This is a genomic window from Luteimonas sp. e5 (assembly GCF_054031035.1).
Genome location: NZ_JBSTRX010000001.1, coordinates 930,133 through 986,261, shown reverse-complemented (window position 1 = coordinate 986,261; position 56,129 = coordinate 930,133). Strand labels below are relative to the sequence as shown.

At 67.6% G+C, this 56,129-nt stretch carries 49 protein-coding genes and 2 tRNA genes (2 of these 51 only partly in view); 33 read left to right on the top strand and 18 right to left on the bottom strand.

The features are described from left to right. On the top strand, positions 1 to 802 hold the 3' portion of the coding sequence (locus tag ACW11F_RS04625) for a nucleotide sugar dehydrogenase (protein ID WP_456995693.1). Its footprint begins 473 nt before the window's first position; 802 of the gene's 1,275 nt are visible here — the last part of the coding sequence; its start codon lies off the left edge, out of view; it ends in the stop codon at positions 800 to 802. Positions 803 to 804: 2 nt separating this feature from the next. Then, positions 805 to 2,436: an FMN-binding glutamate synthase family protein gene (locus ACW11F_RS04620; RefSeq protein WP_456995692.1), complete on the top strand. Its 1,632-nt coding sequence runs from the start codon at positions 805 to 807 to the stop codon at positions 2,434 to 2,436. A gap of 25 nt (positions 2,437 to 2,461) precedes the next feature. Here ACW11F_RS04620 and arsC read toward each other — a convergent pair whose 3' ends face one another. The 3 genes from arsC to ACW11F_RS04605 form a co-directional block, all read right to left on the bottom strand. After that, positions 2,462 to 2,803 carry an arsenate reductase (glutaredoxin) gene (arsC, locus tag ACW11F_RS04615; RefSeq protein WP_456995691.1) on the bottom strand — a complete coding sequence of 114 codons (342 nt, stop codon included), beginning with the start codon at positions 2,801 to 2,803 and terminating at the stop codon, positions 2,462 to 2,464. Positions 2,804 to 2,870: 67 nt separating this feature from the next. Continuing rightward, positions 2,871 to 2,945 (bottom strand) — tRNA-Val (locus tag ACW11F_RS04610). Between the two features lie 61 nt (positions 2,946 to 3,006). Further along, positions 3,007 to 3,291 carry a polyhydroxyalkanoic acid system family protein gene (locus tag ACW11F_RS04605; protein ID WP_456995690.1) on the bottom strand — a complete coding sequence of 95 codons (285 nt, stop codon included), beginning with the start codon at positions 3,289 to 3,291 and terminating at the stop codon, positions 3,007 to 3,009. A gap of 78 nt (positions 3,292 to 3,369) precedes the next feature. On the opposite strand from ACW11F_RS04605, the gene ACW11F_RS04600 reads away from it, so the two are divergent. The 5 genes from ACW11F_RS04600 to aroA all read left to right on the top strand — a co-directional run bounded on the left by ACW11F_RS04600 (position 3,370) and on the right by aroA (position 8,944). Continuing rightward, positions 3,370 to 4,161 carry an FHA domain-containing protein gene (locus ACW11F_RS04600; RefSeq protein ID WP_456995689.1) on the top strand — a complete coding sequence of 264 codons (792 nt, stop codon included), beginning with the start codon at positions 3,370 to 3,372 and terminating at the stop codon, positions 4,159 to 4,161. 66 nt (positions 4,162 to 4,227) lie between these two features. Next, complete coding sequence (gene serC, locus ACW11F_RS04595) at positions 4,228 to 5,313, top strand: 3-phosphoserine/phosphohydroxythreonine transaminase (RefSeq protein ID WP_456995688.1); 1,086 nt, start codon at positions 4,228 to 4,230, stop codon at positions 5,311 to 5,313. Further along, complete coding sequence (gene pheA, locus ACW11F_RS04590; RefSeq protein ID WP_456995687.1) at positions 5,306 to 6,511, top strand: prephenate dehydratase; 1,206 nt, start codon at positions 5,306 to 5,308, stop codon at positions 6,509 to 6,511. Before serC ends, pheA begins: the two co-directional genes overlap by 8 nt. Beyond that, positions 6,508 to 7,647 carry a histidinol-phosphate transaminase gene (gene hisC / locus ACW11F_RS04585; RefSeq protein WP_456995686.1) on the top strand — a complete coding sequence of 380 codons (1,140 nt, stop codon included), beginning with the start codon at positions 6,508 to 6,510 and terminating at the stop codon, positions 7,645 to 7,647. Before pheA ends, hisC begins: the two co-directional genes overlap by 4 nt. Further along, on the top strand, positions 7,640 to 8,944 hold the full coding sequence (gene aroA, locus ACW11F_RS04580; protein WP_456995685.1) for a 3-phosphoshikimate 1-carboxyvinyltransferase: 1,305 nt from the start codon (positions 7,640 to 7,642) through the stop codon (positions 8,942 to 8,944). Before hisC ends, aroA begins: the two co-directional genes overlap by 8 nt. An 18-nt stretch (positions 8,945 to 8,962) precedes the next feature. Here aroA and ACW11F_RS04575 read toward each other — a convergent pair whose 3' ends face one another. Further along, positions 8,963 to 9,559, bottom strand: coding sequence for an energy transducer TonB (locus tag ACW11F_RS04575; RefSeq protein ID WP_456995684.1), 597 nt, complete (start codon positions 9,557 to 9,559; stop codon positions 8,963 to 8,965). 237 nt (positions 9,560 to 9,796) lie between these two features. Here ACW11F_RS04575 and serS point away from each other — a divergent pair, with 237 nt between their 5' ends. After that, a complete protein-coding gene (gene serS, locus ACW11F_RS04570; RefSeq protein ID WP_456995883.1) occupies positions 9,797 to 11,086 on the top strand; it encodes a serine--tRNA ligase in 1,290 nt (429 codons plus the stop codon). Then, the gene (locus tag ACW11F_RS04565) at positions 11,083 to 12,021 is read left to right on the top strand and encodes a LysR substrate-binding domain-containing protein (RefSeq protein ID WP_456995683.1); all 939 of its coding nucleotides are present in this window, start codon (positions 11,083 to 11,085) and stop codon (positions 12,019 to 12,021) included. The genes serS and ACW11F_RS04565 overlap by 4 nt, the downstream gene beginning before the upstream one ends. 29 nt (positions 12,022 to 12,050) lie before the next feature. Here the strand turns inward: ACW11F_RS04565 and ACW11F_RS04560 are convergent. After that, positions 12,051 to 12,138: transfer RNA gene (locus tag ACW11F_RS04560), tRNA-Ser, on the bottom strand. A gap of 187 nt (positions 12,139 to 12,325) precedes the next feature. On the opposite strand from ACW11F_RS04560, the gene ACW11F_RS04555 reads away from it, so the two are divergent. Beyond that, positions 12,326 to 12,973, top strand: a complete 648-nt coding sequence (locus ACW11F_RS04555; protein WP_456995682.1) for a response regulator — start codon at positions 12,326 to 12,328, stop codon at positions 12,971 to 12,973. Between the two features lie 254 nt (positions 12,974 to 13,227). Here ACW11F_RS04555 and ACW11F_RS04550 read toward each other — a convergent pair whose 3' ends face one another. Then, positions 13,228 to 16,797 (bottom strand): Rne/Rng family ribonuclease, encoded by a 3,570-nt coding sequence (locus tag ACW11F_RS04550; protein ID WP_456995681.1) that lies wholly within the window; start codon positions 16,795 to 16,797, stop codon positions 13,228 to 13,230. Between the two features lie 435 nt (positions 16,798 to 17,232). On the opposite strand from ACW11F_RS04550, the gene ACW11F_RS04545 reads away from it, so the two are divergent. After that, positions 17,233 to 18,192 carry an RluA family pseudouridine synthase gene (locus ACW11F_RS04545; RefSeq protein ID WP_456995680.1) on the top strand — a complete coding sequence of 320 codons (960 nt, stop codon included), beginning with the start codon at positions 17,233 to 17,235 and terminating at the stop codon, positions 18,190 to 18,192. On the opposite strand, the gene ACW11F_RS04540 is transcribed toward ACW11F_RS04545, so the two are convergent. Continuing rightward, positions 18,193 to 18,531: a 4a-hydroxytetrahydrobiopterin dehydratase gene (locus ACW11F_RS04540; protein ID WP_456995679.1), complete on the bottom strand. Its 339-nt coding sequence runs from the start codon at positions 18,529 to 18,531 to the stop codon at positions 18,193 to 18,195. Between the two features lie 57 nt (positions 18,532 to 18,588). Here ACW11F_RS04540 and ACW11F_RS04535 point away from each other — a divergent pair, with 57 nt between their 5' ends. Together ACW11F_RS04535 and ACW11F_RS04530 are read left to right on the top strand one after the other, a co-directional pair. Then, the gene (locus ACW11F_RS04535) at positions 18,589 to 19,182 is read left to right on the top strand and encodes an NfuA family Fe-S biogenesis protein (protein WP_456995678.1); all 594 of its coding nucleotides are present in this window, start codon (positions 18,589 to 18,591) and stop codon (positions 19,180 to 19,182) included. Between the two features lie 15 nt (positions 19,183 to 19,197). After that, entirely contained in the window at positions 19,198 to 20,889 is a 1,692-nt protein-coding gene (locus ACW11F_RS04530; protein WP_456995677.1) for a hypothetical protein, read from the top strand. Positions 20,890 to 20,959: 70 nt separating this feature from the next. On the opposite strand, the gene ACW11F_RS04525 is transcribed toward ACW11F_RS04530, so the two are convergent. Further along, positions 20,960 to 21,382 (bottom strand): c-type cytochrome, encoded by a 423-nt coding sequence (locus tag ACW11F_RS04525; RefSeq protein ID WP_456995676.1) that lies wholly within the window; start codon positions 21,380 to 21,382, stop codon positions 20,960 to 20,962. An 8-nt stretch (positions 21,383 to 21,390) separates the two neighbouring features. Further along, on the bottom strand, positions 21,391 to 21,747 hold the full coding sequence (locus ACW11F_RS04520) for a c-type cytochrome (RefSeq protein WP_456995675.1): 357 nt from the start codon (positions 21,745 to 21,747) through the stop codon (positions 21,391 to 21,393). A gap of 206 nt (positions 21,748 to 21,953) precedes the next feature. Between ACW11F_RS04520 and ACW11F_RS04515 the strand changes: the two genes are divergently transcribed. Genes ACW11F_RS04515 through ACW11F_RS04505 form a run of 3 tightly spaced genes read left to right on the top strand, consistent with a single transcriptional unit; the run spans position 21,954 to position 29,702 of the window. Beyond that, positions 21,954 to 23,084, top strand: coding sequence for an efflux RND transporter periplasmic adaptor subunit (locus ACW11F_RS04515; RefSeq protein WP_456995674.1), 1,131 nt, complete (start codon positions 21,954 to 21,956; stop codon positions 23,082 to 23,084). Further along, a complete protein-coding gene (locus ACW11F_RS04510) occupies positions 23,081 to 26,545 on the top strand; it encodes an efflux RND transporter permease subunit (protein ID WP_456995673.1) in 3,465 nt (1,154 codons plus the stop codon). The genes ACW11F_RS04515 and ACW11F_RS04510 overlap by 4 nt, the downstream gene beginning before the upstream one ends. Positions 26,546 to 26,594: 49 nt before the next feature. Beyond that, entirely contained in the window at positions 26,595 to 29,702 is a 3,108-nt protein-coding gene (locus ACW11F_RS04505; protein WP_456995672.1) for an efflux RND transporter permease subunit, read from the top strand. A gap of 66 nt (positions 29,703 to 29,768) precedes the next feature. Here the strand turns inward: ACW11F_RS04505 and ACW11F_RS04500 are convergent, their stop codons facing one another. The 3 genes from ACW11F_RS04500 to ACW11F_RS04490 form a co-directional block, all read right to left on the bottom strand. Continuing rightward, a complete protein-coding gene (locus ACW11F_RS04500) occupies positions 29,769 to 30,971 on the bottom strand; it encodes a TraB/GumN family protein (RefSeq protein WP_456995671.1) in 1,203 nt (400 codons plus the stop codon). Between the two features lie 237 nt (positions 30,972 to 31,208). Then, positions 31,209 to 32,099 carry a carbon-nitrogen hydrolase gene (locus ACW11F_RS04495; RefSeq protein ID WP_456995670.1) on the bottom strand — a complete coding sequence of 297 codons (891 nt, stop codon included), beginning with the start codon at positions 32,097 to 32,099 and terminating at the stop codon, positions 31,209 to 31,211. Between the two features lie 162 nt (positions 32,100 to 32,261). After that, entirely contained in the window at positions 32,262 to 32,543 is a 282-nt protein-coding gene (locus ACW11F_RS04490; RefSeq protein ID WP_456995669.1) for a hypothetical protein, read from the bottom strand. Positions 32,544 to 32,955: 412 nt separating this feature from the next. Here ACW11F_RS04490 and ACW11F_RS04485 point away from each other — a divergent pair, with 412 nt between their 5' ends. Next, positions 32,956 to 33,579 carry a hypothetical protein gene (locus tag ACW11F_RS04485; RefSeq protein ID WP_456995668.1) on the top strand — a complete coding sequence of 208 codons (624 nt, stop codon included), beginning with the start codon at positions 32,956 to 32,958 and terminating at the stop codon, positions 33,577 to 33,579. 21 nt (positions 33,580 to 33,600) lie between these two features. Here ACW11F_RS04485 and ACW11F_RS04480 read toward each other — a convergent pair whose 3' ends face one another. The 3 genes from ACW11F_RS04480 to ykgO all read right to left on the bottom strand — a co-directional run bounded on the left by ACW11F_RS04480 (position 33,601) and on the right by ykgO (position 35,338). After that, a complete protein-coding gene (locus ACW11F_RS04480) occupies positions 33,601 to 34,656 on the bottom strand; it encodes an agmatine deiminase family protein (RefSeq protein ID WP_456995667.1) in 1,056 nt (351 codons plus the stop codon). Positions 34,657 to 34,687: 31 nt separating this feature from the next. Then, positions 34,688 to 35,023 (bottom strand): hypothetical protein, encoded by a 336-nt coding sequence (locus ACW11F_RS04475; protein WP_456995666.1) that lies wholly within the window; start codon positions 35,021 to 35,023, stop codon positions 34,688 to 34,690. Between the two features lie 189 nt (positions 35,024 to 35,212). Further along, the gene (gene ykgO / locus ACW11F_RS04470) at positions 35,213 to 35,338 is read right to left on the bottom strand and encodes a type B 50S ribosomal protein L36 (RefSeq protein ID WP_005913193.1); all 126 of its coding nucleotides are present in this window, start codon (positions 35,336 to 35,338) and stop codon (positions 35,213 to 35,215) included. Between the two features lie 145 nt (positions 35,339 to 35,483). Here ykgO and cmk point away from each other — a divergent pair, with 145 nt between their 5' ends. From cmk to ACW11F_RS04430, 8 genes are all read left to right on the top strand, one after another. Next, the gene (gene cmk, locus ACW11F_RS04465; RefSeq protein ID WP_456995664.1) at positions 35,484 to 36,173 is read left to right on the top strand and encodes a (d)CMP kinase; all 690 of its coding nucleotides are present in this window, start codon (positions 35,484 to 35,486) and stop codon (positions 36,171 to 36,173) included. A gap of 142 nt (positions 36,174 to 36,315) precedes the next feature. Continuing rightward, positions 36,316 to 38,043, top strand: a complete 1,728-nt coding sequence (gene rpsA, locus ACW11F_RS04460) for a 30S ribosomal protein S1 (protein ID WP_456995663.1) — start codon at positions 36,316 to 36,318, stop codon at positions 38,041 to 38,043. 90 nt (positions 38,044 to 38,133) lie between these two features. After that, positions 38,134 to 38,427, top strand: coding sequence for an integration host factor subunit beta (locus ACW11F_RS04455; protein WP_456995662.1), 294 nt, complete (start codon positions 38,134 to 38,136; stop codon positions 38,425 to 38,427). Positions 38,428 to 38,513: 86 nt separating this feature from the next. Further along, positions 38,514 to 39,692, top strand: a complete 1,179-nt coding sequence (lapB, locus tag ACW11F_RS04450) for a lipopolysaccharide assembly protein LapB (RefSeq protein ID WP_456995661.1) — start codon at positions 38,514 to 38,516, stop codon at positions 39,690 to 39,692. A 4-nt stretch (positions 39,693 to 39,696) separates the two neighbouring features. Beyond that, complete coding sequence (locus ACW11F_RS04445) at positions 39,697 to 40,698, top strand: lipopolysaccharide biosynthesis protein (protein ID WP_456995660.1); 1,002 nt, start codon at positions 39,697 to 39,699, stop codon at positions 40,696 to 40,698. Next, positions 40,695 to 42,608: a polysaccharide biosynthesis protein gene (locus tag ACW11F_RS04440; RefSeq protein ID WP_456995659.1), complete on the top strand. Its 1,914-nt coding sequence runs from the start codon at positions 40,695 to 40,697 to the stop codon at positions 42,606 to 42,608. Before ACW11F_RS04445 ends, ACW11F_RS04440 begins: the two co-directional genes overlap by 4 nt. A 1-nt stretch (position 42,609) precedes the next feature. Continuing rightward, complete coding sequence (gene galU, locus ACW11F_RS04435) at positions 42,610 to 43,512, top strand: UTP--glucose-1-phosphate uridylyltransferase GalU (RefSeq protein ID WP_456995658.1); 903 nt, start codon at positions 42,610 to 42,612, stop codon at positions 43,510 to 43,512. A gap of 221 nt (positions 43,513 to 43,733) precedes the next feature. Continuing rightward, complete coding sequence (locus ACW11F_RS04430; protein WP_456995657.1) at positions 43,734 to 44,096, top strand: hypothetical protein; 363 nt, start codon at positions 43,734 to 43,736, stop codon at positions 44,094 to 44,096. 75 nt (positions 44,097 to 44,171) lie between these two features. Here ACW11F_RS04430 and ACW11F_RS04425 read toward each other — a convergent pair whose 3' ends face one another. The 3 genes from ACW11F_RS04425 to ACW11F_RS04415 all read right to left on the bottom strand — a co-directional run bounded on the left by ACW11F_RS04425 (position 44,172) and on the right by ACW11F_RS04415 (position 48,466). Continuing rightward, the gene (locus ACW11F_RS04425; RefSeq protein ID WP_456995656.1) at positions 44,172 to 45,380 is read right to left on the bottom strand and encodes an acetyl-CoA C-acyltransferase; all 1,209 of its coding nucleotides are present in this window, start codon (positions 45,378 to 45,380) and stop codon (positions 44,172 to 44,174) included. A gap of 26 nt (positions 45,381 to 45,406) precedes the next feature. Then, the gene (locus ACW11F_RS04420) at positions 45,407 to 47,779 is read right to left on the bottom strand and encodes a 3-hydroxyacyl-CoA dehydrogenase/enoyl-CoA hydratase family protein (RefSeq protein ID WP_456995655.1); all 2,373 of its coding nucleotides are present in this window, start codon (positions 47,777 to 47,779) and stop codon (positions 45,407 to 45,409) included. Positions 47,780 to 47,845: 66 nt separating this feature from the next. Then, complete coding sequence (locus ACW11F_RS04415; protein WP_456995654.1) at positions 47,846 to 48,466, bottom strand: TetR/AcrR family transcriptional regulator; 621 nt, start codon at positions 48,464 to 48,466, stop codon at positions 47,846 to 47,848. 233 nt (positions 48,467 to 48,699) lie between these two features. On the opposite strand from ACW11F_RS04415, the gene ndk reads away from it, so the two are divergent. The 8 genes from ndk to moeB form a co-directional block, all read left to right on the top strand. Beyond that, positions 48,700 to 49,125 carry a nucleoside-diphosphate kinase gene (gene ndk / locus ACW11F_RS04410; RefSeq protein ID WP_456995653.1) on the top strand — a complete coding sequence of 142 codons (426 nt, stop codon included), beginning with the start codon at positions 48,700 to 48,702 and terminating at the stop codon, positions 49,123 to 49,125. A gap of 72 nt (positions 49,126 to 49,197) precedes the next feature. Then, positions 49,198 to 50,376, top strand: coding sequence for a 23S rRNA (adenine(2503)-C(2))-methyltransferase RlmN (gene rlmN, locus ACW11F_RS04405; protein WP_456995882.1), 1,179 nt, complete (start codon positions 49,198 to 49,200; stop codon positions 50,374 to 50,376). Beyond that, positions 50,366 to 51,178, top strand: a complete 813-nt coding sequence (locus ACW11F_RS04400) for a type IV pilus biogenesis/stability protein PilW (RefSeq protein ID WP_456995652.1) — start codon at positions 50,366 to 50,368, stop codon at positions 51,176 to 51,178. The genes rlmN and ACW11F_RS04400 overlap by 11 nt, the downstream gene beginning before the upstream one ends. After that, the gene (locus tag ACW11F_RS04395) at positions 51,175 to 51,978 is read left to right on the top strand and encodes a helix-turn-helix domain-containing protein (RefSeq protein ID WP_456995651.1); all 804 of its coding nucleotides are present in this window, start codon (positions 51,175 to 51,177) and stop codon (positions 51,976 to 51,978) included. The genes ACW11F_RS04400 and ACW11F_RS04395 overlap by 4 nt, the downstream gene beginning before the upstream one ends. A 96-nt stretch (positions 51,979 to 52,074) precedes the next feature. Beyond that, positions 52,075 to 52,695 (top strand): YfgM family protein, encoded by a 621-nt coding sequence (locus ACW11F_RS04390; protein WP_456995650.1) that lies wholly within the window; start codon positions 52,075 to 52,077, stop codon positions 52,693 to 52,695. Positions 52,696 to 52,742: 47 nt separating this feature from the next. After that, positions 52,743 to 53,927, top strand: a complete 1,185-nt coding sequence (gene bamB / locus ACW11F_RS04385) for an outer membrane protein assembly factor BamB (RefSeq protein ID WP_456995649.1) — start codon at positions 52,743 to 52,745, stop codon at positions 53,925 to 53,927. Positions 53,928 to 53,931: 4 nt separating this feature from the next. After that, on the top strand, positions 53,932 to 55,332 hold the full coding sequence (gene der, locus ACW11F_RS04380; protein ID WP_456995648.1) for a ribosome biogenesis GTPase Der: 1,401 nt from the start codon (positions 53,932 to 53,934) through the stop codon (positions 55,330 to 55,332). A gap of 2 nt (positions 55,333 to 55,334) precedes the next feature. Beyond that, on the top strand, positions 55,335 to 56,129 hold the 5' portion of the coding sequence (moeB, locus tag ACW11F_RS04375) for a molybdopterin-synthase adenylyltransferase MoeB (protein ID WP_456995647.1). The gene runs 285 nt beyond the window's last position; 795 of the gene's 1,080 nt are visible here — the first part of the coding sequence; its start codon is at positions 55,335 to 55,337; its stop codon lies off the right edge, out of view.

The window sequence follows — 56,129 nt, the reverse complement described above, 5'->3', positions numbered from 1 at the left end:
CGATCGCAGCCGGCGCCTGCCGGACATCGTGAAGATCACTTCCGGCTCCAATGCCGAGGCCGCCGCCTTCGTCGATGCGCTGTACCGCCGCATCGTGCATGCCGGCACCTGGCCGGCGCCGTCGATCCGCGTGGCGGAGGCGGCCAAGGTGATCGAGAACATCCAGCGCGACGTCAACATCGCCCTGGTCAACGAGCTGGCGATGGTGTTCGACCGTCTCGGCATCGATACCGGCGACGTGCTCGCCGCGGCCGGCAGCAAATGGAACTTCCTGCCATTCAAGCCGGGCCTGGTCGGCGGGCACTGCATCGGCGTCGATCCGTATTACCTGCTGCACCGCTCGGATGCCGCGGGCTTCCATCCCGAGCTGATCGATACCGCGCGGCGCATCAACAACCGCGTCGGCGCGCATGTCGCCACGCGCGTGCTGGCACTGCTGCAGACGCGCGGCATCGCCGCCCGTGGTGCGCGCGCGTTGGTGCTGGGCCTGGCGTTCAAGGAAAACTGCCCGGATCTGCGCAACAGCCGCGCGATGGATGTGGTGCAGGGGCTGGCCGAGGCCGGGATGCAGGTCGAGGTGCATGATCCGTGGGTGGATGCGGACGAAGCCTTGCGCGATTACCGCGTGCGCCTGGTGGCCGAGCCCGAGGCGGGCGCCTACCAGGCCATCGTGCTGGCGGTGGCGCATTCGCAATACAGGGCGATGGAGGCTGCGACGATCCGTGCGCTGGGCACGCCCGATGCAGTGGTCTACGACGTCAAGTCGGTATGGCCGCGCGAGGCGGTGGACGCTAGGCTGTAGCGATGAGCCGCTATCTCGTATTCGTCCTCTGCGTACTCGGCCTGCTGTTGTCGGTGCTGATGCTGGCGTCCGGCCATTCGCCGATGTGGCGCTGGGGGCTTGGCGTGTTCGGTGCGCTGAGCGTGCTCGGCATCTGGGACATGGCACAGAAGACCACCACGCTGCGGCGCAATTACCCGATCCTGGCGCATTTCCGTTACGGGCTGGAATCGATCGGCCCGGAAATCCGGCAATACTTCATCGAGCGCGATACCGAGGAAGTGCCGTTCTCGCGTGAGCAACGGGCACTGGCCTACCAGCGGGCCAAATCGGTCAGTGACGTGGTGCCGTTCGGCAGCGAGCTGGATGTCTACGGCAACCAGTACGAATGGATCAACCATTCTGTGATGCCCACGCCGCATCACGATGCCGACTACCGCATCGAAATCGGCGGCGGTTGTGCGCAGCCCTATTCGGCCAGCGTGCTCAACATCTCGGCGATGAGTTTCGGTTCGTTGTCCGCGCACGCGATTCTCGCGCTCAACGGCGGTGCGCGGCGCGGCGGCTTCGCCCACGACACCGGTGAAGGCTCGATCTCGCGCTACCACCGCGAGCCCGGTGGCGACCTGATCTGGGAAATCGGCTCGGGCTACTTCGGCTGCCGCAACGAGGATGGCAGTTTCAATCCCGAACGCTTCGCCGCCAATGCGCGCGACGCGCAGGTCAAGATGGTCGAGCTGAAGCTCTCGCAGGGTGCCAAGCCCGGGCATGGCGGGATGCTGCCGGCAGCCAAGATCAGTGCCGAGATCAGTGCCGCGCGCGGCGTGCCGATGGGCCTGGATTGCGTGTCGCCGGCGTCGCACTCGGTGTTCTCCACACCGATCGGGCTGCTCGAATTCATCGCCCGCATGCGCGAGCTGTCAGGCGGCAAGCCGGCCGGCTTCAAGCTCGCCATCGGCCATCCCTGGGAGTGGTTCGGCATCGCCAAGGCGATGGCGGAAACAGGTCTTCTGCCGGACTTCATCGTGGTCGATGGCGCCGAAGGCGGCACCGGCGCGGCGCCGTCGGAATTCATCAACCATGTCGGGTTGCCGATGCACGAGGGCCTGATGCTGGTGCACAACACCCTGGTCGGGCTGGGCTTGCGCGAGAAGATCAAGCTCGGTGCCGCGGGCAAGATCGTCAGCGCGTTCGACATGGCGCGCACCATGGCGCTGGGCGCGGACTGGTGCAATGCCGCGCGCGGCTTCATGTTCTCGCTCGGATGCATCCAGGCGCAAAGCTGCCACAACGACCGCTGCCCGACCGGCATCGCGACCCAGGACCCGCGGCGCTGGAAGCGGCTCGACGTCGCGGACAAGACCGCGCGCGTGCACGCGTTTCACGACAACACGTTGAAGGCCCTGCGTGACCTGCTGTGCGCGGCGGGCCTGACGCATCCGCGTGAGCTCGGTCCCGAGCACATCCTGCGCCGGGTATCGCCGACCGAAATCCGTGCCTACAGCGCGCTGTTCGTGCGCCTGATGCCCGGCGAGCTGCTGCAAGGGCGACTGCCCTCGCATTCGGTGTTCCAGCAATTCTGGAACAGTGCGCGCAGCGATGCGTTCACGCCGCCGGAGAGCGTGTCCTCGCTGCGCCTGACCAAGGCCATCTGACCCCGATCAGGCTGCGTTGCGGCGGTTACAGCAGGTCCAGCACGCGCTCGGGCGGGCGGCCGATGACCGCGCGCTCGCCATGCTCGAAGATCGGCCGTTCGATCAGGATCGGGTGCTGCAGCATCGCCGCGATGATCGCGTCGTCGCTGGTTGCGGGGTTGCCCAGGTCGAGCGTGGAATAGGCGTCCTCGCCACGGCGCAGCAGTTCGCGCGGGGTGATGCCGAGCTTGCCGATGAGCGCACGCAGGGTGGCTTCATCAGGCGCGTCCTGCAGGTAGCTGACCAGCTCGGGTTCGATGCCGCGTTCGCGCAGCAACTCCAGTGCCTGGCGCGACTTGGAGCAGCGCGGGTTGTGGTAGTAACGCATCACGGTTCCTCCTCGACAGGGGGCGAAAAACGAAAAAAGCCGGCGCATGGGCCGGCTTTTCCCGAACTGGTGGGCGATGCAAGGATCGAACTTGCGACCTACGCCGTGTGAAGGCGGCGCTCTACCGCTGAGCTAATCGCCCGAAAGGGTTGCAAAGTATAGGCAGCCATCGGCGGTTTGCCAAGCGCCTGCGCCACACCGGCTCAGCAGGGCGTGCCGAGGCGCTCGGCCAGCAGCTGGCGGATCTTGGCTTCGATCGGCCCGCGCATCGGCGCCAGCAGGAAGCCCAGCCGTGCCTGCACCCGCACATGGTCGGGCTGGAGCAGGATGCGGCCTTCCACGCCGCCATGCTGCAGCAGCAGGAGATCGTCCTGCCACTGGCTTTCCACGCCGAATTCGTCGGCCAGACGTGCAGCAATGCGCTCAACCGCGATGCGCTTGCCGGCCAGATCCATCGGGCTCGGGTACAGGATGTCGATTTCGGACATGGGGGCTGTGGCGGGTATCGGGGACGGGTGATTCTGCCATCATGGTGATGCGGCGCGCGCCTGTGCCAGAATCACGCCGTGAACCATGCCGTCCCGACGTCGCTGATCCTGCGTTTTGCCGAGCACGAACACCCCGACCTGCCATTGCGCCCCGGGGTCAACGGGCTGTGCCAGGATCCCGACTTCGACCGCGGCCTGATGATCGCCGAACCCGGTGCTGACGCCCTGCTGACGCTGGTGGTGGACGTGCGCGGCCTGTGGCTGAATGTCAGCCCCGGGGTGCGCGGAGTGCATGTGAACGGGCGCCCGGTGCAGCAGTTGGCACGGCTTTGGGTGGGCGACCTGATTCATTGCGAAGGGGTGGAAATGCAGCTGGCCAGCGCACAGGCACGGGCCAGCGAGGACGCGGCCCCTGGCAGAGTGACGTCGAGCCGGCTGCTGCTGCGCGGCCATGGTGGTGCGGCGCATGGTCAGGCCTGGGCCTTGCACGAGGCGTGCCGCATCGACCGCCATGGTGGCGTGATCCCGGCCGGACAGGACGCATCCGTGTTGGCGGAGTTGCAGCCTGCAGGTGAAGACCGCGTCTGGCTGCAACTGCTGGCGGAGGCCAGGGGGGCACGCCTCAATGGCTGGCCGCTGGCCAGTGGCTGGGTGCACGGAGGCGACCAACTGCTGCTCGCTGGCCAGCGCTTCGTGGTGGAGTCGCCCGGGCAGACACCGCCGCCGGCAAAGCCGCCGCGGATGGACCAGGACGATGACGTCGCGGCGGTTGCGCCACGACCACGACGCATGCACTTGCCGTGGCTGTTGCTGGCCGCCATCGTGAGTGCATTGCTGCTGGCTGCACTGCTCTGGTTCGGGGTGAAGTAGCGCGCCGACTTGCCATGCCGCGCGTGCTGTGTTGCGATGCAATACCCGCCGCGATTTTTCCACCCCATGTCACATCGTGTGTTCAACTTCAGTGCCGGTCCGGCCACTCTGCCCGAAGCGGTCATGCGCCAGGCGCGCGACGAGTTGCTCGATTGGCAGGGCCTGGGCGCCTCGGTGGCCGAGGTCAGCCATCGCAGCGCCGCCTTCATCGAACTTGCCGAACGCAGCGAGGCCGATCTGCGGAGCCTGCTGCAGGTGCCGGAAGACTATGCGGTGCTGTTCCTGCAGGGGGGCGCCACCCTGCAGCAGGCGCTGATCGCGCTCAATTTCGTCGCCCCCGGGCAGGCAGCGGATTACCTGCTGACCGGGCATTGGGGACGCGTCGCACTGGCCCAGGCCACGCCCTATGTCAGCGCCCGCATCATTGCCAGCGCGGAGGCCGATGGTTTTGTCTCGGTGCCGCCTCGCGCACAGTGGCAGCTCTCGCCGCAGGCCGCCTATCTGCATGTGACCGCCAACGAAACCATCCATGGCGTGGAATTGCATGAACGCATCGATTCGCCGGTGCCGGTGATTGCCGATTTCAGCTCCAGCATCGCCTCGTACCCGATCGCGATCAGCGACTACGGCGTGGTGTACGCCGGCGCGCAGAAGAACCTCGGACCCTCCGGGATCAGCGTGGTCATCGTGCGGCGCGAGCTGCTCGAGCGTGCCGGCCAGACGCGTGCGCCGATCCTCGATTACCGCGCGCACCTGCAGCGTGGCTCGATGCTCAACACCCCGCCCACGTTCAACTGGTACCTGCTGAGTCTGTGCCTGCGCTGGATGCTGGAGCAGGGCGGCACCGAAGTGTTCGCGAAAAAACATGCCACGCGCTCGGCGCGGCTGTATGCCGCGATCGATGGCTCCGGCGGCTTCTACCGCAACCCGGTGCAGGCTGCGGCGCGCTCGCGGGTGAACGTGCCGTTCTTCCTGCATGACCCGGCGCTGGAATCGGCCTTCCTCGAGGCGGCCAGGGCGCGTGGCCTGGATGGCCTGAAGGGGCACAAGGTGCTCGGCGGAATGCGCGCTTCGCTGTACAACGCGCTGCCGGACGCGGCGGTGGATGCACTGATCGATTTCATGCAGGAGTTTGCGCGCGACCATGGCTGAGAAACGTTCCGATACACGGACCCGCGGCACGCGTACGGCCAAGACAGGCAAAGGCGCGCGAAAGAGCACCGCTGCGGGCAAGGACAAAGCGGCAGGCTCCGCGGCCAAGGCGGTGCCGGTGTCGCGTGACCTTGCTGCGGTGCGCGAGGAGATCGACGGCATCGATCGCCGGATCGAAGAGCTGATTTCCGAGCGCGCGCGCTGGGCGCAGCAGGTCGGCCGCGCCAAGGGCAAGCTGGCGGCAGCGGTCGACTATTACCGCCCCGAGCGTGAGGCTCAGGTGCTGCGCCAGGTGGTGGATCGCAACGACGGTCCACTCGCCAACGAAGTGCTGGTGCGCCTGTTCCGCGAAATCATGTCCGCCTGCCTGGCGCAGCAGGAACCCTTGCGCATCGGTTATCTCGGCCCGGAGGGCACTTTCTCGCAGCAGGCGGTGTACAAGCATTTCGGCCATTCCGCGCGTGCGCTGCCGCTGGCAAGCGTGGATGAGGTGTTCGATGAAGTGGCCGCCGGCAATGCCGATTTCGGCGTGGTGCCGGTGGAGAATTCCGGGCAGGGCACGATCCAGTCCACGCTCGACATGTTCCTGTCCTCGCCGTTGAAGATCTGCGGCGAGGTGGAACTGCGCGTGCATCAGTACCTGATTTCGCGCAGCGGACGGATCGAGGACATCGAACGGGTGTATTCGCACAGCCTGTCGCTGGCGCAGTGTCGCGGCTGGTTGCGCCAGCACCTGCCCGATGCCGAGAAGCAGGCCGTGGCCAGCAATGCGGAGGCGGCACGGCGCGCACGCAATGCCGACGATGCCGCCGCCATCGCCGGGCAGAACGCGGCGCATGTGTACGGCCTCAAGATCGTCGCCGGGCCGATCGAGGACCGGCCCGACAACACCACCCGCTTCCTGGTGATCGGCCGCGAGCTGTTTCCGCCTTCGGGCCACGATCGCACCTCGTTGCTGGTGTCGGTCCAGGATGCACCCGGTGCGCTGTACCAGGTGCTCGAACCACTCGCGCGGCACGGCGTGAGCATGAACCGCATCGAATCGCGACCGGCGCACGAGGGCTTGTGGCGGTACGCGTTCTTCATCGATGTGGCCGGACATGCCGACGAAGCGCCGCTCAAGGATGCGTTGGCCGAAATGAAGGCCAGCGGCCAGCGTGTGCGCCTGCTTGGCGCCTATCCGGTGGCGATCCCGTGAATGCGTTGGCGTCGCTCGACTTCGAGGCGCTTGCGCAGCCGGGCATCCGCGGCCTGCGTGCTTACGACCCCGGCCATGACCTGGTCGCGCTGCGCCGCCAGGCGCGCATGGAGCTGACCGAACTCGGTTCCAACGAGAACAGCCACGGACCTTCGCCCAGGGCGCTGGCGGCCGCGCGCGAGGCGTTGTCCACGGCATGGCGCTATCCCGACCCGTTGGGCGGTGATCTGAAGCGCGCGCTCGCCGCGCAGCATGGCGTCGCCACTGCGCAGATCGTGCTCGGCAACGGTTCGCACGAACTGCTGATGCAACTGGCGCAGGTGTTCGCCGGGCCGGGCGACGAGGTGCTGGTGTCGCGGCACGCCTTCGCGGTGTATGCGCTGGCCACCCAGGCGGTCGGTGCGCAGCTGGTGGCCGCGGACAGCTTGCCGATGGATGCGCCGATGCCACTCGGCCACGATCTTGACGCGCTGGTCGCCGCCATCAGTGCGCGCACCCGGCTGGTCTATCTCGCCAACCCGAACAATCCCACCGGCACCTGGTACGGCGGCGACGACTTCGCGCGTTTCATGCGCCAGGTCCCGGCGGAGGTGATCGTGGTGGTGGACGAAGCCTATGCCGAGTATGCCGATGCGCCGCAGTGGGCCAGTGCAATCGGGTGGCTGACCGGATTCCGCAATCTGGTGGTGACGCGCACCTTCAGCAAGGCTTACGCGCTGGCCGGGCTGCGCATCGGTTATGCGCTGGCCGATGCGGACGTCATCGGCCTGATCGAGCGCGTGCGCGAGAGTTTCAATGTCAATGCCGCCGGGCTTGCCGCAGCCACGGCGGCACTGGATGACCACGCGCATCTGGCTGCGGGCGTGGCGGCCACCGGTGCGGAGCGTGCGCGTCTTGGCGAAGCCCTGACCGCGCGCGGGTGGCGGGTGTGGCCCTCGCAAACCAACTTCCTGCTGGTCGAGTTCGGTGACGACGCGGCGCGCATCGAGGCGGCCCTGCTGGCGCAAGGCGTGGTGCTGCGGCCGATGAGCGGCTACGGCCTGCCGCATTGCCTGCGCATCAGCATCGGCCGTGGTGACGAGAACGAACGCCTGCTGGCGGCGCTGGATGCCTGGAGCGAGGGTGGACATGGCTGACTGGCAGGCAAGCCCGGGCGGCCCGGTGCAGGGACGCATCACCGTGCCGGGCGACAAGTCGATCTCGCACCGCGGCCTGATGCTGGCCGCGATTGCCGATGGCGACTCGCGCATCGAGGGCTTCCTCGAGGGCGAGGACACGCGTGCCACCGCGCGCATGCTCGGCCAGCTTGGCGTGCGCATCGAGGCGCCGGCCAACGGGGTGCGTATCGTGCACGGCGTCGGCATGGAGGGCCTCCAGCCGCCGTCCGCGCCGCTGGACTGCGGCAATTCCGGCACCGCGATGCGGCTGCTGGCGGGCTTGCTCGCCGCGCAGCCGTTCGCCAGCACGTTGATCGGCGATGCCTCGCTGATGCGCCGGCCGATGCGCCGCGTCAGCGAACCGCTGGCGGCGATGGGGGCACGCATCGAAACGACGGAAGACGGTTGCCCACCACTGAAACTGCAGGCAGCGGACGGGCTGCAGGGGATCGATTACGCCAGCCCGGTGGCGAGTGCGCAGGTCAAGTCGGCCGTGTTGCTGGCCGGGCTGTGGGCACGGGGCGAAACCCGGGTGCGCGAGCCGCACCCGACGCGGGACTACACCGAGCGCATGCTGCAGGCATTCGGCGTCGACATCGACCATTCCCCGGGCGAGGCGCGTGTGCGCGGCGGCCAGCGTTTGAGTCCATGTGATCTTGCAGTGCCGGGGGACTTCTCGTCCGCCGCGTTCCCGATCGGCGCCGCCTGCATCGTGCCGGGCTCGAGCCTGCACATCGAGGGCGTCGGCATCGACCCGCGCCGCAGCGGCCTGCTGCATGCGCTGCGCCTGATGGGCGCGGGCATCCAGGTGCAAGGCGCACGCAGCGGCCTGTGCGGCGAGGTGGCGGATATCCAGGTGCGGCATGCGCCGCTGCGGGGAATCGACCTGCCGCCGGCGCTGGTGCCGGACATGATCGATGAACTCCCCCTGCTGTTTGCGCTCGCGGCCTGCGCCGATGGCGTGACCCGGGTGCGCGGTGCGGCCGAATTGCGGGTCAAGGAATCCGACCGCATCGCGGCCATGGCCGCCGGCTTGCGCGCACTCGGCGTGCGCGTGGAAGAAACCCCGGACGGCGCCGACATCCACGGTGGCAGCGTCGGCGGCGGCACGGTGGAAAGCCGCCACGATCACCGCATCAGCATGAGTTTCGCGGTGCTGGCGCAGCGTGCCGCAACACCAGTGCGCATCCTCGGCGTGGACAACGTGGCCACGTCCTATCCCGGTTTCGATGCACGGATGCGCGCGATCGGCTTCGGCCTCGCGCCGGTGTCCTGAGTACGGGGTCGTCGCGCTTCAGCCGCCGGGGGTGAACTGGATCGGCACCGTGACCCGGCCCACCGTTGGCTGGCCATTGGCCATCGCCGGGCGGAAGCGCCAGCGGCGTGCGGCCTCGATAGCGGCACGGTCCAGCTCGCGATTGCCGCTGCCCTGCACGATGCTGACCGAGGTCGGCACGCCGTCGGGGCCGACATCGATCTGCAACTGCACGCTGCCCCCGATGCCGGCGCGCAGGGCCGAGCGCGGGTATTTCGGTGCGGGTTGGGAAATCGGCACCGGATTGCTGCTGGCGCCGGTTCGCGGCCGGGCAGGCGCGGCGGGGCCGGTGGCGGGTGGTGCGGCGGCTGGTGTGCTGGCAGGTGGGGTTTCGATCCGTGCGGGTGGCGTGGACGGCGTCTCGATCGCGGCCTGTGGCAGCCGGCTGTCGCCGTCTTCGCCCGTCGTGGCCGGCAGCGGTGCCGGCAGGGGTTCGAACACCTTGACCTGGCCATCCTCGCTGACACCTGCCTGCGCAGGATCGGCGCGGTAAAACGGCTTCTGCCGATCCCGGTTGAACACCAGCAGGAACAGCAGGATCCCCACCGCCAGCGCCGCGAGCAGTACCCACCACAAGCGCTGTGTTCCCGGTTCGCGGGATCGCTTGGGCGCGCCGGAAGGCGGCGGTGACGGGGTCGATGGCGGGGCTGCGGGCGGGGCCTGATTCATGCGCGACGGGTCACTTCTGGGCGGGATTGCCCGCCATTCTTGCACCATCGGCGCTGACCGCGCAGTGCAGGCATGCCGCACGGCGCGCGGACTCCACGCCAAGACAGGCGATAATGCGTGCCAGTCCGCTCACTGCCCGACACCATGCTCGACCCGCAACTGCTTCGCCACGACCCTGAAACCGCGCGCCAGGCACTGGCCCGGCGTGGATACGCCCTGGATGTCGCCGCGCTCAATGCACTGGAAGCCGAACGCAAGGCAATCCAGGTGCGCACTCAGGAGCTGCAGAACCTGCGCAACACGCGCAGCAAGGCCATCGGCATGGCCAAGGCCAAAGGCGAGGATGCCAGCGCGCTGCTGGCCGAAGTCGCCGCTTTCGGCGACGAGCTCAAGGCCAGCGAGGCGCGGCTGGACGCGCTGCGCGCGGAATGGGATGCCCTGCTGCTGGGCATGCCCAACATCGCCGCGGAGGACGTTCCGCTGGGCGAGGACGAGGCCGGCAATGTCGAGCAGAAGCGTTGGGGCGAAGTGCGCGAACTGGACTTCGAGGCGCGCGACCATGTCGAGCTGGGCGCGCGCAATGGCTGGCTGGATGGCGAAACGGCTGCGAAGCTTTCCGGTGCGCGTTTCACCGTGTTGCGCGGCCCGCTGGCGCGGCTGCACCGCGCGCTGGCGCAGTTCATGCTCGATCTGCACGTCGGCGAGCACGGCTACGAGGAAACCAACGTGCCGCTGCTGGTCAATGCGCGCAGCATGCGCGGCACCGGCCAATTGCCGAAGTTCGAGGACGACCTGTTCGCCACCGTGGTGGGCGAGGGCGAGGCCGCATCGCGGCGTTACCTGATTCCCACCGCGGAGGTGCCGCTGAGCAATATCGTGGCCGACTCCATCGTCGACGCCGAGCGCCTGCCGCTGCGCATGAGCGCACACTCGATGTGCTTCCGCGCCGAAGCCGGGGCGCATGGTCGTGATACCCGCGGCATGATCCGCCAGCACCAGTTCGAGAAGGTCGAACTGGTGTCGATCGTGCGCCCGGAGGACTCCGCGGCGGAGCTCGAGCGCATGACCCGCTGTGCGGAAACCGTGCTCGAACGCCTCGGCCTGCCGTACCGGCGCATGCTGCTGTGCACCGGCGACATGGGCTTTGCCGCGCGCAAGACCTTCGATCTGGAAGTGTGGATGCCCTCGCAGAACACCTGGCGCGAGATTTCCTCGTGTTCGGACTGCGGTGATTTCCAGGCGCGGCGGATGCAGGCGCGCTGGCGCAATCCGGACAGTGGCAAGCCCGAGCTGGTGCACACGCTCAATGGTTCGGGCGTGGCGGTCGGTCGGGCGCTGGTTGCGGTGATGGAAAACAGTCAGCAGGCCGACGGCAGCATCGTGGTGCCCGAGGTGTTGCGCCCGTACATGGGTGGCCTGGCGCGGCTCGAATGAATCCGGACCTCAACGACCTCTATTGCTTTTCAGTGGTCGTCGAGCATGGCGGGTATGCCGCTGCCGAACGTGCCGTGGGGATTCCCAAGTCGCGCCTCTCGCGACGCATCGCGCAGCTGGAGAAGGATCTTGGCGCGCGGCTGCTGCAACGCTCCACGCGTCGTTTCGCGGTGACCGAACTGGGCCAGGCGGTGTACCGTCACGCGCAGGAAATGCTGGCCGCCGCCGAAGCGGCGCGCGATGCGGTGGCCCGTGTCGCCACCACGCCACGCGGGCTGGTGCGCTTGAGTGCGCCGGTCAGCCTGGCGCAGGAATTGCTGCCGCGGGTGCTGCCGGACTTCTTCGAGCGCTACCCTGACGTGCGCCTGCAGGTGCACGTCAGCAACCGGCGTGTGGATCTGGTGGAAGAGGGCTTCGACATCGCCCTGCGCGTGCGCAGCCGGCTCGACGAGGACGGCGACCTGGTGTTGCGCAGCTTCGGCCAGTCGCGCGAACTGCTGCTGGCAAGCCCGGCCTATCTGCGCCGCCACGGCCGCCCGCGGCTGCCACAGGATCTGGCCGCGCATACCGTGCTGATGGCGTTCGAGGACAGCGCGCGCCAGCGCTGGGAGCTGCATGGACCGGGCGGCGAGGTGGCCACGGTGGAGCTGGAGCCGCGCCTGGCGGCCTTCGACTTCCCCATGCTCAAACAACTCATCACCCACGGCGCGGGCATCACCATGCTGCCGGAAATGATCTGCGCCGAAGCGGTGCGCAACGGCGAGCTGGAAGTGGTGCTGCCGCAGTGGAGCCTGCCGCAGGGCATCGTGCACGCGGTCTTCGCTTCGCGTCGCGGCCTGCTGCCGGCGGTGCGCGCGTTGATCGATCATCTGGCCGAAACATTGCCGGCCGAGCTTGCCCGCCTCGCGCTGGCTACCGAGGGCGATGACGCCTGAGACGCCTTGCAGTGGCGACAGGCGCAATCTGGCGGAAGCGGTGGGATTCGAACCCACGAATGGTTGCCCATTGCCGGTTTTCAAGACCGGTGCCTTCAACCGCTCGGCCACGCTTCCGTGTTGATTGCTGCGCCGCGACCGGGTTGCCGGTCGCGGCGCACATGCCCCGTCATTCTCGCATGCAGGCCCGGCAGTTGCAGAGCTGCGGGTAGGGCTATTCTGACCCCCAATGGTGGGGTTTGCGGGCTTGTCGGCAGTGCGGGCAGCGCCTAGGCTCGAATCCAGTCAGGCAGGGGAGTGAAGCATGACGATTCGTGTTTTTCTGGTCGATGACCATGCCCTGGTACGTACCGGGATGAAGCTGATCCTTGCACAGGAGGCGGACATCGAGGTGGTCGGCGAGGCCGACAGTGGTGAAGTCGCACTGCCGCAGATCCGTCAGTTGAAGCCCGACGTGGTGCTGTGCGACCTGCATCTGCCAGGGATCAGCGGCCTGGAGATCACCGAGCGCCTGGTGCGCGGCGCCGTCGGCTGCAAGGTGATCATCGTCTCGGTGCTGGAGGACGGACCGATGCCGCGGCGCCTGCTGGATGCCGGCGCAGTCGGCTACATCGGCAAGGGGGGGGATGCGACGGAATTGCTGCGTGCGGTGCGCGAGGTTGCGCGCGGGCGGCGTTTCCTCGGCAATGCCATCGCGCAGAACATGGCGCTGTCCAACATCGATGGCGAGGGCTCGCCGTTCGATGCGCTGACTCCGCGTGAACTGGAGGTGGCGATGTTGCTGGTGCAGGGCCTGCGTCAGGAGGCCATCGCGCGCCGACTCAGCCTGAGTGCCAAGACCGTGCACACGCACAAGGCGCGGCTGTTCGAGAAGCTGGAAGTGACTGATGCCATCGCCCTGGCCCGGCTCGCCGGGCAGTACGGACTCAGCGACATCGCGCACAGCGTGTGAGCCACGGATGTGCCCGCACAGGGCCGGGCGCTGACATGAGACGGCATGGCGGGGTCGCAGTGGCGCATGCACTGGCCCTGCGTTCCGTCGCTGCCGGAGCACCCAGACTGAGCTGCGGGTCCGGGATGAATCTCGTTGCCCGCATCGCTGCATGCAGGACCGGCGCCGAGAGCCGATGACGCCCACTGATGAAACGCGGAGCCGGGCGCATGGCCCGGCTCCGTCATCCAGTTGCTCGTGATGCCCCTCGAGCTTCAGGCCTCGCTGCGGGGGGCTGCGGTGCCAACTTGGTTCGCCTCGGCCACGGCTTCGGCGGCTTCGCTGGCCGGATCCACCTCGGCGGGTGCAGGCGCCGTCCCGGCGTCGTCCGTGTTGGCGGAATCGGCTGCGGCGGCATCCGCAGAGGCGGTGCCGTTGACGTCGCCGCCGGCAGCGGAGACGAGCCCCGTTTCCGCTGCATGCTCTTCGCCCGCATTGGTGTCCGCGGCGGTCGCGGTATCGTCTGGCGACGGGAGCGTGACTGCCATGCCGACCTCCGACTGGGCAGGGCCATCGAAGCCGATCGCCACGGCCTCTTCCACTGCCTCGGCATCTGCATCTGCATCGGCGGTTGCGCGGGGAGTGGCTTCTGTCACGGACGTGTCGGTTCCGGCCGCACTGGCATCGCCTGCCGGGGGATTGGCCATGTCTGCGGCAGGCGCCTCGCTTTCGGCCGCGCCTGCATCGCTGTGCGCCAAGGCAGAATCCGCCTCGTCGCGCCTGCTGCCGGCTTGCGTCGTGGAAGGCGACTGATCAGCGGCGTCGCCATCGCCGGTGGCAGGCGCTGCGGCGGCAAGGCCGCTGGGGCCGGGCCGATACACGGTTTCCGCCAGTGAAACCGCAATCGCCGCCGACAAGGGCAGGGCCGGGCGTGCGGCCTGCAGCCCGCTGCCGCTCACCGTGCCCAAGGCGATTCCCGAAGACGTTGCGGCGCGGCTGGGTGCTGCCGCCGGTCCAGCCTCGTCGCGGCTTGCCACGGCGTCGTCGACATTGGCGCTTGCCGTCGACTCCGCCTGCGCGACCTCGTCGGCCGGGCGCGTGGCATCCTCGCCCGCCGACTTGCCACGCGCACGGCTGCGGCGACCACGGCTGCGCCTGGGACCGGCGTCAGCGACTGCCTGCGCTTGTTCACCGGCATCCGCGGCGGTATCCGCCGGGCTGTCGACGGCCTGCTGCGGGCCATCATCCTGTGCCTGCTCCTTGCGCGTGACCTCGGCGTCGGTGCTCGTGTCCCCGTCCGCTTGCGCCGTGGCCACGCCTTCGTCGCCGCTGGCGAAATCGAATTCGGGTTGGCTGCCGGTGGCCAGCGGTGGTGCCTCCTCGTCACCGGCGATGGCAAGCTCCTCACTGATGCCTTCGACGGCATCGCTGCGCCGGCGGCGACGGCCACCCCGACGCCCGCGGCGTCGCCGCGCGCCGCCAGTGTCCGTGGCGCTCTCGTCCGCCGCCGCCGTCGACTCTTCGCTGGCGTCGGCTGCAGTGGCGGGATCAGCGGTGTCGGCGGGGGCGGGCTGATCGTTGCGGATGCCATCGATGGCGTCCTTGGCGGTGTCGGCGGCGGCGGCCGGCGACGTGGGCTCCGCGGCCCCGGCCTGTTCCATGTTGCCGTTTTCGGCATTGATGGCCACGCTCTCGGTGCCTTCGGCGGCTTCGCCCCGGCGTGGGCGGCGGCCACGCCGGCTGCGGCGGGAGCGGCTGCCCTGGCCTTCGTTTTCGTTGCCGCCGGCTTCATCGTTGACCGCCGGGATTGCAGCGGCGACGCTCGCAGCGGTCATGACCTCGGTGGCATCGGCCTTGCCCTGGCCGCGAGTGCGACGCTCCTGCGCGCCGCGTCCATCCTGCGCCGGCTTGCCGCTCGCCTCGCCGGTCTGCGCCCGCTCACGCCGCGAATCACGGCCTTGCCGCGGCTGTCCGGACTTGCCGCGCTCGCCACGCGTGGACTTGCGTCCCTGTGCCGTGCGCCGCTCATCGCGCTGGCCTTGCGGCTTGCGTGCCGGCTGCTTCTCGCGTGGCGCTGCCTCATCTTCGCCCGGCGTGCCGGTGAAGAACTGCATGACGCGGGCAAGGAAGCCGGCCTTGGGCCTGGCGCGTGGCGTGCCGAAGGTTGGCGTCGCCGGCGTCGGCGCGGCGGGCGTGGCTGCGACCGCCGCCGGCGCCTCCTCGCGCGGCGCGCGCACCGGCGCGGGCTGCGCCGGCTTCACGTTCTTCACCGCTGGCAGGTCGGGGATGTTGAGGTGGGCCTTGGTCAGCGCATGGGTCGGCAGCTTGCGCGGGGTGCCGCGCTGGTAGCTCGGTCGCGCGGTCTCCTCGCCCATCTCGTTTTCGCGGATGCGGGTGACTTCGTAATGCGGCGTCTGCAACTGTTCGTCGGCGACGATCACCACCGGCGAGCCGTGGCGGCGCTCGATCTCGGCGAGCGCTTCGCGCTTCTCGTTGAGCAGGAAATTGGCAATTTCCACCGGCGCCTGCACCAGCACCTGCCCGGTGTTGTCCTTCATCGCATGTTCCTCGGCCACGCGGATGATCGACAGCGACAGCGACTCCACGCTGCGCATGCGGCCATGGCCCTCGCAGCGCGGACAGACGATCTGGCTGGCCTCGCCCAGGCTCGGACGCAGGCGCTGGCGCGACATTTCGAGCAGGCCGAAGCGCGAGATGCGCCCCAGCTGCACGCGCGCACGGTCGTAGCGCAGTGCCTGCTGCAGGCGGTTTTCCACCTCGCGCTGGTGCTTGTTGCTGGACATGTCGATGAAGTCGATCACCACCAGCCCGCCGAGGTCGCGCAGGCGCAGCTGGCGCGCCACTTCCTCGGCCGCCTCGAGGTTGGTGTTGAACGCGGTTTCCTCGATGTCGCCACCACGGGTGGCGCGCGCGGAGTTGACGTCGATCGCGGTCAGCGCCTCGGTCTGGTCGATCACCAGTGCGCCGCCGGACGGCAGGCGCACCTCGCGCTCGTAAGCCGACTCGATCTGCGATTCGATCTGGAAGCGGTTGAACAGCGGGGTGTCGTCGGTGTAGTGCTTGAGCTTGCGCAGGTTGTGCGGCATCACCTGTTCGACGAACTCGCGCGCTTCCTCGTGCATCTCCGGCGTGTCGACCAGGATTTCACCGATGTCGGCACGCATGTAGTCGCGCAGGGCGCGGGTGATCAGGCGCGATTCCTGGTAGATCAGGAACGGGGCCGGGCGCGACAGCGCGGCGTGCGCGATGGCGCGCCAGATCGACAGCAGGTAGTCGAGATCCCACTGCAGTTCCTCGGCGTCGCGGCCGACGCCGGCGGTGCGGATGATCACGCCCATCTCGTCGGGGATCGCGAGTGCGTCCATCGCGCGCTTGAGCTCGGCGCGGTCCTCGCCCTCGATGCGCCGCGACACGCCGCCGGCGGTCGGCGAATTGGGCATCAGTACCATGTAGCGGCCGGCCAGCGAGATGTAGGTGGTCAGTGCCGCGCCCTTGTTGCCGCGCTCCTCCTTGTCCACCTGGACCACGACTTCCTGGCCCTCGCGCAGCAGCTCCTTGATGTTGGCCTTGCCCGGGTCCACGCCGGAGGCGAAATAGTCGCGGGAGATTTCCTTCAGCGGCAGGAAGCCGTGGCGTTCGGCACCGTAATCGACGAAGGCGGCTTCCAGCGAGGGCTCGAGACGGGTGATCTTGCCCTTGTAGATGTTGGACTTCTTCTGTTCCCGCGAGGGTTGTTCGATGTCGATGTCGTACAGGGTCTGGCCATCGACGATGGCGACGCGCAGTTCTTCCGCCTGCGTCGCATTGATCAGCATGCGCTTCATGTTCGTTCCTTTCGCGCTTGCACGCGCGGAACGCCGGGCGTTTCGCCTCTGGTCACCGCTGGGCGGGGGTCGCGCTGGGCGCGGGCCATCCGCCTGAAGTTTTCCAGCGCTGCAACACCACGGCGGGCCGCGGGAGCGCTCGTTGTTACCATCGGGCCGCCGCCGGCAGATACCTCGCCGGCCGCGGTACTGTTTGTTCCGTTCGACAGCCGCTTGCGCGACCGGCGATATCTTCCACCGCGCAACCGTGGCCGCCGACAAGCGTGGCGGCGCTGTGCTGCGATCCCGGGACTGGCGACCCTGCGGCCGTCGAATCCTGAAGACAATCAATGGTTTTCTTCGCTTGGCGAGTGTAGCAGATCAGAGGTGGCTGCAGACGCGGGGGTGAAACTCGTTCAAGCTATGGCTTGGCCCCGGTGCTTTGTTCAGCTGTTCATGTCGGAATCGCCCCCTGATCGTCCCGTTGCCCGCATCGTGTCCGTCCCCGCGGACCGCGATGGCCAGCGCCTGGACAATTTCCTGCTGGGTCAGCTCAAGGGCGCGCCGCGCTCGCTGATCTACAAGCTGGTGCGCAGCGGCCAGGTGCGGGTGGATGGGGGCCGTGCCAGGCCCGAGCGCAAACTGAGCGCGGGCGAGCAGGTGCGCATCCCGCCGCTGCGCCTGCCCGAGGCGGGCGAGGCCGCCCCGCCACCGCGTTCACTGCTGGCCGCGCTGGAATCGGCGATCGTGTTCGAGGACGCCCGCCTGCTGGCGCTGAACAAGCCCAGCGGCCTTGCCAGCCACGGCGGCAGTGGCATCCAGCATGGCGCGATCGAATCGCTGCGCGCACTGCGGCCGGGGCAGTCGCTGGAACTGGTGCATCGCCTCGACCGCGACACCTCGGGGCTGCTGGTGGTGGCGAAGAAGCGCTCGGCGCTGCGCGAACTGCAGGCCCTGCTGCGCGAGGATCATGGCGCCGGCATCGACAAGCGCTACCTGACCCTGCTTGCCGGACGCATGCCCAACGGGGTGATGACGGTGGATGTGCCGCTGCACGTCGGCCTGCGCCAGGGCGGCGAGCGCCACGTCAGCGTCAGCGCCGCGGGCAAACCGTCCACCACCCATTTCCGCGTGCTGGAGCGGCGCGGCGGGATGAGCTGGTGCGAAGCACGCATCGAAACCGGACGCACCCACCAGATCCGCGTGCATGCCCGGCATATCGGCCATGCCGTCGCCGGCGACGACAAGTACGGCGATGCCGAGGTTAATCGGCGCCTGCGCGAACAGGCCGGGCTGAAGCGGCTGTTCCTGCATGCCGCCTCGTTGCGCTTCGCCCTGGAGCAGGGTACGGCCGAGTACGTGCTGGATGCGCCCCTGCCCGACGAACTGCGCGCGGTGCTCGACCGCCTCGCCTGATCAGGCGAGGCGATCGGTCTTTGCCGCGCAGATGAAGTCGTTCTCGCTCAGGCCGCCGACATCGTGGGTGGACCAGCGCACCACGCAGCGGTCGTAATGCACCGAGAGATCGGGGTGATGGTCCTCGCGATGTGCGACGTGGGCGAGTGCGTTCACGAAGCTCATGGTGCGGTGGTAATCATCGAAGCTGAACGTGCGACGCAGGGCGTGGCCGTCTTCGGCCAACTCCCATTCCGGAACCTGTGCCAGCAGTTCGCGCACGCGGGCTTCGCCAAGGCGGTGTTCCTGGCCCCGTTTCGGGCTGCAATGGGCGTCGGCGAGGGGGATCAGGTCGCTCATCATCAATCCGGTGCGCCGCTAGGGCCGCAGTCATGCAAGGCTCGATAGAATACCCGCATGATCAATATTTCAGAATCCGCCCAGGCGCACTTCCGTCGTCTGATCGAGCGCGAGGCCATGCCCGGCCTTGGCGTGCGCCTGTCCGCGGTGCATGCGGGTACCCCGCGCGCCGACGTGCGTCTGGAGTTCGCCGGTCCGGATGACCTCAGTGGCGACGAATGGGCGGTGGATTGCGAAGGTTTCACCCTGTGGATCGATGCCGCCAGTGCCGGCGCGCTGGACGGCGCGCGCATCGACTACGAGGCGCGCGCCACCGGTGGCCAGCTGCAGATCCGTGCGCCGCGCATCAAGGGCAGCGCACCGGCGGACGATGCGTCGCTGGTGGAGCGGGTGATGTGGGTGGTCGAACACGAGATCAATCCGCAGCTGGCGATGCATCGCGGCAGCGTCGCGGTGGAAGAAATCACCGCTGATGGCGTGGTGGTGCTGCGCTTTGGCGGCGGCTGCCATGGTTGCGGCATGGCCGACGTGACACTGAAACAGGGCATCGAGAAGACGCTGCTGGAAAAGGTGCCCGGGGTGAGCGCGGTGCGCGATGCCACCGACCATGCCAGCGGCAGTGCACCCTACGTGCCGCGGCTGGGCGACTGATCCCGGACCGCGAGCATGGCATCGCGGGAAGACTGGATCGCCTTGATGCTCGCGCGCATGCGCGGGATGTCGCTTCGTCCGCTGAAGCCCGGTTTGCCTGAAAGCTGGCGAGCGTGGCTGGCGGCGCATGCCGTGCCCGATGCCGCGACACTGCGCAAGCGCAACGAGCTGGTCGCGATCCTTGCCGCCCGCCCGCCCGCACCGCTGCCGCCGATACCGGATGAGCTCGGGCGCTGGGCGCGCTGGCGTGGCCTGCTCGACCAGGGCTGGGACCCGGCTTCGCGCACGCCGCCGCGCCTGCATCGCATCGGCATGGCGGTCAGCCTGCTGGTCAATGCCCTGTTCGCCTTGCTGCTGTTTGCCACCCTGTACCTGCGGCTCGGTGGTGGCGAGACCGAGACCGAAACCGTGCGCATCCGCATCACCGGCTTCGGCATCCCGGATCAGCCCGGCGGTGGCGAGGAAGCGCGTGACGGCGAGCGTGAGCCGGGTGCCGCCGCCGAGGCCGCGCCGGCACGCAGCGCGCCGGCGCAGGCCGCGTTGGCGGCGAGCACGGCAGCTGCGGCCACTGCGCAGGCGACGACGAGCCCGACGCCACCGGAGCCCACCCCTCCCGTCGAACAGCCGCAGCCGTTGCAGGTGACCGAGGTGCCTGCGCCGACCGGGGCCGAGTTCGTGCTGCCGCCGCAACGTGAACTGGCCGCTCCCGAGAGCGCCGCCATGCCGGTGCGCGAACGCGCGCTGCCGGATGCACGCGAGCTGCCGATGCCGTTGCCGGAGGTGCGCGAACTGGCCGTGCCCGCGCCCGCGAGCCAACCGCTGCGCCCCAGCCAGGCGATGCCTTCGACACGCGAGATTCCCGTGCCGGTGGAAGCGCCGCGAGTGGCGGTGCGCGAGCTGCAGCCGCGTGCGGATGCGCCACACGTCCAGGTGCGTACACCGGGCGAGCGTCCATTGCCGAGTGCGGCGCCGGCGATGCCGGGCAGTGCGTCGCCGACGCCGCAGGCGGGAGGCACGACTCCGGCACGCGCGGCGAGCGGTGCCGGCAGCGGGCAGCAGCCGAGCCGGGCTGCCGGCTTGCCGGACGCGCAGGGGCGTTCGCCATCGCCGGGGCAGGCGGCCCCGGGTGCGGGCGTGGGTCCCGAGCGCAGCACCGCCTCCAGCGGCTGGCCAACGCCGCGTGCGGGTGATGACTGGGGCCTGGATCGCAGTGACCGTGCCGGCACCGCCAGCGGCGGCGATCAGGGTGCGACGCGTGGTCAGGGTGGCTCGCGCCTGTTCAATGCCGATGGCAGTGCGAAGCTGCCGGATGATCGTTTCGCCGCGCGTTTCCCGGATCCGTACAAGGAAGGCACCTGGCTGCGCCGGCCCGGCATGGACACCCGCGGCACCATGTTCGATGGCATCTGGCGACCGCCGGAAACGCTGCTGCAGGAATGGGTGCGCCGGGGCGTGCAGAGCGTGGACATCCCGCTGCCCGGCGGCAAGGTAAAGATCCGCTGCGTGATCTCGGTGCTGCAGGCGGCGGGCGGCTGCCTGCCGGTTCCCGGCAAGGAAGGCGTGCATGATCAGCCGGCACGCGCGCGGCCGGCGCCGGATGTTCCGTTCAAGCCCGAGCTGTTCGAAAATCCGCAGGATCTTTCCGCGCCGAAGCCGGCCGTGCCCGCGTCAAGGGACGGCCAGCCGGCAGCGGACGATACGCCCTGATCGCGGCGGCCCGTCAAGTTGGTGTTGTCGGCAGCAACGAGCCCGCAGTGTGCGGGTCGGCAAGCGGATCTCAGCGCAGCGCGCTGAGATCGGTCAGCTGGCTCGGCTGGCTGCTGTAGTAGGCCGCGGCGTCGGCGATCTGCTGGTCGGTGAGGTGGGTGGCCTGGTTGGTCATCAGCGGATGCTCGCGCACACTGTCGCGGTACATCTGCAGTGCATGTGCAATGTAGTCCGCGAACTGGCCACCGATCAGCGGCACGTCCGCCGCATTGGGTGTATTGCCATCGGCACCATGGCATTCGACGCAGGCCTGACCGGTGCTGCCGGCGGTGGTGACCAAGCGTGCACCGGCTTCGACATTGCCCTTGGGCAGGCCGGCGGACGAGGCGGCCTGACCCGGCGCGCGTTCGAACTCGACATGGCCGCCTTCGCCACCACAGGCCGCAAGGGACAGGGTCAGGGCCAGGGCGGCCGCAATTCGCAGGTTCTTCATCGCCGGGCTCACTTGTTCGTGTTCGCTTGCTGGGGTTTCAGGCTGGAAAGATAGGCGGCGATGATCGCGATTTCCTCGTCGGAAAAGCTCATCGCCTGCGCTTCCATGGTCGGATGCTTGCGCTTGCCGGCCTTGTACTCGCTCAGCGCATTGCGCAGGTACTGCTCCTGCTGCCCGCCGAGCTTGGGCACGTGGTAATTGGGGTAGACGTTCTTGTAGCCCTCGATGCCGTGGCAGCCGATGCAGGTGTAGGTCAATTCCGCGCCCTGGGACTTGCCGCTGGCAGGCGTGCCGGCATCCTGCCGGGCGAGTGAGGCGATGGGCAGGGCCAGCACTAGGCAGGCGACAATCAGGATCGGGCGCATCAATCGGGTCCCCGTGGTCGTTCGGTCAGGCTGCCGCAACGGCATCGCGTTGGAGTATAGCTTGCAAGCAGATTCGCGTAAGCCCCATCTTGATCGCGATCAAACGCTTTGCCCGACGCTCCGCATGCACCGGCATGACCTCTGGCACCTGCCGTCAATTCCTCGGGGTGGTTTACTTGACTACAACACCAGACCGAGCCCTGACGATGCGCGCATCGCCGCTGTTTTTCCCCACCCGCTGGCCCCGTGGCCTGGTTCTCCTGACGCTGGCCGGGCTGTTGGCCGCCTGCAAGCCGGGTGCGCCGGGGGATGCCGCGCAGAAGGACGCGCAGGCCGAAAAAAAGGAAGCCGTTCCGGTCGAAGTGGCGGAGGTGCGCCAGCGCACCATGGTCGCCAGCCATGTCGGCACGGCGGCGCTGGAGGCGCGTGGCGAGGCACAGGTGGTGGCCAAGACTTCCGGCGTGGCCTTGCGCGTGCTGACCGAAGAAGGGCGCCAGGTGCGTGCCGGCCAGGCGCTGGTGCAGCTGGATGCCGAGCGTGCGCGTCTGCAGGTGGCGCAAACCGCGGCGCAAGTGGCCAAGCTGGAAGCCAACTATCGGCGTGCGGCGCAATTGGCCGAGCAGAAGATGGTCAGCGCCAATGATGTCGACCAGTTGCGCTTCGATCTGCAGAATGCGCGTGCGGCGAACCAGATGGCGCGGCTGGAGGTGTCCTATGCGACCGTGGTCGCGCCGATCTCCGGGGTGATCGCGTCCAAGGCGGTCAAGCCCGGCAACTTCGTGCAGATCAATTCGCCGATCTTCCGCATCGTCGACATCTCGCGTCTGGAGGCCACGCTCAACGTGCCCGAGCGCGACCTCGACCGCATCCAGCCCGGATTGCCGGTGCGCATGAGCGTGGACGCACTGCCCGCACGCGAGTTCGAAGGGCGCGTGGACCGGGTCGCGCCGGTGGTTGATTCGGGCAGCGGCACGTTCCGCGTGATCGCCAGCTTCGATGCCGGAGACGCGCTCAAGCCCGGCATGTTCGGGCGCATCGCGATCAATTACGACCAGCGCGCCGACGTGCCGAGCATCCCGCGTGCCGCACTGCTCGATGACGGCACCGAGCCGGCGGTGTACGTGCTGCGTGATGGCAAGGCCGAGCGGGTCGAGATCGAGCTGGGCTATGCGGATGGCGAGTTCATCGAGGTGCGCAAGGGGCTGGCGCTGGGCGAGCAGGTGGTCACCGCCGGCAAGACCGCGTTGCGCGAGGGCAGCGAGGTGCAGGTGATCGACCCCGATGCATCGACGCCCGCAGCCACGGCATCCGCCACGCCTGCAGAAGCCAAGCCGTGAGCGAGCCTGTCGCCAGCAGCGCACGGGGCTTCGATCTCGTCGAGTTCTCCACCCGGCGCCGGGTCACCATCCTGATGATGATGGTCACGCTGGTGCTGTTCGGGCTGATCGCCTTGTCCGGGCTCAAGGTCAACCTGCTGCCCGACCTCAGCTACCCGACCTTGACCGTGCGCACCGAATACACCGGCGCGGCACCGGCCGAGATCGAAACCCTGATCAGCAAGCCGGTGGAAGAAGCGGTCGGCGTGGTCAAGGGCTTGCGCAAGCTGAAGTCGGTGTCGCGTACCGGGCAGTCGGACGTGCTGCTGGAGTTCGCCTGGGGCGCGGACATGGACAAGGCCAGCCTGGAAGTGCGCGACAAGATGGAGGCGTTGCAGTTGCCGCTGGAGGCCAAGGCCCCGCTGCTGCTGCGCTTCAATCCCTCGACCGCACCGATCATGCGCCTGGTGCTGACCAGCGAGGCCGACGACCCCGGCGCGCTCACGCGCCTGCGCCGCTATGCCGACGAGGATCTGAAGAAGAAGCTGGAGCCGGTGGCGGGTGTGGCCGCGGTCAAGGTTGCCGGTGGTCTGGAAGACGAGATCCAGGTCGACATCGACCAGCAGAAGCTGGCCGCACTGAACATCCCGATCGACACCGTGATCAGCCGCCTGCAGCAGGAAAACGTGAACCTGTCCGGCGGTCGCCTGGAAGAGGGCAGCCAGCGCTATCTGGTGCGCACGGTCAACCAGTTTGCGACCGTGGATGAAATCGCCAACCTGCTGCTGACCACGCGCAGTGCCGGCAACAACGAAGCGGAAAGCGCGGCGGCGCAGATGGCGCGGGTGGCCGCGGCCACGGGCGATGCGATGGCGATGTCGGCTGCGGCTTCGGTGCAGAGCGCGACCGGTGACGGCCAGGCACAACCCGGTGGCGGCCTGCCGGTGCGGCTCAAGGATGTCGCCAGCGTGCGTCAGGGCTTCAAGGAGCGCGAAGCGATCATCCGCCTGGGCGGTCGCGAAGCCGTCGAACTGGCGATCTACAAGGAAGGCGATGCCAATACCGTGGCCACGGCCGATCAGCTCGAACGGGCACTGGCCTCGATCCGCAAGCAGATTCCGCCCGGCATGAGCCTGCAGCCGATCGACGACCAGTCGCAGTTCATCCGTGCCGCGATCAGTGACGTCAAGCTGGATGCGGTGATCGGCGGCATCCTCGCGATCCTGGTGATCTTCCTGTTCCTCAAGGACGGCTGGAGCACGTTCGTCATCTCGCTCTCGCTGCCGGTGTCGATCATCACCACGTTCTTCGTCATGGGTCAGCTTGGCTTGTCGTTGAACGTGATGTCGCTCAGCGGTCTTGCGCTCGCCACCGGGCTGGTGGTGGATGACTCGATCGTGGTGCTGGAGTCCATTGCCAAAGCGCGTGAGCGCGGGCTCGGCATTCTCGATGCGGCCATCGCCGGTACCCGTGAGGTATCGATGGCAGTGGTCGCCTCCACCCTCACCACCATCGCCGTGTTCCTGCCGCTGGTATTCGTCGAGGGCATCGCCGGACAACTGTTCCGCGACCAGGCGTTGACCGTGTCGATCGCGATCGGGGTTTCGCTGCTGGTCTCGCTGACCCTGATCCCGATGCTGTCCTCGCTCAAGGGCCGCGCGCCGCTGGCGTTCCCCGAAGAGCCGGCGCGCGAACCCTATCAGGCGCGTGCGCGCTGGCAGAAGCCGTTCGCGGCAACCTCGCGCGGCATCGGTACCGCCATGGGCGCACTCGGTTTCGCCTTCGCCTGGGCGGTGCAGGCTGCGTGGCGGGCAATCACCGCGGTGGTTTCTCCGTTCATGCGCCGCGCCAGTGACGTCGCCATGGCGCCCTACGCGCGCGCCGAGCGTGGCTATCTCAAATTGCTGCCGGCGGCATTGCGGCATCCGCTGCTGGTGCTGGGCGTGGCGGCGAGCGCATTCGCCGGGTCGATGGCGTTGCTGCCGCTGCTGGGCGCCGACCTGATCCCGCAACTGGCGCAGGACCGCTTCGAGATGACGCTCAAGCTGCCACCGGGCACGCCGCTGCGTGAAACCGATGCCCTGGTGCGTCGCTTGCAGGCAGCGCATGCACAGGATGCGGGCATGAAGGCGCTGTACGGGGTCAGTGGCAGCGGCGTGCGTCTGGATGCGAGCCCGGCCGACAGTGGTGAAAACATCGCCACGCTGACCGTGGTGATGGAAGGCGGCGGCAGCCCGCGGCTGGAGTCGGAATTGACCCGAGGCCTGCGCGGCAGCATGGCTCATCAGGCGGGCGTCGAGGTCGATTTCCGCCGCCCCGAACTGTTTTCCCTGTCCACGCCGCTGGAGATCGAGGTCAGCGGCGGCGACGTCGCCGCGGTCGAGGCCGCCGGGCGCAAGCTGGCCGGCATGCTGCGTGCCAATCCGCATTACGCCGACGTGCGCAGCACGGTGGAGCAGGGCTGGCCCGAGATCCAGATCCGCTTCGACCAGGAGCGTGCCGCCGCGCTTGGCCTCAGCAGCCGGCAGATCGCCGACGTGGTGGTGAAGAAGGTGCGTGGCGACATCGCCACCCGCTACAGCTTCCGCGACCGCAAGATCGACGTGCTGGTACGCGCCGAGCCCGACCAGCGTGCCTCGCTCGAGGACATCCGCAACCTGGTGGTCAACCCCTCGGGTGGCGCGCCGGTGCGCCTGTCGGCGGTGGCCACGGTCGAGGAAGGCCTGGGCCCGAGTGAAATCCACCGTGCCGACATGACCCGGGTGGCGGTGGTCTCGGCCAACCTCGACGGTATCGACCTCGGCACCGCGATGGCCGAAGTGCAGCGGATGGTCGCCGCCGATCCGCTCGGTGCCGACATCGGCCTGCATATCGGCGGCCAGGGCGAGGAACTGGAAAGCTCGGTGCGCTCGCTGTTGTTCGCCTTCGGTCTCGCGGTGTTCCTGGTGTATCTGGTGATGGCCTCGCAGTTCGAGTCGCTGCTGCACCCGCTGGTGATCCTGTTCACCATCCCGCTGGCACTGGTCGGCGCGGTGCTGGCGCTGTTCCTGACCCGCTCGCCGGTTTCGGTGGTGGTGTTCATCGGCCTGATCCTGCTGGTCGGCCTGGTGACCAAAAACGCGATCATCCTGATCGACAAGGTCAACCAGTTGCGCCTGGCCGGGGTGCCCAAGCGCGAGGCACTGGTGGAAGGCGCGCGCTCGCGCCTGCGGCCGATCATCATGACCAGTGCCTGCACCCTGTTCGGCTTCCTGCCGCTGGCGCTGGCCTTCGGCGAAGGCGCCGAGGTGCGCAGCCCGATGGCGATCACCGTGATAGGCGGCCTGATCGTCTCCACCCTGCTGACCTTGGTGGTGATCCCGGTGGTGTACGACCTGCTCGACCGGCGCAGCGACGAGGCTTATGCCGAACGCGGACGTCGCGAACGCCGTGACCGTGCGGCGCTGGATGCCGCACTGGCCGACGAGGGCCTGCCCGGATGAGGCGCTTTGCACAGTGCCGCATGCATGCGCCTGCCCGCGGAGGCCGCGCATGAGCATTGCCGAGCTCAGCATCAAGCGCCCGGTGACCACCATCATGTTGTTCGTGTCGATGGTGGTGGTGGGCCTGATCGCGGCAGTGCGCTTGCCGCTGGAGTCGATGCCGGACGTGTCGGCGCCCTTCATCTACGTGATGCTGCCCTATGCCGGCTCGACCCCGGAGGAAACCGAGCGCAGCATCCTGCGCCCGGCCGAGGAAACGCTGGCCACCATGAGCGGCATCAAGAGCATGCAGGGCAATGCCAGCGCGGAGAGTGCGGGCGTGTTCGTGCAGTTTTCCGACTGGAGTCGCGACATCGCGATCGCCACCGCGGAGGCGCGCGAGCGCATCGATGCGATCCGCAGTGAACTACCCGATGATCTGCGCCGTTACATGGTGTTCAAGTGGTCGAGTTCGGATCAGGCGGCGATCAATCTGCGCCTGTCGAGCAAGAGCCTCGATCTGACCCGTGAATACGACCGCCTGGATCGGCTGTTCAAACGCCCGCTCGAGCGCATTCCCGGAGTGGCCAAGGTCGAGTTGCAGGGCGCACCGCAGAACGAGGTCGAGATCGCGGTATCGCCCGATCGGCTCAGTGCCGCCGGCATCAACCTGGATGCGCTGGCGACGCAATTGCGAAACGTCAACTTCTCGGTTTCGGCCGGGCAGATCGATGATGGCGTGCGCCGCCTGCGCGTGCAGCCGCGTGGCGAACTGCATGATCTGGAGGAATTGCGGCAGATGGTGCTCGACCAGCGCGGCACGCGGCTTGCCGACATCGCGCAGGTGCGGCTGAAGCCGGTCGAGATGCGTTACGGCCGGCGCCTGGACGGGCGTCCCGCGATCGGCATCGACATCTACAAGGAGCGCGATGCCAACCTGGTGCAGCTCTCGCGCGATGTCAACGCGGCGGTCGAGACGATCCGTGCCTCGCCGGCCGCGCGCGACATCAGCGTGCGCGTGGTCGAGGACCAAGGCAAGGCGGTGGTGGGTTCCTTGTCCAGCCTGGCCGAGGCCGGTGCGATCGGCCTGTTGCTGTCGGTGATCGTGCTGTTCTTCTTCCTGCGCGATTGGGCCGCCACGCTGATGGTGACGCTGGCCATTCCGATCTGCTTCATCATGACGCTCGGCTTCATGTATTTCGCCGGGGTCACCCTCAACGTGCTGTCGATGATGGGGCTGCTGCTCGCCATCGGCATGCTGGTCGACAACGCGGTGGTGGTGGTGGAATCCATCTACCAGGAGCGCGAGAAGCTGCCCGGCCAGCCGCGTCTGGCGTCGATCATCGGCACCCGCCATGTCGCCATCGCGCTCTCCGCCGGCACCTTGTGCCACTGCATCGTGTTCGTGCCCAATCTGTTCGGTGAGCGCAACGCGATCAGCATCTACATGGCGCAGATCGCGGTCACCATCAGCGTCTCGCTGCTGGCTTCGTGGCTGGTCGCGGTCAGCCTGATCCCGATGCTCTCGGCGCGGCTGAAGACGCCGGCGGCGGTGGGCAAGGAGGGCGGGGTGGTGTACCGCCTGCAGCAGCGTTACGCGCGGGTGTTGCGCTGGACGCTGGAGCATCGCGTCAAATCGGTGCTCGGCATCGTGCTGATCCTGCTGGTCAGCCTGGTGCCGATGACGCAGATGAAGACCAACATGTTCGGTGGCGACCAGGCTGGCTCGACCTACATCGCGATCCAGTGGACCGGTGCCTATACCCGTGACCAGATGTCCGAGGAAGTCGCGCGCGTGGAGCGCTACCTCGACGAGAACCGCGAAGCGCTGCACATCAAGCAGGTGTCCTCGCGCTTCTCCGAGGGTGGCGGTGGCGGCGTGTACGTCGAGTTCGATGACCGGAACGCGGATGAAACCGCACAGCTGGTGGAAACCATCCGCAATGGCTTGCCGAAGTCGGCGCGTGCCAAGTTCAGCATGGGCTGGCAAGGCGGTGCCGACGGCGGCGGTGGCGGCAACCAGGCGCAGAAGATCGAGGTGCGCCTGGTCGGTGACTCGACGCAGCTGCTGAACGAGCTGGCCGCGGACGTGGTGCCGGTGCTGGCGCGCCGCGACGAGTTGCGCGACGTGCGCGTGGAAACCGGCGATCGCAACACCGAGCTGGTGGTGCAGGTCGATCGCGAACGCGCCGCTGCGTTCGGATTCAATGCACAGGAAGTCGCCGGTTTCATCGGCCTTGCGCTGCGCGGACAGCCGTTGCGAGAGTTCCGTCGCGGCGACAGCGAGGCGCCGGTGACGGTGCGCTTCGCCGATGCCGAGCGCTACGACAGCCGCGACCTGCAGGCGTTCAACGTGCGCGCGCGCGACGGCCGCGAGGTGCCGTTGATGGCGATGGTCAACGTGGTGCAACGGCCGGGTCCGAGCGAGATCCAGCGCACCAACCGACAGACCACGCTGACCTTGAGCGCCAATCTCGCGCCGGGCGTCACCATGCCCGAGGCGCGCAAGGCGATGGAGGGGACGCTGCAGACGATCGCCTGGCCAGCCGGCTATGGCTATACCTTCGAGCGGGTGAGCTTCATGGACGAAGGCGAAGCGCTGCGGCAGATGGGCTTCAACCTGCTGATCGCACTGGTGATGATCTACGTGGTGATGGCCGCGGTGTTCGAGTCATTGCTGTTCCCCACCGCGATCATGAGTGGTGTGGTGTTCTCGATCTTCGGTGTGTTCTGGCTGTTCTGGCTGACCGGCACCGAATTCAACATCATGGCCTTCATCGGCATCCTGGTGCTGATGGGCGTGGTGGTGAACAACGGCATCGTGATGGTCGAGCACATCAACAACTACCGTCGCCGCGGGCTGAGCCGCACCGATGCGCTGGTCGAGGGCAGTCGGGAACGGTTGCGCCCGATCCTGATGACGATGGGCACCGCGATCCTCGCCATGATCCCGATTTCCCTCGGCAGCACGCAGATGGCGGGCGACGGGCCGAGTTACTACCCGATGGCACGCGCGATCGCCGGCGGGCTGGCGTTCTCCACCGTGGTCAGCCTGCTGTTCCTGCCGACCATCTACGCGATCCTCGACGACTGGCGCTCGGCCACCGCGCGCAACTGGCAGCGTGCACGGCGCAGCATCCGTGGCGAGGCGATCGAGGCGGATATCGCCTCCGCCTGATCGCGGCCGGCATGGCGCCGTGTGTGGAATGTCGATGGCCGCGGGCGTGCACCCCGGCCGGAAATATCACGAGGCCAGCTTGCCGAGGATGTTCGCGCCCCCCAGCCAGACCCCGAGCACGGTGCCGAAGTTGGTCAGGAAGAACACCAGCATGATGCGCGAGACGCGGTTGCGGTACACCCCGCGCACTGAGGTCACATCCTCGCGCAGGGCCATGAAATCGGCATAGGTGGGTTTGCGCAGCCGCGCCTCGATCAACGCACTGATCATGCCCGAGGCGAGTGCCGGGTGCAGCGGCGTGACCGGCGAGGCCACCGCGGCGCCGAGGATGCTCAGCGGATGGCCGCCGGCAAGCAGGCAGCCCAGGGCGCCAAAGCCGGCGGTCAATGCGACCCACCAGCCGATCAGGCCGGCGCCGACATCCAGCCCGCCGCGCCAGAAGCCCCAGGCGAAGCCGCCGATGACGAAGATCGCCAGTGCGATGGTGAACCAGGGGATGTTCGATTTGGGTTTGAGTGTCTGCAAGCGGGCGAGGATCTCGTCCGGAGCCTCGTCCGATTCCGTCAGGTGCCGCGCGGTACCGGCCAGATGCCCGGCACCGATCACCGCCAGCACGCGGCGCGAAGTGCCCGCGCTCTGCCGCAGGCGTGCGGCCATCCATGCATCGCGCTCGGCTATCACGGTGTCGTACAGCGCCGGGCTGCCTTCGGCGAACTCGGCGAAGCTCGCCTCCAGCATGTCGCCCTGCTTGAGCTTTTCGATCGCTTCGTCCTCGACCTTCTCGTCGAACAGCAACGAGGCAAGGATGCCGCCCCCCAGTTTCGCCCGCTGCCAGAAGCCGAGGCGCTCGGAGGCGCGCTTGAAGGTGAGGCCGACGTCACGGTCGATCAGGTGCATCGGCAGCCCGCGCGCCTGCGCCTCGCTCGCGGCCGCCTTGAGCTCGGCACCCGGCTCGATGCCGAGCTGCTCGGCGAGCCGTCGCTGGTAGGCCGCCAGACCAAGGTTGGCGGCGAACATCGGGATGCGGTTCTCGCGGATCACCTGGACGATGTCCAGCCGCGCCAGTTGCTCGGGATCGTTCATCGCGGCATGGCGCTGCGCGTCGAGCTCCACCGCCACCGCATCGAATTCACCGCTGTCGATGGCATCGCGCACCGCCTCCACCGACGCCTGCGAAACATGCGCGGTACCGAGCAGGGTGTAGGTGACGCCGTCGCGTTCGACGATCGCATGTGGTTGGCTTTGCCAGAGGGGCTGGGGGGAGGGCATGGGGGAGCGAGGAGTGAGTGAAGAGAAGTGAGGAGTGAGGAGGAGCGAGGAACGAGTGCGGAGGCTAGTAACGAGTGGGGAGGAACGAGGAACGAGTGGGAGTGAGTGGAGAGGAGTGAGAGAAGAGCGGGGAATGAGGAAGAGCGCAACGCTGTTCTCTCACTTCTCACTTCTCTCCACTCACTTCTCCGGCCCCACTCGTTCCTCGTTCCTCGTTTCTCGTTCCTCGCCTTTCGCTCAATCCCGATATCGCAGCACCAAATCCCCATACGCATCAATCCTGCGATCACGCAGGAACGGCCAGATGCGGCGGACGTCTTCGCTGCGGGTCATGTCGACTTCGGCCATCAGCACGGTTTCGTCGGTGTCGGCGAGGGCGAGGAATTCGCCTTGCGGGCCGAGTACGTGGGAATGGCCCCAGAAGTCGATGCCGGAAGCACCCAGTGGGGAAGTCTCGTGGCCGACGCGGTTGCAGGACAGCACCGGCAGGCCGTTGGCGACGGCGTGGCCACGGTGCGACAGAATCCAGGCGTCGCGCTGGCGGTCCTTTTCGTCCTGTTCGTCATCCGGATCCCAGCCGATCGCGGTCGGATACAGCAGCATCTCGGCGCCGGCCAGCGCCATCAGCCGTGCGGCTTCCGGATACCACTGGTCCCAGCACACCAGCACGCCCAAACGGCCGACACTGGTATCGATCGGCTCGAAGCCCATGTCGCCGGGCGTGAAGTAGAACTTCTCGTAGAAGCCCGGATCGTCGGGGATGTGCATCTTGCGGTACTTGCCCGCAGTGCTGCCATCGGCGTCGAACACCACCGCGGTGTTGTGGTACAGGCCGGTGGCGCGCTTTTCGAACAGCGAGCTGACCAGCACCACGCCGTGCTGTTTGGCGAGCTTGCCAAGGTGCTCGGTGGACGGGCCGGGAATGGTCTCGGCCAGGTCGAACTCATCCACGCATTCGTGCTGGCAGAAATACGGGCCGTTGTGCAGTTCCTGCAGCAGCACCAGCTTGGCGCCCTGTGCCGCGGCCTCGGCCACGCGCGCGTCGATCACCGCCAGGTTGGCCTTGGCATCGCCGTGGTTGCGTTCCTGGATCAGGGCGACGGGAAGGGTGCGCTTGCACGTGGACATGCGGATCTACCGGTTGAGCGACCGTCCATTTTAGCGATACCGCCACACCGTGCCGGGCATGGCGTGGTGCGCTGGCGGACGATGGGGCCTGGGTTCAGGATTCGCACAGGGTTACCCGCCCGTCGGCATGGGTGGACGGGCGGGAATCGTGCGCAGGGAAAGTCAGCTGCGCTTGGTGGCAGCCTTGTTCGCGGCCTTGCTTGCGGTCTTCTTGGCCGCAGCAGCAGCGCGCGCTTCGCTGGCGCGGCTGCGGTAGGGCGAAATATTGGGTCGCAGCGGGGTGTTGCCGAGAACATCGATGCGTCCACCGCGCTTCTTGAACGCGGCGATGTCCGCGGCGATGGTTTCGCTATCCAGGCTGGCAGCCGGCGTGCGGCCGCGGCGCGGGGTGATCATGGGGGAAGACTGGCGAAGCGGGGCGCCGGGCTGGGCTGCTGTGGACATGGGTCTCCTTTTGACTTGCGTGAACCGCATCCTGCGGTGGACGCCGAACAGGCCATCGAATGGACGAGCCGTTCGACATGGGAACTGCGCGCTGGCACCAGGCGACGTACCGCAAGTCGCGACGCTCCCGCGGCCGGGATCATCGGCCAGCGGCGCGCAAGTCGTTGATTATACAACAAATGCATGCAAAATGCACGAAAATGCTGCCAATGTCAGCAAATTTGCTGATATCCGCTGATTCATGCCTTGATGGGGCGGCATGCCGTGCATGTGCAGCCCAACATGCCCAGGCGCGGGGTGGAGCATGCGTCCGTTGGCCGAGGGTGCGCGCGGCGCGGGGTGTTTTCACACGGGCTTGCCCGCGCTTGCCCAAGATGGCCGCATGGTCAATGGCGTGAGCGGAAGGAGCGCGATGAGCAAACCGATCTGGGTGTTGCTGGGGGTGCTGCTGGTCGGCTGCGTGCCGGCGTCCCCGCCAGCGGAGTCAGGCGCCGGTGCTCCGGCAGCCGAAACAGCGCGCGTCGAGCCAGCCGATCCGTCCCCGGATGAGCAGCCGGCAGCTCCGGCAGTGCCTGCGCAAGGCCGCTACACGACCTTGAGCGGTGCACACTGCCGCAGCCAGTCGGCGGGCGACGAGATCAGCAGCACCCGCACCGTGTGCGACGGTGTGTCGCCGTATCGGCTGGCGGTGACCGACAGCGATGGGCGGCAGGAACTGGAACTGATCGAAGGCGAGGGCGAGCCGCAGTCGCTGGAGTTGGGTCGCAAGGTCAGCATCGGTTTCAGCGAGCTGGGCGACACCGTGGAGTGGTGGCCGATGGAAGAGGTGGCGCCAACCGCCCTGATCGTGCGCTTCAACGCGCAGGACGAGCCGGATCAGCCCGAGCGCGTGACCTCGTCTCTGGTGGTGGTCAAACTCGCCGGCAGCGGCAGTTGCGTCACCGAGGTGATTGCGCCGGCTGCGGAGCAAAATCGTCTGGCACGCGAGGCGGCGGCACGTGCCGCCAACGCGCCCTGCGCGGACAACCGTTACTGAGCCGTCGTCGCCGAGCCGGCGTTACTGCACAGGCGCGGTATCCGCCAGCAGGCCGGCCGGCAGTTGCATGGTCAGGCAATGCAGGCTGCCGTTCTGCCAGATGATCGGACGGCAGTCGATCTGCACGATCTCGCGGTCGGGGAACGCCGCCTGCATCACCGCGACGGCCTTGGTATCGGCTTCGGCATCGCCATAACCGGGCATCAGCACCGCACCGTTGAGGATCAGGAAGTTGGCGTAACTGGCCGGCAGCCGGCGCTCGCCATCCCGTACTGGCCGGGCCCAAGGCAGCGCGAACAACCGGTACGGGCGGCCGTCTGCGGTGCGCAGCGCGGCCAGCTCGGCGGCCATCGCCTGCAGCTCGGCGTGGTGCGGGTCATCCGGGTCATCGCAGCCCTGGAACACGATCGCGTCCGGCGCGGCGAAGCGGGCGAGGGTGTCGATGTGGGCGTCGGTGTCGTCGCCTTCCAGATAGCCATGCTCCAGCCACAGCACCCGCTGCTGTCGCAGATGTGCGGCCAGTTGTGCCGTCAGCGTCTCGCGGCTGGCACCGGGGTGGCGCTGGTGCAGGCAGCGCCAGGTGGTCAGCAGGGTGCCCTGGCCATCGGTTTCGATGGCACCGCCTTCCAGCGCGAAGTCGATGTCGTGCAGCTTCGCCGCAGCGAACAGCCCTTGCCGGTGCAGTGCCGCCGCCAGTGCGTCGTCGGCGGTGGCCTCGAACTTGCCACCCCAGCCGGTGAAGCGGAAATCAAGCAGCTCGAAGCCGCCGTCGGCGCGTGCAAGCGTGATCGGCCCGGTATCGCGCAGCCAGGTATCGTCGTACTCGGCGGTGACGAAGCGCACCCGTTGCATGTCCACGCGATTGCTGCGCAGCCGCGCATCGGCATAGGCTTCGACATCCTCGTCGGCGACCACGATCAGCACCGGCTGGAAGCGGGTGATGGCATCGACCAGGCGGATGTAGACGTCCTCGACCTCGCCCAGGCGCTCGGCCCAGTCGGTGTCCTGGTGCGGCCAGGCGATCAGGATCGCCGACTGCGGCTCCCATTCGGCGGGGAAGCGGAGTGTTGCGTGCATCGGGTCGGGCGGCAGGGGGCGTTCGCGTGTTTCAGCGCGGTGCCGGCACCGGGCGCGGGCCGACTTCGGCCGCGTTGGCCTGGGTCAGCACCACGTCGATGACCTTGTCGCGTTCGAAGTACACGATGTAGGCCGGGTACACCCAGCGATTGATGGTCGGCCACTGCCGCTTCTGTCCGCCACGCGGCTCGAGGCGCGATTGCGGCGGACCGAAACCACGCTCGACCTGGGCCATGCTCATGCCGCGTTGCGGCGTCGGAATCGCGGCCTCGCGCTTGACGCGATCCACCAGCAGGGTATCGGCGTTGGTCAGCGGAGCGGCGAACAGCAGGCCACAGGCGAGGGCGGTGAGGCAGGGACGGATCATCGGCGGCTCCGGTAGCGATTCTGGAAAGACCACAGCATCGCATGCGCGCGCCACGGTTGCCGGGATTCTACGTCCAGTCCGCGGCAGGCACCATGGATCCGATCGACGGGAAGGCGCCCGGCACCGCGCGCAAACGAAGAAGCCGCCCGCAGGCGGCTTCCACATCCTCGGGCAGGCGCCCGCTGCGGATCAGCGCTGGCGCGCCTTGAACCGCGGATTGGACTTGCAGATCACGAAGACCTTGCCACGACGGCGCACGACCTTGCAGTCGCGGTGACGGGTCTTCGCCGACTTCAGGGAGGACAGGACCTTCATGATGGAACCTCGGTTGGCGATGCGGGAAAAATGTCAGCCCACAAGATTAGCGCAAAATCCCCGCGGCTTCAAGTGTTTGTGGTTATCCGGCGCGGATGGTCGCCATGGTGCTGACCGCGGCGGACAGTTGCGGGATACTGGGCGCATGTCCGCTGCACCTCCCGTACTCACCATCGATGGGCCTTCCGGTTCCGGCAAGGGCACCGTCAGCCGCCGCGTGGCGGCGCATCTGGGCTGGCATTACCTCGATTCCGGCGCACTCTACCGTGCGGTCGGGGTGGCCGCGGCCTGGGATGGCGTGGATCTGTCCGATGCGGACGCGGTCGAAGCCTGCGCCCGGCGCACGCGCATCCGCTTTGCCGATGATGCCGCGGGCGAGCCGCGGGTGATCGTCAACGAGCAGGACGCGACCGACCGCCTGCGCCTGGAAACCAGCGGTGCGGCGGCTTCCGCCATTGCCGCGATGCCCGGCGTGCGTGCCGCGCTGGTCGAGCTGCAGCATGGTTTTCGCCAGCCTCCGGGGCTGGTCGCCGATGGCCGCGACATGGGCACGGTGATCTTCCCGGACGCCGGCTGCAAGGTGTTCCTCACCGCCAGTGCCGAAGAGCGCGCACAGAGGCGGCATAAACAGTTGATGGACAAAGGGGTTTCGGTTAATCTGGACAGTCTGCTGGGCGAGATCGTCGCCCGCGACGAGCGCGATGCCAATCGCGCGGTCGCGCCTTTGAGGCCGGCAGCCGGTGCATTGCTGATCGACACCACCGGTACCGGCATCGACGACGTGGTCGCACGCATATTGGAATTCCTGCGCGAAAGCGGCATCCACGCCGCCTGAGCCACGCGTCCGCCGCCAAACCGTCCCGACCGGCAGAACCCGCCGCCCCACCGGACACATGCCCGGTGGTTTTTGCCATCCAACACTCAACGGCCGAATTGGGCAATCCCGCCTGTGCCGACCAACGGGTGGAACCGTCACCATGCAACACGCGGTTCCGGATATCAACCAGAGTAATTTTCCAATGACCGAATCATTTGCCGAACTGTTTGAACAGAGCCAGCAGCACCTGGCCAAGCTGAAGCCGGGCGCCATCGTCACCGGTACCGTCGTCGACGTGCGCAACGACGTGGTGGTGATCAACGCCGGCCTCAAGTCCGAAGGCATCGTGCCGATCGAACAGTTCCGGAACGAAGCCGGGGAAATCGACGTCGGCATCGGCGACGAAGTGAAGGTCGCGCTGGACGCGATCGAAAACGGCTTCGGCGAAACCGTGCTCTCGCGCGAGAAGGCCAAGCGCGCGATGGTGTGGGACGAGCTCGAGGAAGCCCTGGAGAAGGGCGACATCATCACCGGCCGCATCAGCGGCAAGGTCAAGGGCGGTTTCACCGTCGACATCAAGGACGTGCGTGCGTTCCTGCCCGGCTCGCTGGTGGACGTGCGCCCGGTGCGCGACCCGGTGTATCTGGAAGGCAAGGAGCTGGAGTTCAAGCTGATCAAGCTCGATCGCCGGCGCAACAACGTGGTGGTCAGCCGCCGCGCGGTGGTCGAGTCCGAGCACAGCGAGGAGCGCGAGGCGCTGATGGAGAAGCTGGTCGAGGGCGCGCGCCTGCCGGGCGTGGTCAAGAACCTGACCGACTACGGCGCGTTCGTGGACCTCGGCGGCATCGACGGCCTGCTGCACATCACCGACATGGCATGGAAGCGCGTGCGCCATCCGTCCGAAGTGGTTGAAGTCGGCCAGGAGCTGGAAGTGCGCGTGCTCAAGTACGATCGCGAGCGCAACCGCGTCAGCCTCGGCCTCAAGCAGCTGGGCGAGGATCCGTGGGACAACATCTCGCGCCGCTACCCGGCCAATACCCGTTCCTTCGGCAAGGTTTCCAACGTCACCGATTACGGCGCGTTCGTGGAGATCGAGCCGGGCGTGGAAGGCCTGGTGCACGTCTCGGAAATGGACTGGACCAACAAGAACGTCAACCCGTCCAAGGTGGTGCAGGTCGGTGACGAGGTCGAGGTCATGGTGCTGGACGTGGACGAGGAGCGTCGCCGCGTCTCGCTGGGCATGAAGCAGGTCACCTCCAACCCGTGGGAAACCTTCGCCGCGATCCATCGCAAGGGCGACAAGGTGGAAGGCCAGATCAAGTCGATCACCGACTTCGGCATCTTCATCGGCCTGGACGGTGGCATCGACGGTCTGGTGCATCTCTCCGACCTCAGCTGGAACAGCAACGTCGAGGACCTCGCCCGCAATTACAAGAAGGGCGACAACATGGAAGCGGTGGTGCTGGCGGTGGACCCGGAGCGCGAGCGCATCTCGCTGGGCGTCAAGCAGCTCGAGCAGGATCCGATGGGCCAGTACGTGGCCTCCAACACCCGCGGCTCGGTGGTCAAGGGCACGGTGAAGGAAGTCGACACCAAGGGCGCGGTGATCGAGCTGGCCGATGGCGTGGAAGGCTATCTGGCCGCCCGCGACATTGCCCAGGACCGCGTCGAGGACGCCTCGCACGTGCTCAAGGTCGGCGAAGAGATCGAAGCCAAGATCATCGGCACCGATCGCAAGAGCCGCGTGATGCAACTCTCGATCCGCGCCAAGGACCAGGACGAGATGAACGAGAGCCTGGCCGAGTACAACCGCAGCCAGGCCGAAGCCGCCAGCGGCACCACCCAGCTGGGTGCGCTGCTGCGTGAGCAGCTGGGCAAGTCGGAATAAGCCGGCCCCGGCACGATGGCCCGCATCGCGGGCCATCGGCCACGACCCGTGCGCGTCGGGAAGGGCGCGCACGGTCCTCGAGTCAGCGGAATGACCAAATCGGAACTGATTGAAATCCTCGCCCGACGCCAGCCCCACCTCAAGCAGGAGGACGTGGACATGGCGGTCAAGGGCCTGCTGGAGATGATGGCGGCCGCGCTGGCCAGCGGCGGTCGCATCGAGGTGCGGGGTTTCGGCAGTTTTTCGCTCACCTATCGTGCACCGCGCACCGGACGCAATCCGCGCAGCGGCGAAGCCGTGGCCTTGCCCGGCAAGCACGTGCCGCACTTCAAGCCGGGCAAGGAATTGCGCGAGCGCGTGTGTGACGTGATGCCGCGCCCGTAAGGCCTTGTCGCGGCGGCCGCCGGGCGGCATGGCATCATGCGCGCACGACGCGTCGCCGAACGCGGCAGGACATCCGGGTTTCCCCAATGGCGTTCATCGAACAATGGTTCTGGTTCGTCCTGTTGCTGCCGGCCGCGGCGGTGATGGGCTGGGTCGTGGGCCGCAGGGGCGGCGAACGCCACAGCGACAGCCAGGTCAGCAAGCTGTCCACCACCTATTTCCGCGGCCTGAACTATCTGCTCAACGAGCAGCCGGACAAGGCGATCGAGCTGTTCCTGCATATCGCCGAGCTGGACAAGGAAACCTTCGAAACCCAGGTCGCGCTGGGCCACCTGTTCCGTCGCCGCGGCGAGGTCGATCGCGCCATCCGCCTGCACCAGGCGCTGGTCGAGCGCACCGACCTGAGCGATGCGCAGCGGGTGCAGGCGCTGCTGGCACTGGGCGAGGACTACATGAAGTCCGGCCTGCTGGATCGTGCCGAAACCGTGTTCAGCGAACTGGCCGCGATCGACCAGCGCGCGCCGCAGGCGCTGCGTCATCTGATCGAGATCTTCCAGTCCGAGCGCGACTGGGATCGGGCGATCGAGAATGCCCGCCGCTACGAGGATGTCAGTGGCGAGCCGATGGGCGAGCGCATCGCGATGTACGAATGCGAGCTGGCCGAGCGCCACCGTGCCGCGGGTGACATCCAGGCCGCGCGCGAAGCGATCGCGCGTGCCTATGCCGCCGACTCCAATGCGGTCCGCCCCGGCATCATCGAAGGCCGCATCGAAACCCTGGCCGGCAACCACGCCGCGGCGATCAAGGCCTTCGAGCGTGCCGCGCGGCACGATCCGGATTACCTGCCCGACATCCTGCCGCTGCTGCTGGTCAGCTACGAGGAGGTGGGCGATCTGCCCGGCGCACGGCGCTTCCTTGCCGAGATGAGCGAGCATTACCGCGGTATCGCCCCGGTACTGGCGTTGGCACGTTTGATCGAACGTGACGAGGGCGTGCCGGCAGCGCGGCGCTACTTGAGCACGCAATTGAAGGAGCGGCCCTCGGTGCGTGGCGAAGCCGCGTTGATCGAGCTGGCAATGGAGGAGGGCACCGACCCGGCCACCACGCTGCGCGATCTCGGCCACATCACCGAGCAATTGCTGGCGCGCAACCCCAGCTACCGCTGCAGCCAATGCGGGTTCGGCGCACGCTCGCACCACTGGCAGTGCCCGAGCTGCCGCTCGTGGGGGACGGTCAAACCGTTGCTCAACATCGCGGTGGTCTGAAGCCATGAGTGCGGCATGGCTGTGGCTGCCGGCACTGGCGACATTGGCAGGCGTTGCCCTGGCGCGGCGCTACGCGCTGCACCGGCAACTGATCGATCATCCCGGCGAAGCGCGTCGCAATCACCGCCTGCCCACGCCGCGCGGCGGTGGCATCGCCATGCTGCTGGTGCTGCTCGGCGTGGTGCTGGCGATGGCATGGCGATGTTCCGCCGTGCGCCCGGCGGCCCCCGGGTTGATCCTGGCGCTCGTGCTGGTCGGTGGCATCGGCTGGTGGGACGACCACCACCCGCTGTCGGCGAGGTTGCGACTGCTGGTGCAGGCGGTGGCGGCGGCCAGCCTGTGCTGGGCCGGTGCGCGCCTGGGCTGGCCATGGTGGCTGTGGCTGGGCCTGTTCCCGTTGAGCCTGGTGCTGGTCAATTTCTGGAACTTCATGGACGGCATCAATGGCATCGCGGCGTCGCAGGCCTTGCTGGTCGCACTGGCCGCGGCCGGGTTGCTGGCCGGGCCGTGGCAGCCGTTCGCGCTGGCGCTGGCGGCCATCTGCGCCGGCTTTCTGCCGTGGAACTTCCCCAGGGCGCGCATTTTCATGGGCGATGTCGGCAGTGGCAGCCTGGGCCTGGCACTGGCCTGGTTGTGGGCGGCGCTGGCCGCGCATGATCTGCGAGCCGGTGGCTGGCTGCTGCTGCCACTGGCACCGTTCCTGCTGGATGCGGGCCTGACCCTGCTGGCGCGCATGTGGCGCGGCGAGCGCTGGTGGCAGGCGCACTCTCGGCATTTCTACCAGCGCTGGGCGCGCCACCGCGGCGCTCACGTGGGAGTCACCTTCGGTTACGCACTATTCACTTTCACCGGCGTTTTACTCGCCCATGCCCTGTACAAGACGGAAGTGGATCGCATTTCGGCCGGTACTCAAGGGGTGGTGGTGCTGCTCTGGTACGTGTTGCTGATTACCATAGGGGCCGTGGCAGGACGCAGATTCGTGCCCAAAGGAGCGGATTGCGGATGAAGTTGCAATTGCGGGAGCGATGGAGTGCCGCGGCGCCGCGGCTGCTGATCGCGGCGCATGACCTGCTGATGGTGGCAGTGACCTGGCTGGGCCTGCATTGGCTGCGTTACAGCCTCGAAGCCGATGGCGTGCTGCCCTCGCTCGATCAGGGTGCCCTGTTGCTGGTACTGGTCTTGCAGGCGCTGGTATTCCAGCGCGTCGGCCTGTACCGCGGCCTGTGGCGCTTCGCCAGCGTCCCCGACCTTGCCAACCTGCTCAAGGCCAGCCTGTTCGGGCTGCTGGCGATCGTGATCGGATTGTTCTTCTACAACCGCATGCACGGCGTGCCGCGCGCGGTGCTGGTGCTGTACCCGGTGACATTGACCGCGTTGCTGGGCTTGCCGCGCTTGCTGTATCGCGCGATCAAGGACAGTGCCGCCTTCCGCCGTGACAGCGCCGGTACCCGCATCCTGATCCTCGGTGCGGGACGGGCCGGGGAAGCCTTGATCCGCGACCTCAAGCGCAGCGAGGGCTACAGCCCGATCGGGGTGCTGGATGACGCGGCCAGCCTGCGTGGCACCCTGATCCATGGCGTGCCGGTATTGGGCGCCATCGAGGACGCCGCGACCATCGCCCGCGAAACCGCGGCGCGCCTGATCGTGATCGCGATGCCATCGCTGACCCCGGCACAGATGCAGCGGGTGATCGCGGTATGCGAATCGACCGGTCTGCCGTTCCGCATGGTGCCCAAGCTGCAGGACGTGCTCAGTGGTCGCTTCCTGCCCGGCGAGCTCAAGGAAGTCGCGATCGAAGACCTCCTCGGGCGCGACCCGGTGCCGCCGGACTGGCAGGCCATCCGCAGCTGGCTGGGCAGCCGCAGTGTGCTGATCACCGGTGCCGGCGGCTCGATCGGATCGGAGCTGTGCCGCCAATGCGCGCGCAACGGCGCCGCACACCTGACCCTGCTCGAGCAGGACGAACTGTCGCTGATGCGCATCCAGCAGGAGCTCAAGCGCGACTTCCCGAACCTGCCTTGCCTGCCGGTACTGGGTGATTGCGGCGACCCGGCGGTGGTCCGGCATGCCCTGCAGAAGGCGCCGGTGCAGGCGATCTTCCATGCCGCGGCGTACAAGCAGGTGCCGGTGCTGGAGGACCAGCTGCGCGAGGCAGTACGCAACAATGCGCTCGCCACCGACACCCTGGCCGCATGCGCGGTGGCGCATGGGGTGGATGCCTTCGTGCTGATTTCCACCGACAAGGCGGTGGATCCGGTCAATGCCCTGGGTGCCAGCAAGCGCATGGCCGAGCTTGTCTGCCAGGCACATGCGGCGCAGGGCAACACGCAGTTCGTCACCGTGCGTTTCGGCAATGTGCTCGACTCGGCCGGCAGCGTGGTGCCGCTGTTCCGCGAACAGATCCGCATGGGCGGGCCGGTGACGGTGACCGATCCGGACGTGACCCGTTACTTCATGACCATTTCCGAGGCCTGCCAGCTGATCGTGCAGGCGGCGGCGATGCGCGGTGGCAACGATGCCATCTACACCCTGGACATGGGTGAGCCGGTGGCAATCCGCGACCTGGCCGAGCAGATGATCCGGCTTGCCGGCAAGCAACCGGGACGCGACATCGCGATCGTGTATACCGGCCTGCGTGGTGGCGAGAAGCTGCACGAAAACCTGTTCCACGCCGATGAGGGCTACCGGCCCACCGCGCATCCGAAGATCCTGCAGGGCCAGAACCGCAGTTTCAGCGTGTCGACCCTGATGCAGACGGTGCAGGCGATGCGCGAGGCGGTGGCGGAATACGACGAAGCCGCCCTGGTCACGTTGCTCAAGGCTTCGTTGCCGGAGTTCGTGCCGGCCGAGCACGCTGCCCCTCATACCCAGACCATCGTGGTGCCGTTCCCCGGGCGCCGCAGTCGCAGGAGTTGACATGCCGCATCCACGCATCCGCAAGGCGGTCTTCCCGGTCGCCGGCCTCGGCACGCGTTTTCTTCCCGCCACCAAGACCGTGCCCAAGGAAATGCTGCCGATCGTCGACAAGCCGCTGATCCAGTACGCGGTGGACGAGGCCATCGACGCCGGCTGCGACACCCTGATATTCATCACCAATCGCTACAAGCACGCGGTGGCGGATTATTTCGACAAGGCCTACGAGCTCGAACAGAAGCTGGAGAAGGCCGGCAAGCAGGCGCAGTTGGACATGATCCGCCACGTGCTGCCCGAGGGTGTGCGCGCGATTTTCGTCACCCAGCCCGAGGCGCTGGGACTGGGGCATGCCGTTCTGTGCGCGCGGGAAGTGGTCGGCGACGAACCATTCGCCGTGCTGCTGCCCGATGACCTGATCTGGAGCCGCGGCGATGGAGCGCTCAAGCAGATGGCCGAGCATGCCGCGCGCAACGGCGGCAGCGCGATCGCGGTGCAGGACGTGCCACGCGAGCAGACACGCAGTTACGGCATCGTCGATGCGCCGGACTTCGACGGCCAGGCCGGACGTATCCGTGGCATTGTCGAAAAGCCCGATCCGGCCGAGGCACCGAGTACCCTGGCGGTGGTCGGTCGCTATGTGCTGTCACCGACGATATTCCGCCTGCTCGAACACACCGGGCGCGGCGCCGGTGGCGAAATCCAGTTGACCGATGCCATCGCCACGCTGCTCGAGCACGAGCGGGTCGATGCATTCCGCTTCCATGGCACGCGCTTCGACTGCGGCACCCATCTGGGCCTGATCGAAGCCACCATCCGCTACGCGCTGGATCACGAGAAGCTCAGCCAGGAAGCGCGCGGCCTGATGCAGCGCGCACTGGACGAGTTGGGTGTGGTCGAATCGCAGTGATCGCCGTGGCAGTTTGCAACCGCGGCGCAGGCCATGCTTGAGTTGATCAACATCACACCCAGAGTCTCACGGCCATGCGTCGACTGATTGCGGTTTCCGTCATTTCCTCGGCATTCGCCGTCGCCATGTCGGCCGTGCCGCAGGTGGCCCAGGCATAGGGCGACACCTGCATTCGCACCGATACAAACGACGCGGCTTTGATCCTCGCGGACCTTGATGCCATGGGCCAGCGGATCAAATCCGGCGATGCCGCGCTGGCACAATTGAGCGCGGCGCAGAAGCGCGAATTCGAGCAGCATCGCCATTTGGTCGTCGAACTGCTCAGTGGCAGGCAACTGGTCGGCGAGTTGCCGATGGAAGGCCGCATCCGCGCACACAACGCGCTGGAGGCCATCGCCGCGATGGTGAAGCAGAAGAGCGAAGACGATCAGGTCGTGTGCCGGCGCGAACGTCCGGTCGGCACGCGCATGGCGCATATCGTTTGTCGCAGTGTCCGGGGCAGAAACCTCGAGCGGGAGGCGGCCCAGGGGAGCTTCCGCCTGCTGCAGGTCACGCCGCTGCCCGGCGGCGAAGCAGGGGACTGACCTTGCGCGCGACAATCTCGTGCCGCCTCACGGGGCCGCGCATCCAGCGCGGCCCCATGCGTTTCGGCGGTCGGTTCACAACGCTTCGAAAATCCCCGCTGCACCCATGCCGGTGCCGATGCACATGGTGACCATGCCGTACTTCTGCTGGCGCCGGCGCAGGCCATGGACGATCGTCGCGGTGCGGATCGCGCCGGTCGCGCCCAGCGGATGGCCCAGCGCGATGGCGCCGCCCAGCGGGTTGACCTTGGCCGGATCCAGCTGGCTGTCGCCGATCACCGCCAGCGCCTGTGCGGCGAAGGCTTCGTTCAGTTCGATCCAGTCCAGCTGATCCTGGCTCAGGCCGGCCTGGGCCAGTGCCTTGGGAATGGCCGCGACCGGGCCGATGCCCATCACTTCCGGGCGCACGCCGGCGACCGAGAAGCTGACGAAGCGCGCCAGCGGAGTCAGACCGTGGTCCTTGATCGCCTGTTCGGAAGCCAGCAGGATCGCGGCCGCGCCATCGCTCATCTGCGAGGCGTTGCCGGCGGTGACGGTGCCGCCGAACTGACCGTTGCGGAACACCGGACGCAGCCTGGCGAGCGTTTCCGGCGTGGTGCCCGGGCGCGGGCCTTCGTCGGTGTCCACCGTGTGGCTGCGGGTCAGGATGCGATCCGTGGCAAGGTCGGGCACGCGGCTGACGATCTCGTACGACGTGATCTCGTCCTTGAACTCGCCCGCCGCGATCGCCGCCAGCGCCTTGTCATGCGAGGCCGCGGCGAATGCGTCCTGCGCTTCGCGACTGACCTTCCATTCTTCGGCCACCTTTTCCGCGGTGATGCCCATGCCATAGGCGATCGCCACGTTCTCGTCGCGTGCGAACACCTGCGGCGAGAGAGCGATCTTGTTGCCCATCATCGGCACCATCGACATCGACTCGGTGCCACCGGCCAGCATCAGATCGGCATTGCCCAGGCGGATCTGGTCGGCGGCCATCGCCACCGCCTGCAGCCCGGACGAGCAGAAGCGGTTGACCGTCTGCGCGGCGATGGTATTGGGCAGGCCGGCCAGCAGCACGCCGATGCGCGCCACGTTCATGCCTTGCTCGGCCTCGGGCATGGCGCAGCCGATGATGGCGTCGTCGATGCGCGAGACATCGATGCCCGGCGCCTGGGCGATGACCGCCTTCAGCACATGCGCCAGCATGTCGTCGGGGCGGGTATTGCGGAACATGCCCTTGGGCGCCTTGCCAACCGGAGTACGGGTGGCGGCGACGATGTAGGCGTCCTGTACTTGTTTGCTCATGTCTTGTTTCCTTGTCGTCACGGCGATCAGTTGCGCAGCGGCTTGCCGGTTTCGAGCATGTGCGCGATGCGGGCCTGGGTCTTTTCCTGCTGCGCCAGTTCGACGAAGTGGCGGCGCTCGAGGCGGATCAGCCAGTCCTCGTCGACCAGCGAATTGCGCTCGACCTCGCCACCGCACAGGATGGTGGCGATACGGGTGGCGATCTCGTCGTCGTACGGGCTGATGAAGCGACCCTCCAGCATGTTGACCAGCATCATGCGGAAGGTGGCGATGCCGACATCGCCGGCAACGCGGATGCGCCGCGCCGGCAGCGGCGGACGCCAGCCGGCGTCAGCCAGCGCGCGCGCCTCGGACTTGGCCACGGTGAGCAGTTCGAACGCATTCATCACCACGCGGTCGTCCGCACGCAGCAGGCCGAGTTCCTTCGCCTCCAGTGCCGAGGTCGACACCTTGGCCATGGCCGCGGCCTCGAAGCCCTTCTTCAGTTCGGCGAACACGTCGCCCGCGGGACCGGCGGCCTGCGACGCGCGCAGGGCGAACTCCTTGAGTCCACCACCGGCGGGCAGCAGGCCGACGCCGGCTTCGACCAAGCCGATGTAGCTTTCCAGATGCGCCACCGTGCGTGCGCTGTGCATCTGGAACTCGCAGCCACCACCCAACGCGAGGCCGCGCACCGCGGCCACCACCGGCACCAGCGAATACTTGATCGCCTGACTGGTTTTCTGGAAGTTGGCGACCATCGCCTCGAACTGGTCGACCTTGCCGTCCTTGAGCAGGCCCAGCGCACCGGCGAGATCGGCGCCGGCGGAGAACGGTTCGGCATCCTGCCACATCACCAGGCCGCGGAAGTCGCGCTCGGCGATGCGGATGGCTTCCTGCACGCCGTCGAGCACATGGTCGTTGACGGTGTTGAGCTTGGTCTTGAAGCCGAGCACGGCGATGTCCTCGCCTTCATCCACCCACAGGCGCACGCCCTCGTTCTCCCATACCGTGCGTCCCGCGGTCGCCACTTCGCCCAGCACCGGGTCGGGGAAGCGCTGGCGTGCATACACCGGCAGGTCGGAACGCGGAACCAGTGCGTCGCGCTCCGGGCTGAAGCTGCCTTCGGCGCCGTACACGCCGTCGCGCGCCAGCACCCAGTCGGGCAGCGGCGCATCGCTCATCGCCTTGCCCGCGGCGATGTCCTCGGCGATCCACTGCGCGACCTGCTTCCAGCCGGCGGCCTGCCAGGTTTCGAACGGGCCGAGTTTCCAGCCATAGCCCCAGCGGATGGCGAGGTCGACGTCGCGCGCGGTCTCGGCGATGTCGGCCAGGTGGAAGGCGCTGTAATGGAACAGGTCGCGGAAGATCGCCCACAGGAACTGCGCCTGCGGGTGCGGGCTGGCGCGCAGCTCGGCGAACTTCTTCGCCGGGTCGTGCTGCTTGAGGATGGCGACCACGTCCGCATCGGCCTGCATGTTCGAATCGACGTACTCGCCGCCGGCGAGGTCGAGCACCTTGATCGCCTTGCCGTCCTTGCGGTAGATCCCGGCGCCGGTCTTCTGCCCGAGCGCGCCCTTGTCCACCAGCGCCTGCAACCAGTCAGGGGCCTTGAAATGGCGGTGCCAGGGGTCGTCCGGCAGGGTCTCGGCCATGGTGCGGATCACATGCCCCATGGTGTCCAGGCCGACCACGTCGGCGGTGCGGTAGGTCGCGGACTTGGGGCGGCCGAGCAACGGCCCGGTCAATGCATCGACGGTATCGAAGCCGAGACCGAACTCGCGCGTGTGGTGCATGGTGGCGAGGATCGAGAACACGCCGATGCGATTGCCGATGAAGTTCGGCGTGTCGCGCGCGATGACCACGCCCTTGCCGACCTGGCTGGTGAGGAAGGTCTCCAGCCCGCGCAGCACCGCGTCATCGGTGTGGCGGGTCGGGATCAGTTCGACCAGGTACATGTAACGCGGCGGGTTGAAGAAATGTACGCCGCAGAAGCGCGGCCGCAACTGCTCGGGCAGCACGTCGGCCAGCGCATGGATGCCCAGGCCCGAGGTGTTGGAGGCCAGCACCGCATGCGCCGGCACGTGCGGCGCGATGCGCCGATACAGGTCCTGCTTCCAGTCCATGCGCTCGGCGATCGCTTCGATGATCAGGTCGCAGCCCTGCAGCTGTTCCAGGTCGTCATCGTAATTCGCCGGCACGATGGCATCGGCCAGCGACTTCACGCCGAGCGGTGCCGGCGAGAGCTTGCCCAGGTTGGCGATGGCCTTGTTGACGATGCCGTTCTTGTCGCCTTCCTTGGCGGCGAGGTCGAACAGCACGGTGTCGATGCCGGCGTTGACGAGTTGGGCCGCGATCTGGGCGCCCATCACGCCGGCCCCCAGCACGGCAACGCGGCGGATCAGGAGTTTGTCGGTCATGTCGGTCTCCGGGAATGGCAGGCCATCGTGGCGTGCCGTGGGTGGAAGAAAATGGCAGATGCGTGCTCAGCCGTCGGCCTTGAGTCCTGCGGCGGCGAAGGCGATCAATTCGTCGGCGGCGCGTTGCCGGTGTTCGGCTTCACTCACCCCGGACGGGCGCTTGATGGCGCCGAAGTCGGCCATCGCATAGGTCAGCGCACCGGCGACGAAATCCAGACGCCAATAGAGTTGTTCCTTGCCCAGCTGCGGCAGGCAGGCGGCCAGCGCCTGCGCGAATTCACGCTGCACATGGCCGTAGCGCGAGGAGAGGAAGGCGCGCAGTCCGTCATTGCGTTCGGCATAGGCACGCGCGATGACGCGGATGAAGGCGACGCCATTACGCTCGTGGCTGACCGCCAGCGCCGGGCCGACGAAGGCGCGCAGGATCGCCTCGATCGAGCCTGGCGAATCCTTCACCGCCTGCTTCAACTGCTGGCTGCGTGCCTGGCTCATCTGATCCATGCGCCGGCGGAACACTTCGTTGATCAGGTTGTCCTTGCTGCCGAAGTGGTAATTGACTGCGGCGATGTTGACATCGGCGTCGCCGGTGACTTCGCGCAGCGAGGTCGCGGCGAAACCCTGGCGGGCAAACAGGCGTTCGGCCGCGTCGAGGATGCGGTCCTTGGTGCTGAACTGGGCGGAGGCCATGTTGCAACGATCGATTCAAACGACTGATTGACTTTAGCCGCCCGCGCGGGCCTGCGCATGCTGCGACGCAGCATCGAAACCCGTGAATACGGCGGGATTTGCTGTGTACGCGGCGTCAAGCATTCGTTAGACTGTTCGCGATAAGTTGCCTAAGTCCGCGAATCCGCGAGGCTTTGCCCCTCAAACCCGGTCGCGGGAGGTTGCCGCGACCGCCTTCAAAACGGAGAACACCCATGGCGCTGGAGCGCACCCTGTCCATCATCAAGCCCGACGCGGTCGCCAAGAACGTGATCGGCAAGATTTATTCACGCTTCGAGGACAACGGCCTCAAGGTCGTGGCCGCGAAGATGAAGCAGCTCAGCCGCGACGAAGCCGAGGGCTTCTACGCGGTGCATCGCGAGCGTCCGTTCTTCAACGCGCTGGTGGACTTCATGGTGTCCGGCCCGGTGATGATCCAGGTGCTGGAAGGCGAGGGCGCGATGGCGAAGAACCGTGAGCTGATGGGCGCCACCAACCCCAAGGAAGCCGCACCGGGCACGATCCGTGCCGACTTCGCCGAATCCATCGATGCCAACGCCGTGCACGGTTCGGATTCGCTGGAAAACGCGGCGACCGAGATCGCCTATTTCTTCACCAACGACGAGGTGTGCCCGCGCTGATCGCCGGCCACCACGGCCCGCCACGCGCGGCAGCAACAGGATCACGTGAACCAGATCGAGCCCTCCGTGCCGATGCAGCCTGACACCCGGACAAGCCCGGGTGCGCAGGCGGCCGTGCAACGGCGCAACCTGCTGGACCTGGACCGGGCCGGGCTGGAGCGTTTCTTCGTCGAGGAACTGGGCGAGAAGCGCTTCCGCGCCGCGCAGGTGATGAAGTGGCTGCACCATCGCCACGCCACCTCGTTCGAAGAGATGACCGACCTCGGCAAGGCGTTGCGCGCCAAGCTGGAGGATCGCGCCGAGATCGTGGTGCCCAATACCCTGTTCGACAAGGGCTCCGCCGACGGCACGCACAAGTGGCTGCTGGGCATGGATGGCGGCAACGCCATCGAAACCGTCTACATCCCGGACAAGGGCCGCGGCACGCTTTGCGTGTCCTCGCAGGTCGGTTGCGCGCTCAACTGCTCCTTCTGCTCCACCGCCACCCAGGGCTTCAACCGCAACCTGTCGGCGGCCGAGATCATCGGCCAGGTCTGGGTCGCGGCACGCGAGCTGGGCAATGTGCCGCACCGCCAGCGCCGCGTCACCAACGTGGTGATGATGGGCATGGGCGAGCCGCTCATGAACTTCGACAACGTGGTCACCGCGATGAGCGTGATGCGCGACGACCTCGGCTATGGCCTGGCCAACAAGCGGGTGACGCTGTCGACCGCGGGCCTGGTGCCGATGATCGATCGCCTGGCCGAAGCCAGCGACGTTTCGCTCGCGGTGTCGCTGCATGCGCCGTTCGACGAGTTGCGCAACGAGCTGGTGCCGCTCAACCGCAAATACGACATCGCCACGTTGATGGACGCCTGCGTGCGTTACGCGCTGCGCAAGAAGGGCGAGTCGGTGACCTTCGAATACACCCTGATGCAGGGCGTCAACGATCAGCCCGAGCATGCGCGCGCGCTGGCCGGGTTGATGCGCGAGTTCGATCGCCGGGTGCAGATGAAGGACGCGGCCAAGGTCAATCTGATCCCGTTCAACCCGTTCCCCGGCACGCGCTACACGCGTTCGCCGGATGCCGACATCCGTGCTTTCCAGAAGGTGCTGAACAATGCCGGCCTGGTCGCACCGTTGCGACGCACCCGTGGTGATGACATCGATGCCGCCTGCGGCCAGCTCAAGGGCCAGGTGCTCGACCGCACCCGGCGCCAGGCCGAACATGCACGCCGCCTTGCGGCCAGCGGGAGGCGACATGACGCCTGAACGCATCCTCACCCTGGGCTTGGCGCTGTTGTTGCTGGCCACGCTGCCGGCGTGCAACCGGCTGACCTTCGTCAAGCCGAACATGAAGAAGACGCGCGTCGAACAGGTGCGGCGTCCGGTGATCGCGCGCGACGGTCCGGAAGTCAAGGCGCGTGCGGACGCCGCCGAGGACATCCGCCTGGCCAGTGCCGCGCTGGCGGTGGATGATCTGGCCACCACGGAAAAGCACGCACGCGCCGCCCTGCGCAAGTCTTCCGCGTCGGTGGATGCACACACCCTGCTGGCGGTGGTGGCGAGCCGGCGCGGGCGCAGCGATGAGGCCGGTGGCCTGTTCAAGAAGGCCGCGGAACTGTCCGGCGGCGGCGCGGCGGAAACCGGCAATTACGGGGCCTGGCTGTGTGCCAACGGCGATGCGGCCGGTTCGCTCGAGTACTTCGATTACGCGCAGGCAGGCCTGGGTGGCCAGGCGCGGGCCGATGCGTTGGCCAATGCCGGTGCCTGCGCGCTGCGTGCCAACCAGCCCGAGCGCGGCGAACGCTACCTGCGTCAGGCGATTGCGCTCGACGCGCAGAACCCGCTGGCGCTGGAAACCCTGGCCGGCTTGATGCTGCGCAAGGGGCAGGCGATGGAGGCGCGTGCCTTCGTCGAGCGTCGCCTGGCAGCGGCACGGCCCAGCGCCGAAGCTTTGTCGATCGCGTCACAGGTCGAAGCCCGCCTCGGTGACAACCAGGCGGCGCAACGCTACCGTCAGCGCCTGGCGACGGAGTTCCCGAATCACGCTTCCCCGAGTTCCAGCCCATGAGCGAAAACAGCCTTTCGACGGCGGTCGAGAACCAGTCAAGCTGCGGCCAGCGCCTGGCCGAAGCGCGAACCCGGGCCGGGATGAGTCTGGAGCAGGCCGCCGCGCGCTCGCATCTGCCGATCCGCGCGCTGCAGGCGCTGGAATCGGGCGAGTGGGATCGGCTTGGCGCGCCGGTGTTCGTGCGTGGTCAGGTGCGCACCTATGCGCGCTTGCTTGAACTCGACCCCGAACCGCTGCTGGCGCATGCGCAACTGCCGCCCGCACAGCCGGTGCAGCTGATCAGCCATGAGCACAGCTCTGCCTGGGAGCGTTTCTTCAACCAGCTTGGCAGCAAGGTGGTGTATGCGGTGATGACGCTTGGCCTTGCCATCCCGGTGTACATGGTGGCGACCCGCTCGCTGGTGCCGGACACCGTGGTGGCCAACCTGGATGAGGTCGAGGCCACCAGCACCGGTGCACCGCCGGTGAGCGAGCGTCGCGAGGCGGTGGCCGCTTCAATGGCGGCTTTGCCACGCCAGCCGGCGGCACCGGTCGCGGCGCCGCTGGTGTTCCGCTTCGAGGGTGAGAGCTGGGTTCAGTTCTTCGACCGCGATGGCGAGCTGCTGGAGCAGGGCCTGATCAAACCCGGTGAAGTGCGCGAGTTCGCCGCCGGGCGCCTTGGGCGCGCGGTGGTCGGCAATGCCGCGGCGGTGCATGTTTCACGCGCCGGCCAGGCCATGGACATGAGTCCGTGGGCGAAGTCGAACGTGGCCCGCTTTGCGGTATCCTCTGACGGCTCCCCGGCGGTGGAATCCCGTTGATGCGGGTGCCGCCGGCCCATGTGCCGGCACCTGTCCCGATGCCGCAGCGCGGCCCCTCCCGATGCCGCGATCGCGCGGCCCTGAATTGCATTTCCCATGGATGAGCTTCTCAACGAACACGAACAGGGCGAACGCGTCCGTTCCTGGCTGCAGAAAAACGCACTTGGCCTGATCGGTGGCCTGGGCCTCGGCTTCGCCCTGATCTGGGGCTGGGGGCAGTGGCAGGAGCACCGCTTGCACGGCCGGGACGCCGAAGCCGCGCGTTACCACGAGTTCGAGGCGGTGCTGGCCGAGCCCGGCAACCTGGAGCAGGCCGCGAAGCTGCTGGCGGGCGATCTTGCCAAGACGCCCTATGCGGCGATGGGCGCGCTGGAGTTGGCGCGCGCGCAGGTCGATGCCGGCGACGAAGCCGCCGCGCTTGCCACCCTGGAAGGCGCCAACAGCAAGGATCCCGCGCTGGCCGCGGTGCTGCGCCAGCGCCGCGCCGAGTTGCTGGTTTCCCTCGATCGCGCGGCCGATGCGGTGCAACTGATCGGCGACGCCGAAGATGCCGCTTCACTCGAAACGCTGGGCGATGCCCAATTGCGCCTGGGCAAGCCCGGGGAAGCGAGTGACGCCTACCGCCAGGCCCTGCGTCTGCTGGAAGAAGGTTCACCTGCGCGTCAAGTGGTGGAAATCAAGCTGGCGGATGCGGGTGGGCAGGCCGGCTCGCCCTGATCGTGCCCGTTGCCACCCCCGCACCCCTTAACCCAAGGAACTCACCAATGCGTCAACACCGTCCCATCCTCCGCATGCTCGGCATCGCTGCCTGCGTGCTTGCACTGGCTGGTTGCAGCACGGTCAAGGGCTGGTTCACCAGCAAGAAGACGGCCGAAACCAAGCCCGCGGCGCTGGTCGAGTTCAGCCCCACGGTGCAGGCGCAGCGGGTATGGAGTGTCAATCTGGGCAAGGGCGAGGGCCGCAGTGGTGCACGCCAGCACCCGGTGGTGGTGGATGGTCGGGTGTATGCCGCGGCCGCAGGTGCCACGGTGCGTGCGATCGACCTCGCCAGCGGGCAGACACTGTGGAGCTGGAGCGGCGATAAAAACGCGCGCTACGCCGGTGGCCCCGGTGCCGGAGACGGCCTCGTCGTGGTCGGTGACCTCGATGGTGAAGTGGTCGCGCTGGATGCCGACAGCGGCAGCGAGCGCTGGCGCGCGCGGGTGCAGAACGAAGTCATCGCCGCGCCGGCGGTGGGCGGCGGGCTGGTGTTCGTGCGTTCCAACGATGGCCGGGTGACTGCCTTCGATGCCGCCAGCGGCCAGCCGCGCTGGACCTGGCAGGCGGACATGCCGGCACTGACCGTGCGCGGCAATTCGGCGATGACGCTCGGCCCGGGCTATCTGTTCCTCGGCACCGATGGCGGCAAGGCGGTCGCGTTGTCTGCCAACGAAGGTGCCGAGCTGTGGGAGTTCACCGTGGCGCAGGCCGAAGGCCGCAGCGAACTGGATCGCATGAACGATGTCGATGGCGCGCCCCTGCTGAACGACGCCACGCTGTACGCCTCCAGCTTCAAGGGTCAGACCATGGCCTTCGAAGCGCCGACCGGACGGCCGTTGTGGGCGCAGATGCAGGGCGGTGGCGGTGGCCTCGGCCTTGGCCATGGTCGCCTTGCGCTGACCGATGCCCAGGACGTGGTGTGGGCGCTGGATGCGCAATCCGGTGCGCCGATGTGGAAGCAGCCTTCCTATCCGCGCCGCCAACTGACCGCACCCGCGGTGCAGGGCAGCCACGTGGTGGTGGGCGATGCCGAGGGCTATCTGCACTGGTTCAGCCTCGAGGACGGGCGCATGAGCGCACGCAGCCGCGCCGGGCGCAAGCCGATCCGCGCGCAGCCGGTGACCGCCGGCGATCTGGTGCTGGTGCAGGACATCGAGGGCGGACTGAGCGCCTGGCGCCTGGGGCAATGACGCCATGTTGCCGACCGTCGCGCTGGTGGGACGGCCGAATGTCGGCAAGTCCACGCTGTTCAATGCCCTGACGCGCAGCCGCGACGCGCTGGTACACGACCAGCCCGGCGTCACCCGCGACCGCCAGTACGGCGTCTGCCGCCTGCATGAAGGGCAGCCTTTCGTGCTGGTGGACACCGGTGGCATCGCCGGCGATGAAGCCGGCCTGGCCGGCGCCACCGCGCGGCAGGCGCGCGCCGCCGCCGCCGAGGCGGATCTGGTGGTGTTCGTGGTCGATGGCCGCGAAGGGCCCTCGGCACTGGATGACGAAATCCTCGCCTGGCTGCGCAAGTCCGGGCGCCCGGTGCTGCTGGCGGTGAACAAGACCGACGGCATCGACAGCCGTCAGGCGCTGGGCGAGTTCGCCCGTTACGGATTCGCCGACATGGTGCCGACCGCCGCCGCGCACCGTTCCGGCGTCGAGGAACTGGTCGAGGAAATCCTGCCACGCCTGCCGCAGGCAGGGCAGGCCGAGGATCCGGATGACGATCCGCAGCGCATCCGCATCGCTTTCATTGGTCGGCCCAACGTCGGCAAGTCGACCCTGGTCAACCGCATCCTCGGCGAGGAACGCATGATCGCCTCCGATGTGCCCGGCACCACGCGCGACTCGATCGCGGTGGATCTGGAGCGCGACGGACGCAAGTACCGGCTGATCGATACCGCCGGTCTGCGCCGCCGCTCGCGGGTGGACGAGGCGGTGGAAAAGTTCTCCGCAGTGAAGACACTGCAGGCGATCGAGCAGTGCCAGGTCGCGGTGCTGATGCTCGATGCCAGCGAGGGCGTGACCGACCAGGATGCCAGCGTGCTCGGCGCGATCCTCGATGCCGGGCGCGCCCTGGTGATCGCGGTCAACAAATGGGATGGCCTCAGCCAGTACCAGCGCGAGCAGGCCGAGGCGCTGCTCGCCCGCAAGCTCGGTTTCGTCGACTGGGCCGAGGCGGTGCGCATTTCCGCGCTGCACGGCTCCGGTCTGCGCGAACTGTTCCGTGCGGTGCATCGCGCGCATGCTTCGGCCAATCGCGAGTTCGGTACCAGCGAGGTCACCCGGGCGATGGAAGCGGCGGTCGAGGCCAACCCGCCCCCGAGCGTGCGTGGCCATTCGCCCAAGCTGCGCTTTGCCCATCCCGGCGGCAGCAATCCACCGACCTTCATCGTGCACGGCAACCGCCTGCGCACGCTGCCCGACAGTTACCGGCGCTATCTGGAAAACTTCTTCCGCAAGCGTTTCAAGCTGGTCGGCACGCCGGTGCGTTTCGTGTTCAAGGAAGGCGAGAACCCGTACAAGGATCGCAAGAACCCGCTGAGCGAACGCCAGCGCGCACGCAAGCGCCGTCTGCTGCGCCACGTCAAGCGCAAGGATTGAGGATGCAGCCGCGCCGCATCAGTCCACGACAGGCCTGGCAGCGCGTATGCGAAGGCGCCCGGCTGATCGATATCCGCGACGCGAGCGAACGCGCCGCCGGCATGCCGCAGGGCGCACGCGCATTGGCGCAGGACGAGCTGCTCGAAGACGCCGGCGCACACCTGCCGCGTGAAGGCGAGTTACTGATCCTGTGCCAGCGTGGCGTGCGTTCGCTGGCGTTGGCACAGCGGCTGCTGGAGCAGGGGTACGTCGATGTCGCCAGCGTCGAGGGCGGCGCGCAGGCGTGGGCCGATGCCGATCTGCCCATGGAAGAATCGACATTGCCGGCGGATTTCCTCGATCGCTATTCGCGCCAGATGCGCCTGCCCGATGTCGGCATCGAGGGCCAGCAGCGCCTCGCCGCAGCGCGGGTGATGCTGGTCGGTGCCGGAGGGTTGGGCTCGCCTGCGGCGTTCTATCTCGCCGCGGCCGGAGTCGGCCAGCTGCGCGTGGTGGATGACGACAGCGTCGAGCGCAGCAATCTGCACCGGCAGATCCTGCACACCGATGCGGCGATCGGGCAGGCCAAGGTGGCCTCGGCGCGGGAACGCCTGTTGGCGCTCAACCCGCAGATTCGGATCGAAGCGGTGCAGCAGCGCATCGAGCAGGACAATATCGATGCGTTGCTGGCCGATGCCGACGTGGTGATCGATGGCGCTGACAACTTCCGCGTGCGCCACCTCGCCAACGATGCCTGCCTGCGCCTGCGCAAACCGCTGGTTTATGGTGCGGTCGAGCGCTTTCGTGGCCAGGCCAGC

Bases quoted from the DNA above. Each gene is read 5' to 3' on its own strand.
- ACW11F_RS04620 (WP_456995692.1), top strand. From the start codon at position 805: ATGAGCCGCTATCTCGTATTCGTCCTCTGCGTACTCGGCCTGCTGTTG.
- arsC (WP_456995691.1), bottom strand. From the start codon at position 2,803: ATGCGTTACTACCACAACCCGCGCTGCTCCAAGTCGCGCCAGGCACTG.
- ACW11F_RS04605 (WP_456995690.1), bottom strand. From the start codon at position 3,291: ATGTCCGAAATCGACATCCTGTACCCGAGCCCGATGGATCTGGCCGGC.
- serC (WP_456995688.1), top strand. From the start codon at position 4,228: ATGTCACATCGTGTGTTCAACTTCAGTGCCGGTCCGGCCACTCTGCCC.
- pheA (WP_456995687.1), top strand. From the start codon at position 5,306: ATGGCTGAGAAACGTTCCGATACACGGACCCGCGGCACGCGTACGGCC.
- aroA (WP_456995685.1), top strand. From the start codon at position 7,640: ATGGCTGACTGGCAGGCAAGCCCGGGCGGCCCGGTGCAGGGACGCATC.
- serS (WP_456995883.1), top strand. From the start codon at position 9,797: ATGCTCGACCCGCAACTGCTTCGCCACGACCCTGAAACCGCGCGCCAG.
- ACW11F_RS04565 (WP_456995683.1), top strand. From the start codon at position 11,083: ATGAATCCGGACCTCAACGACCTCTATTGCTTTTCAGTGGTCGTCGAG.
- ACW11F_RS04555 (WP_456995682.1), top strand. From the start codon at position 12,326: ATGACGATTCGTGTTTTTCTGGTCGATGACCATGCCCTGGTACGTACC.
- ACW11F_RS04550 (WP_456995681.1), bottom strand. From the start codon at position 16,797: ATGAAGCGCATGCTGATCAATGCGACGCAGGCGGAAGAACTGCGCGTC.
- ACW11F_RS04545 (WP_456995680.1), top strand. From the start codon at position 17,233: ATGTCGGAATCGCCCCCTGATCGTCCCGTTGCCCGCATCGTGTCCGTC.
- ACW11F_RS04540 (WP_456995679.1), bottom strand. From the start codon at position 18,531: ATGAGCGACCTGATCCCCCTCGCCGACGCCCATTGCAGCCCGAAACGG.
- ACW11F_RS04535 (WP_456995678.1), top strand. From the start codon at position 18,589: ATGATCAATATTTCAGAATCCGCCCAGGCGCACTTCCGTCGTCTGATC.
- ACW11F_RS04530 (WP_456995677.1), top strand. From the start codon at position 19,198: ATGGCATCGCGGGAAGACTGGATCGCCTTGATGCTCGCGCGCATGCGC.
- ACW11F_RS04525 (WP_456995676.1), bottom strand. From the start codon at position 21,382: ATGAAGAACCTGCGAATTGCGGCCGCCCTGGCCCTGACCCTGTCCCTT.
- ACW11F_RS04520 (WP_456995675.1), bottom strand. From the start codon at position 21,747: ATGCGCCCGATCCTGATTGTCGCCTGCCTAGTGCTGGCCCTGCCCATC.
- ACW11F_RS04515 (WP_456995674.1), top strand. From the start codon at position 21,954: ATGCGCGCATCGCCGCTGTTTTTCCCCACCCGCTGGCCCCGTGGCCTG.
- ACW11F_RS04505 (WP_456995672.1), top strand. From the start codon at position 26,595: ATGAGCATTGCCGAGCTCAGCATCAAGCGCCCGGTGACCACCATCATG.
- ACW11F_RS04500 (WP_456995671.1), bottom strand. From the start codon at position 30,971: ATGCCCTCCCCCCAGCCCCTCTGGCAAAGCCAACCACATGCGATCGTC.
- ACW11F_RS04495 (WP_456995670.1), bottom strand. From the start codon at position 32,099: ATGTCCACGTGCAAGCGCACCCTTCCCGTCGCCCTGATCCAGGAACGC.
- ACW11F_RS04490 (WP_456995669.1), bottom strand. From the start codon at position 32,543: ATGTCCACAGCAGCCCAGCCCGGCGCCCCGCTTCGCCAGTCTTCCCCC.
- ACW11F_RS04485 (WP_456995668.1), top strand. From the start codon at position 32,956: ATGAGCAAACCGATCTGGGTGTTGCTGGGGGTGCTGCTGGTCGGCTGC.
- ACW11F_RS04480 (WP_456995667.1), bottom strand. From the start codon at position 34,656: ATGCACGCAACACTCCGCTTCCCCGCCGAATGGGAGCCGCAGTCGGCG.
- ACW11F_RS04475 (WP_456995666.1), bottom strand. From the start codon at position 35,023: ATGATCCGTCCCTGCCTCACCGCCCTCGCCTGTGGCCTGCTGTTCGCC.
- ykgO (WP_005913193.1), bottom strand. From the start codon at position 35,338: ATGAAGGTCCTGTCCTCCCTGAAGTCGGCGAAGACCCGTCACCGCGAC.
- cmk (WP_456995664.1), top strand. From the start codon at position 35,484: ATGTCCGCTGCACCTCCCGTACTCACCATCGATGGGCCTTCCGGTTCC.
- rpsA (WP_456995663.1), top strand. From the start codon at position 36,316: ATGCAACACGCGGTTCCGGATATCAACCAGAGTAATTTTCCAATGACC.
- ACW11F_RS04455 (WP_456995662.1), top strand. From the start codon at position 38,134: ATGACCAAATCGGAACTGATTGAAATCCTCGCCCGACGCCAGCCCCAC.
- lapB (WP_456995661.1), top strand. From the start codon at position 38,514: ATGGCGTTCATCGAACAATGGTTCTGGTTCGTCCTGTTGCTGCCGGCC.
- ACW11F_RS04445 (WP_456995660.1), top strand. From the start codon at position 39,697: ATGAGTGCGGCATGGCTGTGGCTGCCGGCACTGGCGACATTGGCAGGC.
- ACW11F_RS04440 (WP_456995659.1), top strand. From the start codon at position 40,695: ATGAAGTTGCAATTGCGGGAGCGATGGAGTGCCGCGGCGCCGCGGCTG.
- galU (WP_456995658.1), top strand. From the start codon at position 42,610: ATGCCGCATCCACGCATCCGCAAGGCGGTCTTCCCGGTCGCCGGCCTC.
- ACW11F_RS04430 (WP_456995657.1), top strand. From the start codon at position 43,734: ATGGGCCAGCGGATCAAATCCGGCGATGCCGCGCTGGCACAATTGAGC.
- ACW11F_RS04425 (WP_456995656.1), bottom strand. From the start codon at position 45,380: ATGAGCAAACAAGTACAGGACGCCTACATCGTCGCCGCCACCCGTACT.
- ACW11F_RS04420 (WP_456995655.1), bottom strand. From the start codon at position 47,779: ATGACCGACAAACTCCTGATCCGCCGCGTTGCCGTGCTGGGGGCCGGC.
- ACW11F_RS04415 (WP_456995654.1), bottom strand. From the start codon at position 48,466: ATGGCCTCCGCCCAGTTCAGCACCAAGGACCGCATCCTCGACGCGGCC.
- ndk (WP_456995653.1), top strand. From the start codon at position 48,700: ATGGCGCTGGAGCGCACCCTGTCCATCATCAAGCCCGACGCGGTCGCC.
- rlmN (WP_456995882.1), top strand. From the start codon at position 49,198: ATGCAGCCTGACACCCGGACAAGCCCGGGTGCGCAGGCGGCCGTGCAA.
- ACW11F_RS04400 (WP_456995652.1), top strand. From the start codon at position 50,366: ATGACGCCTGAACGCATCCTCACCCTGGGCTTGGCGCTGTTGTTGCTG.
- ACW11F_RS04395 (WP_456995651.1), top strand. From the start codon at position 51,175: ATGAGCGAAAACAGCCTTTCGACGGCGGTCGAGAACCAGTCAAGCTGC.
- ACW11F_RS04390 (WP_456995650.1), top strand. From the start codon at position 52,075: ATGGATGAGCTTCTCAACGAACACGAACAGGGCGAACGCGTCCGTTCC.
- bamB (WP_456995649.1), top strand. From the start codon at position 52,743: ATGCGTCAACACCGTCCCATCCTCCGCATGCTCGGCATCGCTGCCTGC.
- der (WP_456995648.1), top strand. From the start codon at position 53,932: ATGTTGCCGACCGTCGCGCTGGTGGGACGGCCGAATGTCGGCAAGTCC.